Below are 57,671 nucleotides of genomic sequence, written 5' to 3' on the forward strand. Positions count from 1 at the left end.
AGCGCGCTGTCCCGATCGACACTCACGCCGCCACCTCCGACACCGCGGTGTCCGCACCGAGCAGGAATCCGGACACGTCCAGGCGCAGCGCCGTACTGCGGCGCAGCTCCCGGTCCGGCTGCGGGAAATCCGTCCTGCGGTGGCTGCCGCGCGATTCGGTGCGTTGCGCCGCTGCGGTCAGCAACGCCTGGGCGGTCAGCAGCAGCGCCGAGTCTTCGACGGCCTGCCGGGTGCTCAGCGGCCGGGCCACCGACCCGCGGTCGAGCACCCGGGCCGCCTCCGCCAATCCCGCGGCGCTGCGCCCGATCCCGGCGCGACGGCTCATGGTGCGCTGCAGCAGGTCCCGGTCGACGACCGGCTGGGCGGGCGGCGGCGCGGCCCGGTCCGGCGACTCGGCGGCCAGCACTCCGGAACGCAGGTCGGCGCCGGCGGCCTCGGCGGCCTGCTGCCCGACCACGAGCCCTTCCAACAGGCTGTTCGAGGCGAGCCGGTTGGCGCCGTGCAGGCCGGTGCGGGCGACCTCACCGGCCGCGTACAGCCCGGTGACCCCCGTCCGCCCGTGCACGGTGGACACCACGCCGCCGCACGCGTAGTGCGCGGCCGTGGTGACCGGGACCGGTTCGCGGCGCGGATCGATCCCCGCCTGCGCGCAGGCGGCCAGCACCGTGGGGAACCGATCGCTGAACTGCGCGGAGATCCCGGTGGCATCCAAGTACACGTGGTCGGTCCCGGTTTCGGCCATCCGCCGCGCGATCGCGGCGGACACGACATCCCGCGGGGCCAGATCGGCCAGCTGGTGCTCGTCGCGCATCACCCGCTGCCCGCGGGCGTCGACCAGCACCGCGCCCTCTCCCCGCACGGCCTCGGTGACCAGGGGGCGACGGCCGCGCGGAGCCCCCGGCGCGTACAGCACCGTGGGGTGGAACTGGACGAACTCCAGATCGGCCACCGCGGCACCGGCCCGCAGCGCCAGCGCGACACCGTCCGCAGTGGACACGTCGGGGTTCGTCGTCGCCTCGTAGAGCTGGCCGAGCCCGCCGGTAGCCAGGAGGACCGCGGGTGCGCGCAGCAGTCCGGTGCGCCCTTCGGCGTCGATGGCCAGCGCACCGGTCACCGCGCCGCGCGACCCGCGGACCAGCTCGGCCACGCAATGCCGCTCCAGCACCGCGATCCCGCCTTCGCGCGCCGAATCCCCGAGCGCCCGCTGCACTTCGGCGCCGGTGGCGTCCCCACCCGCGTGGATCACCCGGAACGCGCTGTGCCCGCCTTCCCGGGTGCGGTCCAGGCTCCCAGCGGCATCGGCGTCGAACCGCGCGCCGAGCTCGCACAACCGGCGTACTGCGGCGCCCCCGGCGGACAGGATGCCGGTCACCGCCGGACGCGAGCACAGCCCGGCACCGGCCAGCAGCGTGTCCTGGACGTGCGCGCCCAGGCTGTCCCCGGGGTCGCCGTCCTCATCGCGGTGCACCGCGATCCCGCCCTGCGCCCATCCGGTGTTGCCCGCCAGCGCGTCGTCCTTGCTGATGACCAGCACGCGCAACCCCAGTTCCCGAGCGCGCAGCGCCGCGGTCAGCCCGGCCACACCGGTCCCCACCACCAACAGGTCGGCGTGCGCCTCCCAGCTCATTCGCCGCCTCCCGGATTCCCGATCCGCACCATCCGCTCGACGCTGGCCCGCGCGCGCTGCGCGGTCCGCTCCGCCACCCGCACCTCGTCGGCGCCCTCGCGCAGGCAGCGCAGCAGCGCGGCGGGAGTGATCATCTTCATGTACCGGCAGGAGGCCCGGTCGTTGACCGCGCGGAAGTCGATGTCCGGCGCGGCCCGGCGCAGTTGGTGCAGCATGCCGACCTCGGTGGCCACGAGCACCGAATCGGCCCCGCTGGTCCGGGCCGCCTCCAGCATCCCGCCGGTGGACAGGATCTTGACCCGTTCGTCGTCGACCGCACCCGTTCCGGCCAGGTACAGCGCCGAGGTCGCGCAGCCGCACTCCGGGTGCACGAACAGCTCCGCATCGGGTTCGGCGGCGGCCCGCTCGGCCAGCTCCGCACCGTTGATCCCCGCGTGCACGTGGCATTCACCGGCCCACACGTGCATGTTCGACCGCCCGGTCATCCGCCGCACGTGCGCGCCGAGGAACTGGTCCGGGCAGAACAGGACCTCGCGGTCGGCGGGCACCGAGCGCACCACCTCCACCGCGTTGGACGAGGTGCAGCAGATGTCGGTTTCGGCCTTCACCTCCGCGGTGGTGTTCACGTAGGACACCACCACCGCGTCCGGATGGCGCCCGCGCCACTCGCGCAGCTGCTCGGCGGTGATGGAGTCGGCCAGCGAGCAGCCGGCGCGCTCGTCCGGGATCAGCACCGTCTTGCCGGGGCTGAGGATCTTGGCCGTCTCGGCCATGAAGTGCACCCCGCAGAACACGATGGTGCTCGCGGTGCTGTCCGCGGCGATGCGGCTCAGCGCCAGCGAGTCACCGGTGTGATCGGCGATGTCCTGGATCTCCGGCAGCTGGTAGTTGTGCGCGAGCAGGACCGCGTCGCGCTGCGCCGCCAGCTCCCGCACCTCCCGCGCCCATTCGGCGTCCGGTTGCACCCCGGTGTAGCCCGCCTCGGTCCGCTGCCACTGCGCAGTCGCGGTCACGTCGTCCTCCTCGCCGCCGGGTGGTCTCCACCGGCGCCCCCGGGACCTCCGGTTCAAGTTTTCGCCTTACAATCGAAAACATGCCGGATCCTAACACCGCGAACCGGACATCGACCCGGGACCTTGGTCACGAAGTGCTGGGCGCGGTGCTGCGCATCCGGGACGGGCGGGTCGGGGTGCTGCTGTGGCAGCGCGCCCGCCAACCGGACGTGCACCGCTGGTCACTGCCCGGTGGCAAGCTCGCCGCCGACGAGGACGTGGAGACCTCGGTGCGCCGGCAGCTCGCCGAGAAGGTCGATGTGCGCACGCTCAGCCACGTCGAGCAGCTCGCCGTGTTCAGCAGGCCCGACCGGGTGCCGGGAGCGCGCCTGGTGGCCACCGCGTTCCTGGCCCTGGTCCCCACCAGCGTCGACCCGGAGATCCCCGCCGACACCGCGTGGTGGCCCGTCGACGAACTGCCCGAGACCGCCTTCGACCACGAGCAGATCGTGCACGCGGCCCGGGACCGCCTGCGCGCCAAGCTCTCCTACACCAACATCGGATTCGCGCTGGCCCCCGCCGAGTTCACCGTCTCCGAGCTGCGGCGCATCTACTCCGCGGCACTGGGCTACGAGGTCGCGGCCACCAACCTGCAGCGCGTGCTCACCCGGCGCGGCGCCCTGGAACCGACCGGCGACACCGTGCCGGCCGGCCCCGCGGGCGGACGACCGCCCGCGCTGTTCCGGTTCGCCTCCCGAGATCTGGCGGTCACCGATCCGTTCGCCGTGTTCCGCCCGCCGGGACCGGGGAACTGAACCGGACCGAGAACACACCGGCGCCGAGCGACTGCCACACGCCCGGCCACAACGTAGGTTGGAACGGTGATGGACACGCTTGCGCTGTTCCCCTTGGGTTCCGTGTTGCTGCCCGGCGGCGACCTGCCGCTGCACATCTTCGAGCCGCGCTACCGGCGGCTGATCGACGACCTGGCCAACGAGGTGCTCCCGGACCGCACGTTCGGCGTCGTGGGCATCCGCCAGGGCTGGGAGGTCGGCGACGACAACGTGGACTCGATGTACGACGTCGGGTGCACCGCCGAGCTCGGCCAGGTCCGCCAGCTGCCCGCGGGCCGGTTCGACGTCAACGCCACCGGCGGGCAGCGCTTCCGCCTGCTGCAGATCGACAGCACGTCCGCGCCCTACCTCATGGCCCGGGTCGAACCGCTGCCGGACGACCCGCCACCGGACGACGGGCCACAGCGCCGCGCCCGGCTCGTCGACGCGGCCCGCGCGGCGCACCGGCGCTACCACGAGACCGGCCTGCGCGGCGGGGCGACCGAGTTCGCCGAGGACACCGACCCGGCGGACCTCGCCTACCGGCTGGCCGACGACAGCGTGCTCACCGTCGAGGACCGGCAGTCGCTACTGGCCGAGACCGACCCGCTGGCCCGGCTGCGCAGCGTGCGCGGGCTGCTGCTGCGCGAAGCCGAGTTCCTGCGCGAGCTACGCGCGGTTCCGGCACCGCTGACCGAGTTCGCGCACGAGACCAGCACGAACTGAGCCGGGCTAGCTGCGCCTGCCGAGGTCGTCGAACCCGTTCCAGGACGCCGCCAGCCCGTAGGTCAGCGCGCAGGTCAGCGGCTGCACCAGCACGGCCCACCCGGTGCCGATCTCCGGGGCCCGAGCGACCGGCTGCCCCACCGCCGGATCCGCCGGCGGCGGGTGCAGCGCCGCCGCGAACGAACCGCCCAGCTGCATGCCCAGCCATGCCGCCAGCAGCGAGCCGATCGCGGCACCCACCAGCAGCACCGGCCCGCGGCGACTGCGCACCAGCCACAGCACGGCACCGACCAGCACGCCGAAACCCGCGCTGAGCAGCAAGAACAGCGCCAGTGCATCGAACTCGTGGTAGGACTCGACCAGCGAGGAGGTGGTTCCGCCCGGGGCCAGCACGCCGTGCTCCGGCGGGGCCAACCGGGACCAGATCCAGCCCAGCGGCACGCCGAGCAGCGCGATCAACGACGCCGCGCTCAACGCAGGTAGCAGATCCGCCCGGACCACCGGCCGCGGGACCGGCGGGGGCGGCAGGAAGCCGTCGAGCGCCGCGTCCGACTCGGCGGCAGCCGGCTCGGACGGCGAGTCCGGAGCGCCGCCGTCGTCCGGGTCCTCCTGCCTGTCCGGCACGCCGACCTCCTCGGACACGCGATCGAGCCCCCTCGGGCACGCGGTTCCCGGGCGACCCCCGGGCGTCGGCCACCCTAGCCTGCGCCCACCGGCGATCCGCATCACCCGACACCCGGATGCAGTGGGCTCATCAACTATTCTGCGCGGCGACATCTGTCAACTGTCGCCAAAGGACTAGCTCAGTGGCGGGAATCGTCCCCACACCGGTGCTGACCGGCCCGAGTCCGATCGATGAACCACGGCGCGATTCGGCGGTGCGGCTCACGCTGCGCAGCACGCTCGGCGAGCTGGTACTCGGGTCCGCGACCGCAGCCCTGGTGAGCCTGCTGCTGCAGTTCGCGGTGTCCCGGTTCACCATCGTCGAACCGAGCTTCGCACCGGAAGCCCTGGCCGCGGCCTCGTCGGCCGTCGTGCTGCTGGTCCTGTTCGCGCTGCTGGCGTTCGGCCACCGCCGCTCGCCGCGGTGGCTGCGGCTGCTGGGCAGCTGGGTGGCGCTGAGTTCGCTGTCCACGTTGGCCTTGGCCCTTCCGCTGCAGAGCACGCGCTTCTACTACGGCGGGTCCTCGGTGGACAACGGCTTCCGCATGCAGTACATGACGCGGATGGCCAGCACGGCCGGGCTCGCCGACATGAACTACGCCGAAACGGCCCCCTACTACCCGGCGGGCTGGTTCTGGCTCGGCGGGCGGTTCGCCAACCTCATCGGCTGGGAGGGCTGGGCCGCCTACAAGCCGTACGCGCTGGCCTGGGTGGCGGTGACCACCGTGCTCGCGTTCACCGTGTGGAGCGTCGTGGTGCGGCGCAGGCTCGCGCTGCTGGCCGCGGTGGTGACCGGCCTGTCCGGGATGCTGCACGGGATCGAGGAACCCTACGCCTGGCCGTCCGCCGCCCTGCTGCCGCCGGTGGCCGTGCTGTGCTGGCACGCCCTGCGCCGCGAGCAGCGGGCCCCGCGCTGGACCCTGGCCTGCATCGGCGGGTTCGTCGGGTTCGCGGCGATCACCTACACGCTGCACTTCGCGTTCGCGGTGCTCATGGTGTTGATCATGGCCATGATCATCGGCGTGTCGAAGGTGCACCGCGGCGCACCGGCCGGCGCCACCGCGCGCGTGCTGTTCCTGCGGCTGCTGCCGATCGGCCTGGTCAGCCTGGTCATCGCGCTGATCGTGTGGCTGCCCTACCTGTGGTCGACCGGGTTCCTGCTGAACAACCCGCGCAGCGCCGCGCAGCACTACCTGCCCGAGGACAGCGCCTTCCTGCCGGTGCCGATGCTGGACAGCACCGTGTTCGGCGTGCTGTGCCTGGCCGGCTTCGCCTGGCTGCTGCTGCGCTGCACCCGCAGCGAGGTCGCCGCCGCGATGCTGTCCATCGTGGTCGCGGTGTACGGCTGGTTCCTGCTGTCCACCCTGGCGCTGCTGGCCAAGAGCACACTGCTGGCCTTCCGGCTGAACGTCATCCTCGACGTGACGCTGGCCGCCGCGGGCGTGTTCGGGCTACTGGAGCTGATCGGCTACCTGCGGCGCACGCTGGACGCGCGGCACGCCGCGCGCATCGGGCTGCTGGCCGGCTCGCTGGGCCTGCTGGGCGCGGTCGCGATCAACCAGAACGCGCTCAGCGACACGCTCAAGGATTCCACCGAGGCCGCCTACTCCGACTACTACCCCACCGGCACCAACGCGGTGGGCGGCACGGACACCGCCGAGGACGGGGCCTGGCTGGACGACGAGATGCGGGCGATCGCCGAACTCACCGGCAAGCCGCCGCAGGAGAACATCGTGCTGTCCACCGACTACACACTCATGTCGTTCGCGCCCTACTGGGGCTTCCAGCAGGAGACACCGCACTACGCCAACCCGCTGGCCGACTACGACGGCCGGGCCGAGGAGATCGCCTCCTGGACCGAGGCGACGAACCCGGAGGACCTGCTGCACCGGCTGGACAGCAGCCCCTTCCCGGCGCCGAACGTGTTCGTGCTGCGCAACAGCCCGAGCGCGCAGGACGCGGAACAGCCCGAGGTCGGCGGGGACTACGAGGAAGTGCTGGCGCTGCAGCTCAAGGAGGACGCGTTCCCGCAGCAGCCCAACGTCCGCGACTACGACGTCTACTTCGACCCGGCGGCGTTCGCATCGCCGGAGTTCGTGAAGCGGCAGATCGGCCCGTACAGCGTGATCGTGCGCCGGTGATGCCCGCGCCGGTCGCCGCCGGATCAGCGCAGCAGCACCGGTAGTTCGCGCAGGCCTCGGATCAGCGTGCTGTAGCGCCACTGCGGTTCCCGCAGCGCAGGCGCCGCGCGCAGGCCGGGGAACCGGGCGGACAGCTGTCGCAGCGCGGTCCGCCCTTCCAGCCGGGCGAGCTGGGCACCGAGGCAGAAGTGGATGCCGTGCCCGAACGCGAGATGCCCCTGCGCCTCGCGCCGCGGATCGAACCGGTCCGGTTCGCCGAACCGCTGCGGATCTCGGTTGGCCGAGGCGATCGACACCCACACGACCTCGTGCGCGGGGATCTCGACCCCGCCGATGTCCACCGGCTGCACTGTGTGCCGGAACGTGCCGTGCATGACCGGGCTGTCGAACCGCAGGGCCTCCTCCACCACCGGCTCGACCAGTCCCGGGTCCGCGTGCAGCTCCCGCCACCTGCCGGGCTCGGCCAGCAGCGCCAGCACGGCGTTGCCGATCAGGTTCACGGTCGTCTCGTGCCCGGCGATGAGCAGCAGAAACACCATGCTGATCAGCTCATCCCGGCTGAGCCGGTCGGCGTCCTCGGAGGCTTCGATCAGACCGGACACCAGATCCGCGTCCGGCTCGGCGCGCTTGCGCGCGACCAGCTCCCCCAGGTACCCGGACAGATCCGCGGCCGCGGCCGCGGCGGCACCCCGGTCGGAGGCGTCGAGCAGGGTGTTCGTCCAGGTGCGGAAGTCCTCGCGGTGCGCCTCGTCGACACCCAGCAGCTCGCAGATCACCTGGATCGGCAGCGGGAAGGCCAGCGCGTCCAGCAGATCGACCTCATCCCGATCACCGAAGGCGTCCAGCAGCCGCGCGGTCAGCCACTCCACCCGCGGGCACAGTTCGTCCACCCGGCGCGCGGTGAACGCCTTGACGACGAGCTTGCGGATCCGCGTGTGGTCCGGCGGATCGAGGTTGAGCATGTGCTTGGCGATGGCGTCGTCGGGGGTGCCGCGCACCTGGTCGTTGGGCAGCTTGTCCTGCACGATCCGGCGCGCGCCGTCCACATCCTTGGACAGCCGCGGATCGGCCAGCGCCGCCCGGACGTCGGCGTAGCGGGTCACCACCCAGACCGGCAGGCCGTCCGAGGTGCGCACCCGGTGCGCCGGGCCCGCTTCGCGCAGCGCCGCGTAGCGTTCGTGCAGGTGCTGCACGAAATCGGCGTCGATGACGGTCGGGTGCTCGGTGGCGGACATGCGGTCCCCTCCCGGTCGGCTCTGCCGACCAGTCAACCCGACCGCGACCGCCCTGTCAGACGCGCGGAGCAGGACCAGCCGCACGGAGCAGTCCGCGCCCGGCACTCGGGAGGAGCACGGGCACAACCCGAGGCATCGCACCGCGGAGCCGCCCGAACCGGTAGCGTGGCCCGACGTGGCTGGCCCGGATCCCGTTGACGTACGACTGCTCAGCGTCGTCGCCGAGATGGGCCGTGCGGCGATCCCGGACATCGCCGGTCGGCTCAACATGGACGTGCGCGACGTCGGCGCCCGGTTGGCCGCGCTGTCCACGACCGGTCTGCCGATATCGATCGGTGTGGAGTGCGACCAGCAGGGCATCCGCAACGCGCTCGCCGCCGCCCAGGCGTGGGCGGCGCAGCACGCGACACCGCCGAGCGGACCGCACTACCCCGCGCACCCGAACAGCGGCGGATACCCCGTGCCGCCGGGTTTCCCACCCGCGCACAGCGGAGGCCACCCGGTCCCGCACCCGCACTCCGGGCCGCATTCCGGCCCGCACCCGCCGCAGCACTCCGGTCCGAGCGGCCCGCAGGGCTTCGCGCCGGCGCCGCCACCGCCGCGCCCGCCCGCGCAGGACCCGGTCGCCACCTGGGGGCCACCGGGATCCGCGTCCTGGGCGCGCGGTGACCACGCCCCCGGCAGCCAGTTCGCCACCAGCCCGGCTCTGCCCCGGCCGCGCACCGGCCGGGTCGGCTCGGCGCTGGAGGTCGTGGGCGCGGAGGGCGAGCAGCTGAGCATGAAGCTGGTCGAGGTGGTGGACCCGGCCGATTTCCTGTTCACCGCAGCCGGTTACGAGCTGAAGGACGGGGAACGCGCCGTCGTGGTGCACACCGAGCTGACCAACCGCGGGCCGATCCCGTTCCAGGCGGTACCGGATGCGCACCTGGAACTGCTGGCCGCGGACGGGTCCCCGGTGGCCGGGTCGACCGTGGCGCTGTCCTCGCGGCCGCCCTACCGCAGCGGCGTCGCCGCCGGGGAGACGGCCGGCGGGCACACCGTGTACGTGCTGCCGGACGGCACCGAACTCACCGCGCTGCGCTGGCGGCCCGCCCCGGACGACGAGCGGCGCACGCTGAACTGGGACATCACCGACCTCTGACGGCCGCGGAACTCCCGCGCGGCACCGGAACCCATCACTCGGGGCGCAGCCAGCCGGACATCCCGCGGCGCTGCTGCCCGGACCGCTCGCGGCTGCGGTACTGCAGCGTCGGCCAGTCCTCGGCGGTCTCGCCCGCCGGGCTCTGCCCCGGGGAACTCTGCCCGGGGGCGCGGCCGGCGGCACCCGGATCCCCGAACACGGCGGGCGCGGCTTCGCCCACGTCCTCGGCACCGATCACGTCGGCGAGGCTGGTGAAGCCCTCCGGCGGGGTCGGCACGTCCGAACCCGGTACCTGGTCGCCGGGCGGTTCCTGGCCCGGTGGCGGCAGCGGGATGCCGCGCGGCGGCGTGGGCACGTCCGAACCCGCGAAAGTCCCCGCACCCGCGGCATCTCCCGCGCCGGATCCCGCACCCGGGCCGTTCGACTCCACCATCTCGCAACCTCCCTGGCCGGACCGCACGGCGGTGCACCAGCGCACCGCCACCACCAGGTTACCGCCGATCACCCGTCCTGATCACGAAGAACGTCCAGAGCGTGTTGCAGGTCGGCCGGATAGGGGCTGGTGTACTCGACGCGGCCGCCCGCGGGGTGCTCGAAGGCCAGGCTGCGCGCGTGCAACCACTGCCTGGTGATACCGAGCTTGCGGGCCAGCACCGGATCGGCCCCGTAGGTCAGATCGCCCGCGCACGGGTGGTTCAGCGCGGCGAAGTGCACCCGGATCTGGTGCGTGCGCCCGGTTTCCAGCTTGACGTCCAGCAGCGAGGCGGCACGGAACGCCTCCGCGGTCTCGTAGTGCGTCACGCTCGGCTTGCCGGTGGACACCACCGCGAACTTGTAGTCGTGCCGCGGATGCCGGTCGATCGGCGCGTCCACGGTGCCCGCGCTCGGATCCGGATGCCCCTGCACCAGCGCCTGGTAGCGCTTGTCCACGGTGCGTTCCTTGAACGCCCGCTTGAGCACCGTGTACGCGTGCTCGCTCTTGGCCACGACCATCACCCCGGTGGTCCCGGCGTCGAGCCGGTGCACCACGCCCTGGCGCTCGGCGGCACCGGAGGTGGCGATGCGCACGCCCGCCGCGGCCAGCCCGCCGACCACGGTCGGCCCGTCCCAACCAGGACTCGGGTGCACCGCGACGCCGATCGGCTTGTCCACCACCGCGATGTCGTCGTCCTGGTGCAGGATCTGCAGCCCGTCGACCGGGGTCGCCACCACCTCCAGCGGGGTCTCCGCCGGGGGCAGGGACACCTCCAGCCAGGATCCGGCCAATAACCGGTCGGACTTGCCGGCCGGACTGCCGTCCAGCACGACGTCGCCGTCCGCGGCCAGCGCTGCCGCCGCACTGCGGGACAGCCCGAGCAGCTTGGCCAACCCGGCGTCCACGCGCATGCCGTCCAGCCCCTCGGGGACCGGCAGGGTTCGGAGATCGCTCACGATTCGTTCTCGCTGGTCTTGTTCTTCCTGGTGTGCACCGTGCCGTCGTAGTCGCGCCCCAGCAGCGACATCAGCACCACGAGCACACCTCCGCACACGATCGCCGAGTCGGCGATGTTGAACACCGGCCAGTACTGCCCGTTGGGCCCGAAGACCGACAGGAAGTCCACCACGTGCCCCTGCAGCGGTCCGGGCGCCCGGAACAGCCGGTCGACGAGGTTGCCGCAGGCACCGCCGAGCACCAGGCCCAGCCCGATGGCCCAGCCCGTGGAGCGCAGCTTCGGCGCCAGCCAGATGATCACACCCACGACCACCAGCGCCAGCAGCGCCAGCAGCCAGGTCAGCCCGGTCGCCAGCGAGAAGGCCGCACCCGGGTTGCGCAGCACGTCCAGGTAGATGAGCCCGCCGAGCGCCCGGACCGGCGGCCCGCCCTCCAGGGTGGCCACCACGGCGACCTTGGTGACGGTGTCCAGCAGCAGCGCCACCGATGCGACACCGAACAGCAGCACGAGCAGTTTCCGGGGTCTGCGCCGCACTCCGCCACCGCCTTCGCTGCCGGTACCGGTCGGGTGCTCTGCTGGCGGCTGCTCGGTGCTCACACCGGCCATTGTCCCCGACCGGCCCCGGTGCGACCGCGTCGCCCACGCCGGGACCGGTCCGAACGGCACTCCACCGGAGGTGGTCAGGCCCGGGTGACGGTGACGCCGATCTCGGTGCCCTCGCCGACGCTGCCGGTGACACCGTCCGCCTCCCCGGCGCGCACCGACTCGGCCAGCGTCTCGCCCGCGATGAACTCGCGGTGGGCCTGCAGCGCGGCCACCACCTCGTCCGGCGCCGAGACCAGCACGTCCACCCGGTCGGAGACGTGCAGACCGGCCTCCCGGCGCGCTTGCTGCACCACGCGCACCAGGTCCCGCGCGATGCCCTCGGCGGCCAGGTCCGCGGTCACCTCGGTGTCCAGCGCGACCAGGCCGGCACCGCCGGGCAGCGCACCGGCCGCACCGGTATCGGTGGACACCAAGCGCTCGGTGAACTCGCCCTCCTGCAACTCGATGCCCGCGGCCAGCACCGCCCCGCTCGACGTCCGGGTCCATTCCCCGGACTTGACCGCCTTGATCACCTTCTGCACGTCGCCACCCAGCCGGGGACCCGCCGCGCGGGCGTTGACCGCCACCTCGAACCGGCCGTGCGCGGCGACATCGGTGCTCAGCCGCACCTGCTTGACGTTGACCTCGTCGCGGATCAGGTCGGTGAACGGCTCCAGCGACTCGGCGTGCGGGGCGGCCACCACCAGCTCGGCCAGCGGCAACCGGACGCGCAGCTTGTCCGACTTGCGCAGCGCCAGCGCCGCCGAGCACACCTGCCGGACCCGGTCCATGGTCGAGACCAGCGCCGGGTCGGCGGGCAGCTCGTCCACCGCGGGCCAGTCCTGCAGGTGCACCGAGCGGCCGCCGGTGAGCCCGCGCCACACGGCTTCCGCGGTCAGCGGCAGCAGCGGCGCCACCACGCGGCAGGTGGTCTCCAGCACGGTGTGCAGCGTGTCGATCGCCTGCTGGTCCCCGGCCCAGAACCGGTCCCTGGAACGGCGCACGTACCAGTTGGTCAGCACCTCCAGGAAGTCGCGCACCGCGGCGCAGGAACCGGCGAGGTCGAACGAGTCCATCGCCGCGCGCACATCGGTGGCGAGCTCGTCGGTCTTGGCCAGCACGTAGCGGTCCAGCACGTGCTCGCTGTCCGTGCGGTAGGTGCCGGTGGTGCCCGCGGCGTTGGCGTACAGCGCCAGGAAGTACCACGAGTTCCACAGCGGCAGCACCGCCTGGCGGACCGCGTCCCGGATGCCGCGCTCGGTCACCACGAGGTCGCCGCCGCGCAGGATCGGGCTGGCCATCAGGAACCAGCGCATCGCGTCCGAGCCGTCCCGGTCGAAGACCTCGTTGACGTCCGGGTAGTTGCGCTTGGACTTCGACATCTTCTGCCCGTCGTGGCCGAGCACGATGCCGTGCGCGGCGACGTTGGCGAACGCGGGCCGGTCGAACAGCGCGGTGGCCAGCACGTGCAACGTGTAGAACCAGCCGCGGGTCTGGCCGTTGTACTCGACGATGAAGTCGCCCGGGTAGTGGTGCTCGAACCACTCGGCGTTGGCGAACGGGTAGTGCACCTGCGCGAACGGCATCGAGCCGGACTCGAACCAGCAGTCCAGCACCTCGGGGACCCGCCGCATCGTGGAGTTCCCGGTGGGGTCGTCCGGATTCGGCCGGGTCAGCTCATCGATGTTCGGCCGGTGCAGGTCGTCGGGCCGGACTCCGAAGTCGCGCTCGATCTCGTCCAGCGACCCGTAGACGTCGGTGCGCGGGTGCTCCGGATTGTCCGAGACCCACACCGGGATCGGCGAGCCCCAGTAGCGGTTCCGCGAGATGTTCCAGTCGCGCGCGTTGGCCAGCCACTTGCCGAACTGGCCGTCCCGGATGTGCTCGGGCACCCAGTTGATCTGCTGGTTGAGCTCGACCATCCGGTCGCGGAACCGGCTGACTGCCACGAACCACGAGGACACGGCGCGCTGGATCAGCGCGTTGTCGCAGCGCCAGCAGTGCGGGTAAGGGTGCTCGTAGGTCTCGTGGCGCAGCAGGAGCCCGGCCTGCTTGAGGTCGCGGGTGATCGGCTTGTTCGCGTCGAAGACGTGCATGCCCTGGTACGGCGGGACGTCACCGGTGAACCGGCCGTGCGCGTCGACCGGGACCACCGGGTCGATCCCCGCGGCGTCGGTGACGGCCTTGTCCTCCTCACCGAATGCCGGCGCGATGTGCACGATCCCGGTGCCATCTTCGGTGGTGACGTAGTCGGCGGACAGCACGCGGTGCGCGTTCTCCCGGCCGGCGAAGAAGTCGAACGGCGGGGTGTAGGCGGTGCCGATCAGCTCGGCGCCCGGGAACCGGGCCAGCACGTGGTCGGCGACGTCCTCGCCGAATTCGCGCGCGTAGGCGGCCAGCCGCGCCTCGGCCAGCACGTAACGCTGCTGCCCGCCGCCGGGCGCCACGAGCACGTAGTCGACCTCGGGATGCACCGCGGCCGCCAGGTTGGACGGCAGCGTCCACGGCGTCGTGGTCCACACCAGCGCCAGCGCACCGTCCAATGACGTCCCGGGGGCGTTCAGCCGCAGGCCCGCGGTCACCGCCGGGTCCTGCCGCGGCCGGTAGACGTCGTCCATCCGGGTCTCGGTGTTGGACAGCGGCGTCTCGCAGCGCCAGCAGTACCAGAGCACCCGGAAGCCCTCGTAGACCAGACCCTTGTCCCACAGGGTCTTGAACGCCCACATGACGCTTTCCATGTAGTCCAGGTCGAGCGTCTTGTAGTCGTGCGCGAAGTCGACCCAGCGCGACTGCCGGGTGACGTAGTCCTGCCACTCGTCGGTGTAGCGCAGCACTGAGGTCCGGCAGACCTCGTTGAACGCGCCGACGCCCATCGCCTCGATCTCGGACTTGGAACTGATCCCGAGCTGCTTCTCCGCCTCGACCTCGGCGGGCAGGCCGTGGCAGTCCCAACCGAAGCGGCGCTCGACGCGGCGGCCGCGCATCGTCTGGTACCGCGGGACGGCGTCCTTGACGTAGCCGGTCAGCAGGTGGCCGTAGTGCGGGAGCCCGTTGGCGAACGGCGGGCCGTCGTAGAAGACGAACTCGTTCGCGCCGTTCTCGCCGGCCTCGCGGGCCTGCACGGATGCCTCGAATGTCCGGTCCTGCGCCCAGAAATCCAGCACCCGGCGCTCGATCTCCGGGAACGCGGGCTGGGCCGCGACACCCTGCTGCGCGTTTCCGGCGCCGTCGAGCTGAACTTTCGGGTAGGCCATCGCGGGCTTCGCTCCTCGCGGTCGTCGTCGTGTTCCGCCGCACAGCACCGGTTTTCCGGTGCCGAACGGGGACGACACACCGCACGCGCAGCGCACGGGTCCGCGGTACCACCCCGCTTGCCGCCCGCCGGGGACGGCCTCTCCTCCTCGGCTGTCACGGGCCGGACCCGTCCGGTTCTACTGGGACCCGCAGGTCCGTTCTTCCGGAAGCTCCCCGGTGATGGCCGGATCGTCGCCTGCTTCCACCAGCATAGCCGGTGCGCACCACCCCGCGGCCGGAGCCCCTGCGGCCAGGTCGGACGGGCGCTAGCGGCCGCCTGCCCGACCGGCCAGCGTGGCGTAGGGCGCACAGCGAGCGCAGGGCGTGAACCCCAGCTCCTGCGCCTCGCGGAACGGCAACCCGATCGTCTCCCGGTCCCGCAACCACGGGCAGTCCGGCAGGTGGTAGCGCGGGTACTCGTCCACGACCAGCACCTGGGCGTCCGGATCGGGCGCCGGGGGCTGCTCCCAGCGGGTCGTCGCCGCGGGCGTCGCGGTTCCGCCGCGATCCCGGTCGGCTACGGAATCCCGCCCCAACAGCGCAGTTCCGCCGGATGCCGCCGACTCCGCGCTCCGGCCGGTGATCGGGTTCTCGTCCGGATCCCCGGGCACAGGTTCCGGCCCCACCACGGTGGGCTGCCGGTCCGTTCCGGGTGCGGGCTCCGCCTCCGGGCCCGCGGCCGGACCGGCGCGGCGCCGACGGCGGCGCTCGGCCACCAACAGCGCCGCCCCCAGCACGCTGAGCAGCACGGAGATCCAGCCCCATGCGGGCTCACCCACCCCGACGGCACCGACCAGGACTCCGGCCGCCAGGACCACCAGCAGCAGTACGACCACCAGCACGGGCTATCACGCTCCTCGCCGGACCAGATCCGGCCTCTGCGCCGCACACCGGTTGAACCGGGCCGCGACATGCGCATCGGCGGCAACGGATCTTTCCGTCGCCGCCGACGCAGACCGGATTCGCCGGTCAGCCCGCTTCTGCCGCCCGGGCGCCGAAGCTGTAGCTGGCCTGCTGACCGGACGACCTGCTCCCGCTGGAGCTGCTGTTGCCGCTACTGCCGTTCTCCGAGGGCGCGGCGGAACCGCGGTCCTGCAGCTCGCGCAGCTGCGACTCCAGGTAGGTCTGCAGCCGCGTCCGGTACTCGCGTTCGAAGGTGCGGAGGGTTTCGATCTTCTTCTCCAGCGCGTTCTTCTCCTGGGTGATGTTGCCCATCACCTCGGCGTGCTTGCGCTGGGCGTCGCGTTCGAGCGTTGCGGCCTTCTCCCGGGCCTGGCGCTCCAGTGTCTCGGCGCGAGTGCGTGCGTCGTTGAGCATCGTCTCGGCCCGCGACCGGGCGTCGTTGACGAGGCTGTCGGACTTGGACCGGGCCTCGGACAGCAGCTGCTCGGATTTGGTGCGCGCGTCGGAGACCATGCCGTCGGCCTCCGACTTGGCCTCTCCGGTGAGCCGGTCGGCCATCTCCTGCGCGAGGCCGAGAACCTTCGCGGCCTGCACATGATGGTCGCCCCCGGGAGAAGTCTGCTCAGCAGCGGACGGCGCCGGCACCGGGGTGAGCCGACGGGGTTCCTCGGGCTGGGCCGCCGGAGCGGCGGGAGCCGACGACGCGGACGCGGAGGCGGCGGCCGCCTGGCTCCGCGCGTCGTCGAGGTCGACCTGGGCGGACTGCAGCTGGCTCTCCAGCTGCTCCACCTGGCTCCGCAGGTCGTTGTTCTCCTCAACCAGCCGGGCAAGCTCGGCTTCAACCAGGTCGAGGAATGCGTCCACCTCGTCCTCGTTGTAGCCCCGCTTGCCGATCGGAGGTTTGCTGAACGCGACGTTATGCACGTCGGCGGGGGTCAGGCCCACAAGATCACCTCACGCACTCCTCGGCTGCGGGTAGCCCGGGTTCCCCGTCACCCGGGTTGAACCAGTCGCATCAGTATGAACACGACCAGCAGCAGCACCATAATCGATAGGTCTAATCCGACGCCGCCGATCCGGACCGTCGGAATCACCCGACGCAGCAAGCGTACGGGCGGGTCGGTCACTGTGTAGATGCTCTCCAACGCGATTGCAACCCCCCCGGCCGGGCGCCAATCGCGCGCGAACACCCGAACGAGTTCGATCACGATGCGACCCACGAGGAACAACCAGAAGAAGAACAGAACGTAAAACAGGACGATCTGAACGGGATACACACCTCAACTGTGCCACCACTCACCCGTAGTTGAAAAAGGCACCCTCGGCGAGCCGCCGCTTGTCCTCCGCGGCGACGTCCACGTTGGGCGGTGAGAGCAAGAACACGCGGTTGGTGACCTTCTCGATCGAGCCGCGCAGCGCGAACGCCAGACCTGCTGCGAAGTCGACGAGGCGCTTGGCGTCGGCCTCTTCCATCTCGGTGAGGTTCATGATGACCGGCGTGCCATCGCGGTACTGCTCACCGATCGTGCGGGCTTCGCTGTAGCTGCGGGGGTGCAGGGTTGTGATCTTGCTCAAGCTGAACGTGGTGCCCGTGTCGGTGACCGCGCGCAGCCGGGACGGCTCCCGCGGGGGATCCGCCGGCGCGGCGCTGCGGACCGGCGCGTCCTGATTCCACGACCGGCGCAACCGGACAGGCTCGCGGTACTCCTCGCCGAACCCGTCCTGATCACCGTCCGCGTCCGGCTGGTAACTTGCCCGCGCACCGGCCCGGCGCCGCGGTGCGGTCCGGTCGTCGACCGGCTCGGGATCCGCATAGCGGTCGCGGTAGGCCGCGTCCCGGTACCCGGCGTCCCGGTACGCCGGGTCGTCCTCGTACTCGTCGATCTCGTCGGCCGGAACCATGCCGAAATATGCCTTCAGCTTGTGCAAAGCGCTCATCGGCATGCCCTTCCTCTGCGACTGCTCTGCGCCGGGCACGGCGTGACCGACCTCGACGCCCGTTGCGACCTCGGGCTTCGGCTACGGCGAGGTTAGCGGCCGCCCACCGAGCAGCGCTGTTCCGACACGCACCCTGGTGGAGCCGTGGGCGATCGCACTTTCCAGATCGCCGCTCATCCCCGCCGACACCTCGCCAGCCTCCGGGTGACGATCGCGCAGCTGCCGGGATATCCCCGAAAGTGTGGCAAAAGCCATATCCGGATCGCCGTGCAGCGGTGCGACCGCCATCACACCCCGCAGCCGAAGTCCACTCGTCCGCGTGATGAGCGCCGCGAGGGTAACTACTTCGGCCGGGGGACATCCACCACGTCCGTGCGCGTCGTCCAGATTGACCTGGATGAGCACGTCCAGCGGGCGGGTGCGCTCCCCCGCGTCCAGCGCCGACGCGCAAGCGCGGTCCAGCGCCCGCACCAACCGCTCGCTGTCCACCGACTCCACCACGTCCGCCCAGCGGGCCACCGCCCGCGCCTTGTTCCGCTGCAGCTGGCCGACCATGTGCCAGCGCACGTCCGCGTCCGGGCGCAGCGCGGTGAACTCGGCCACCTTGTCGCGCGCCTCCTGCTCGCGGTTCTCCGCGAAGTCGGTCATGCGCAGATCCGCCAGCAGCGCGGCGTCCGAAGCGGGGAAGGTCTTGGTCACCGCGATGAGCTCGACCTCGGCCGGCTCCCGGTCCACCGCGCGGCAGGCGGCGTCCACCCGAGCCCGGACCTCCGCCAGCGATGCGGCCAGCTCCGCCCGCCGCTGCTCGGCGCTCACCCCCGCTCCTCGGGGTCGATCCAGATGACCGCGGCGAACCGGCCGGTGCGGCCGCCGTCGCGGCGGTGGCTGAACAGCTCGGGCGTTTCCATCGTGCAGCGCGGATCCACGCCGATGCGCGCGATCCCGGCCTGGGCGAGCTGCTCCCAGAGCCCGGCGCGCAGGTCCAGCCCGGCGGTGCCGCGACGCGTCTTGCAGGCGCTGCCGGGCAGCCGCTCCTCCACGTCGGCCTGCATCTCGCGCGGAACCTCGTAGCACTCCCCGCATGCGGCCGGCCCCAGCAGTGCCTCGATCCGGCCCGGGTCGGCGCCCGCGCGCACCATGGCTTCCAGGGCCGCGACCAGCACACCCACCCGTGCCCCGACGCGGCCCGCGTGCACGGCGGACACGACACCCGCCTCCGGGTCGCCGAGCAGCACCGGCGCGCAGTCCGCGGTCAGCGCCACCAGCGCCAGGTCCGGCTGCGCGGTCACCAGCGCATCGGTGGCCTCCACCGGTTCGGCCTGCGGGCCGTCGACCGTGGCGGCGGTGCGCCCGTGGATCTGCTCCATCCACACCAGGCGGTCCGGGGACAGCCCGATCCCGTCGGCGAGCTTGCGCTCGTTGTCCGCCAGCGCGGCGGGATCGTCGCCGACCTTGCCGCCCAGGTTGAATGAGTCGAACGGCGGCCGCGAACTGCCGCCTTCCCGCGTGGTGATCACGCGTCGGATCCGCACTGCTGCTCGACCTCCAGGTGCCGTCACGAGTGGTGCCCGCACGAAAAACCGGCACCGGAACGGGTGTTCCGATGCCGATTCTCGCGCATCGTGCCGTCCTGCCGACGGCGGACGCCGGTCGTGCTCAGCGGCGCATGAACGGAGGGATGTCCACGTCGTCGTCCGAATCATCGCCGGTCGAGGAGCTTCCGCGGTTCGGCGCAGCACCGGGCCGCGAGCTCGTGCCGGTGTGCGTCGGGTAACCACCGGTGTTGCGGGTGGGCACCGACACGCTCTGCTGCCCGGCGGACGGGCCGTCCGAACCGAACAGGCTCGGCCGCTGCGGTTCCGCCCGCTGCTCGGGCTCCGGCTGCTGCCGGGGCTGCTCGGCGGGCTGGTCGACCGGTTCCTGCGGCGCCTGCTGCTGCGGAGCCGGTGCCGGCTGCTGGACCGGGGTCGGCTGCTGCGGCTGCTGGGCGGGCTGCTGCGGTGCCGCCTGCTGCTGCGGCGCCGGCTCCTGCGCCTGCTGCTGCGGCGCGGGCTGTTGCGGCATCGGCTGTGGGGCTGCGGCCGGAGGCTGCGCCGGTTGGGACGGTGCCGCCTGCGGCTGCCCGCCGGCCGAAGTCGGCGCAGCCGGCGCCTCACCGGCGGCCGCCCGGGTGTCCGGTGCGGTGCCCGGCGGAAGCCCCTGCCCCTCGGTGACCGCCTCCGAGTCGACGACCTCCGGGTCCTGGCCGTCCTCGTCGCGCGAGCCGACCTTCGTCGGGTCGAGCTTCTTGTGCGTCGGCGCCCCGGCGTCGAAGCCCGCTGCGATGACCGTCACCCGCACCTCGTCGCCGAGCGAGTCGTCGATCACCGTCCCGAAGATGATGTTGGCTTCGGGGTGCGCGGACTCCTGGACCAGCGAGGCCGATTCGTTGATCTCGAACAGGCCGAGGTCCGAACCACCCGCTATGGCGAGCAGAACGCCGTGCGCGCCCTCCATGGACGCTTCCAGCAGCGGCGAGTTGATCGCCTTCTGCGCCGCTTGCACCGCTCTGCCCTCGCCTCTGGCCGAGCCGATGCCCATCAGGGCGCTGCCCGCCCCGGACATGACGCTCTTCACGTCGGCGAAGTCCAGGTTGATCAGACCCGGCGTGGTGATCAGGTCGGTGATGCCCTGCACACCGGACAGCAGGACCTCGTCGGCGGAGCGGAACGCGTCCATGAGGCTCACGCCGATGTCGCCGAGCTGCAACAGCCGGTCGTTCGGGATCACGATCAGGGTGTCGCAGCAGTCGCGCAGCTCCTTGATCCCCTGCTCGGCCTGCGACGCGCGCCGCTTGCCCTCGAAGGAGAACGGCCGGGTGACCACCCCGATGGTCAGCGCACCGAGCTTGCGCGCGATCGAGGCGACCACGGGCGCACCGCCGGTCCCCGTGCCGCCGCCTTCACCGGCGGTCACGAACACCATGTCCGCGCCCTTGAGGACCTCCTCGATCTCCTCCTTGTGGTCCTCCGCGGCCTTGTTGCCGACATCCGGCGCGGCGCCCGCGCCGAGGCCGCGGGTGAGCTCCCGGCCGATGTCGAGCTTCACGTCCGCGTCGGACATCAGCAGGGCTTGGGCGTCGGTGTTCACCGCGATGAACTCGACGCCCTTGAGGCCGACCTCGATCATGCGGTTCACGGCATTGACGCCGCCGCCACCGATGCCGACGACTTTGATCACCGCGAGGTAGTTGTGCGGGGGCGTCATCGGGTCCGCCTTCCTGATCGTGGCTGAAGTGCTCTCTGCGTCGACCGCCGGAACGGTCGTTGTCCGGTCGTCGGGAGCTCGCGCAACCCCAGTCCTCCGGTAGCTGCAGGTGCCGGGACCACACCGATGTTGATCCCCTGCCCGGCTCGGACGGTAGGCATGCCGATACCTCCACGTCCAGCAGCCACGCCGGATTCCGGGACGGGCGCGCTGCAGTGCACCTTCGCAGCCCGCCGCCTCGACCGGCCCGTTCCCCAGCGCGTCGGCCGCCCACCGCTGTGCAGTGGTCCGAGCACGTTCTTTCCTCCCCGTCAGCATCACGCCGCAGCGTGATCATCGCGCATACCGTACCCCGAATGGAGGGCGACGATGCCAAGCAGGGACTTCCGGCGCGCCGCGTCCCGCCGGCGCCGCTCCGCCCGCGCCGGCACCGGCGACCGTCGGTGGTGACCGGGATACTCGGGGTGCACGGCGCGACCGCCGTACGGCACGCCCGATGAGAGGAGAGCAGGTGGGAGCACAGCTGCGGGGCAGGATCGCGTTGGTCGCCGGGGCCACGCGCGGTGCCGGGCGCGGGATCGCCGCCGAACTGGGCGCCGCCGGCGCCGTGGTGTACGCGACCGGGCGCAGCACGCGCGAGAACCGTTCCGACTACGACCGCCCGGAGACCATCGAGGAGACCGCCGAGCTGGTGACCGCGCGCGGCGGGACCGGCATCCCGGTTCGCACCGACCACACCGATCCGCAGCAGGTGCGCGAACTGGTCGAGCGGATCGACGCCGAGCGGGGGCGGCTCGACCTGCTGGTCAACGATCTCGGCGGGGAGCACCTGATGGTCTGGCACACCCCGCTCTGGGAGACCTCGCTGGACAAGGGCCTCGCCCGGCTGCGCACCGGGATCGAGGCGCACCTGATCACCAGCCACTTCGCGCTGCGGCTGCTGGTGCGCAACCCGGGCGGGCTGGTCGTCGAGCTCACCGACGGCACCGCCGAGGTGCACGAGCAGTACTACCGAAGCGAGGGCGGCGCGTTCTTCGACGTCACCAAGGTCGCCGCGCACCGACTGGCCCGCGCCCAGGGCGAGGAGCTCCGCCCGCACGGCGGGACCGCCGTCTCGCTCACGCCCGGATGGCTGCGCTCGGAGATGATGCTCGACGAGTTCGGCGTCGCCGAGCACAACTGGCGCGACGCGGTGGCCCGGATCCCGGGTTTCGCCATCTCGGAAAGCCCCGCCTACGTCGGCAGGGCGGTCGCGGCGCTGGCCGCCGATCCCGATGTGGCCCGGTGGAACACCGCATCGCTGTCCGCCGGATACCTGGCGCGGGTGTACGGGTTCACCGACGCGGACGGCTCGCGACCCGACGCCTGGCGCTACATCCGGGAGGTCGCGTGGGCGGGCGGCAGCGGCGACGTCGCGGACTACCGCTGATCGCGGTCAGCGCAGCAGGCCGCCGAAGTGCGCCGGCCCGCCGGCTGCGGCCCGGTCGGCGGCGTGCTCGTCGACGTGGAACTCGGGCCGCTGCGGTTCGGTGTCGTAGTAGCGGTGGAACACCGGGGTCAGCGCACCGGACATCGGCGGCACGATCCAGCTCCAGTCCACCGGGCAGCTGCGCCCGGCCTTCTCCTCCTTGGCCAGGTGCGTCATGAACCGCTGCGCTTCGGTGTGGTGGTCGGTGATCGTCACGCCCGCTTCGCGGAACGAGTGCAGCACCGCGCGGTTGAGCTCGACCAGTGCGGCGTCCCGCCAGAGCGTGTCCTCCCGCGAGGTGTCCAGCCCCAACCGCTCGGCGAGCGGCCCGATCAAGTCGTAGCGGTCGCCGTCGGCGAGGTTGCGGGCGCCGATCTCGGTGCCCATGTACCAGCCGTTGAACGGCGCGGCCGGATAGGACACCCCGCCGATGCGCAACCGCATGTGGCTGATCACCGGGACCGCGTGCCAGCGCAGCCCCAGCTCGGCGAACCAGTCGTGCTCCGGGTGGGTCAGCTCGACCTCGTGCACCACCCGCTCGGGGAGGCTGAACATGCGTGGACCCTCGGCACGGCTCTCCACGACCAGCGGGAGCACGTCGAACCGGCCCGGTCCGGCGGGCGGCCGCCACCCCGCCGCGCGCACGGCGGAGGTGAACCCGCGGTAGCGCGGATCGCCCAGCACCGAGCCGTCCCGCTGCTCGTACCCGGCGTAGCGGACCAGCTGCTCGTTCCAGATGCGCGGTGCGGGACTGCCCGGGACTTCCGGCGGGAAGATGCTGATCACCGGGCGGATCCGGCCACCGTTGGTCGCGATGCGCAGGTGCTGGACGCAGTGCGCGGCCACGTCCGCCGGGCGGTGCACCGCGCGCAGATCGCGCACCAGCAGGCTGCGCCAGTACAGCCTGCCGATGCAGCGCGCGCTGTTGCGCCAGGCGACGCGCGCGCCGAACTGCAGCTCGTCCGGGGTGTGCCGGTAGGTGCCGGTGAGTTCGACCTCGGTGCGCACCGCCGCCAGCCGCTCAGCGGCCGAGCCCGCGTCCGGATTCTCCGCGTGGAACAGCTCCAGGAACTCCGCTGCCTCGTCGAGGTCCGCCACCGCCCCGCGGCTCACCGCGGATTCCGGCGCCGGGGGATCCGTCCGATCGCTGACCTGGGACACACCGCACACCGTAGCCGTGCGCAGATGATCTTGAACGGGTGTTCCCCTCAGGCCACCGTCGGCAGCGCGGGCGTGGTGACGTCGTAGACGTCTCCGGAGCGACTCAGCAGCGTGGGCAGGATCGCGGCCTTGCGCTGCATCTCGGCCGCATCGCCCCAGTGGATCCGCCGACCGTCCTGCAGCACCAGGTGGATGTCGGACGGCTTCTCCGCGTGCACGGCGCGGAGCTGCGCGTGCACGTCCCGCGGCAGCGCCGCCAGCACCGCAGCGCCGGTGCGCACCCCCTCCGCGCGCTGCGGGCCTCCGGCCGCGTGCAACTGCGGGAGACCGTCCGGTGGCTGCTGCGCGCGGCCGAAGAGGACACCGGAGGCATCCACCAGCCGGACACCGCCCGGTTCGGCCAGGAATCCCTGCGGAGCGCGTTCCACCACGCGCAGCAGGACCTCGCTCGGCCAGGACAGCTCCACCGCGACATCGGCGACCGCGGGCACGCGGGCCAGCCGCTCACGCACCGCGGACTCGTCGACGCGCAGCATCGGGGTGCCCGGTTCGACACCGGCCGCATCGAGCACGTCCCGCTCGGGGATCGAACCGCCCGTCACGCGCACCTCGCGCACGCCGAGCAGCGGGCTGAAGTACAGCACCAGCACGAGCACCGTCACCACCGCCAGCGCACCGGGCAGCAGCCACCGGCGCCAGACGGGACCTCGCGGGGCGCCGCCGCGCACCGGACGGCCGCCGGTGCTGCGCACCCCCGGCCTGGCCTTCGCGCGGCGTCCCGAGGTGCTCACACCTGATCTCCTCCGAGGCCGCGGTCGGGCCCGTCCAATTCGGACAGGATCTCCGGCCCGAGCATGGTCACATCACCGGCGCCCATCGTCAGCACCAGATCGCGCGGCCGGGCCAGCCCGGCGACCAGCGCGGCGGCCTCGGTGAGCGACGGTTCGTAGTGCACCCGTTCCGCGGGCAGCGGCACCCCGCCGGCGATCAGCTCCCCGGTCACCCCCGGCTGCGGGTCCTCCCGCGCGCCGTACACGTCGAGGAGCACGACCTCGTCGGCCAACCCCAGCGCGGTGGCGAACTCCGCGTGGAACGCCGCGGTGCGCGAGTACAGGTGCGGCTGGAACACGACCACCAGGCGGCCGTCCTCGCCGAGCACCGGCCGGGCCGCGCGCAGCTGCGCCTCCACCTCGGTCGGGTGGTGCGCGTAGTCGTCGTAGACCTGCACGCCCGCGGCCCGCCCCTTGAACTCGAAACGGCGCCGCACACCGCCGAACGCGGCCAGACCGTCCAGCAGCCCGGGCAATTCCGCACCGAGCTCCAGCCCGGCCAGCACCGCGGCCACCGCGTTGCCCGCCATGTGCTCACCCGGCACCGCGACCTGCACGTCGACCCGGTCGGCCGGCGCGGGTTCGCCGACGAGTTCCACCGTGGCCACCCCGGCGCCGTGCTCCGGGCGGTAGCCGACCAGCCGGGCATCACCGGACTCGGTCACCGACTTCCCGTAGCGGCGCACCCGCACCCCGGCGGCCTGGGCGGCATCGGCCAACCGCGCGGCGCCCGGATCATCGGCGCAGGCGATCAGCACCCCGCCGGGCACGATCCGCTGCACGAACTCGTCGAACGCGCGGGTGTAGGCACCGGCGCTGCCGTGGTGGTCCAGGTGGTCCGGTTCGACGTTGGTCACCACCGCGACCGACGGGGAGAACACCAGGAAGGAGCCGTCGCTCTCATCGGCCTCGGCCACGAAGATCGTGCCGTCGCCGTGGTGCGCGTTGGCCCCCGAGTCGTTGAGGTCCCCGCCGATGGCGAACGAGGGGTCGAACCGGCAGTGCTGCAGCGCCACGGTGAGCATCGACGTGGTGGACGTCTTGCCGTGCGTCCCGGCCACGCACGCCACCCGATGCCCGGCCATCAGCGCGGCCAGCGCCTCGGCGCGGCGCAGCACCGGAACCCCGCGCCGGTTCGCCTCCACCAGTTCCGGGTTGTCCTCGCGGATCGCGGTGGAGACCACGATCGCGCTGGGACCGCTGTCGAACTGGTCGAGGTTCTCCGCGCGGTGGCCCACGAGCACCTGCGCACCCTGCGCCCGCAGGGCCAACACGGTGCGCGAATCCCGTGCGTCCGATCCGGACACCTCGTTGCCGCGCGCCAGCAGGATGCGGGCGATACCGCTCATTCCGGCGCCGCCGATGCCGACCAGGTGCACCCGGGCCAGCAGCTCGGCGGTGTCCTGCGCGCCTGCCTCGGTCACTGTCCGGCCACCTCCAGCACGATCTTGGCCAGCACCTGGTCCGCTTCCCGGTGCCCGGCCCCGATGGTCGCCGCGCTCATCTCGCGCAGCCGCTGCGGGTCGCGCACCAGCGGCAGCACCTGGTCGATGACCCGCTGCGGGGTGAACTCGGCGTCCGCGATGAGTTCCCCGCCGCCGCCGGAGACGACCGGCTGCGCGTTGAGCGCCTGTTCGCCGTTGCCGTGCGGGAGCGGGACGAACACCGCGGGCAGCCCGATGGCCGAGACCTCGGCGACGGTCATCGCGCCGGACCGGCACACCACCAGGTCCGCCGCGGCATAGGCGAGGTCCATCCGCTCCAGGTAGGGCACGGTGCAGTACGGGGGCGCACCGCGGACCTGCTGCACCGCAACGGTGTTCTTCGGCCCGTGCGCGTGCAGCACGCCGACCCCGGCGCGGCCCAGCGCCTCGGCGGCCCCGGAGAACGCGGTGTTGAGCGTGCGCGCGCCCTGCGAACCGCCGAAGACCAGGATCGTCGGGGCGTGCGGGTGCAGTCCGAAGTGGGCGCGCGCCGGTGCGCGCAGCGCCCAGCGGTCCACCCCGGTGATCGACTCGCGCAGCGGGATCCCGATGGTCTGCGCTCCGCTGAGCCCGCTGTCCGGCGTCGCCGACAGCACCCGCTCGGCGTAGCGCGCGCCGATCTTGTTGGCCAATCCGGCCCGCGCGTTGGCCTCGTGCACCACGATCGGCGTGCGGCCGCGGGCGGCGAGGTAGGCGGGAAGCGAGACGTAGCCGCCGAACCCGACGACCACGTCGGCCTGCACCCGGTCCAGGACCTCCCGGGTCCGCTTGACCGAATCGCGGACCTTCATCGGCAGCCGCAGCAACTGCGGGCTGGGCTTGCGCGGCATCGGCACCGGCGGGATCAGCTCCAGCGGGTATCCGCGCGCCGGGACCAGCCGGTTCTCCAGCCCCCGCTCGGTGCCCAGCGCAGTCACCCGCGCATCGGGCCGGGCGCGGCGCACCGCGTCGGCGAGCGCCAGGGCCGGTTCGATGTGCCCCGCGGTACCACCGCCTGCCACCACGACCGACAGCGGGCGCTGCGCCTGCCCCCCGCCTGCCGGAAAGCCCTGCGGGACACCCGTGCCCGGCGCGGGCACGTTTCCCGGGCCTGCGCCGCGGTCGATGCGGACCGTGCGATCCCCGCTCAACGGTGTCCTCCTCGTGTCTGCGCCCGGGATCCGGGACCGCTGCGCGCACCCTGCGCGCGTGCTTTCCCGGTCCCCCGGCGGGTTGCCTTCGCCCCGGAAGCCTTCGTCGCGGGGCGGCTGGGTGGGGTGCTGGGCCGCGCCGGACGTCGCTTGGCCGGCGGGCGGTACGGGTCCGGGGTCGGCAAGCGGAGCAATCGGCCGACCCGTCCCGGTCCCAGAGACCGTAGCGCGGCGATCGCCTCCGGCTCGTGCCGGGCGAAGTTGGCCAGCAGCCCGAACACCAGCATGCTGCTGACGACCGAGGACCCGCCGGAGGAGATCAGCGGCAGCGGCAGCCCGGTGATCGGCAGCATGCCGACCACGTAGCCCATGTTGATCACCGCCTGGGACACCGTCCACAACGTCAGGGTGGCAGCCACGATCCGGATCCACGGGTCGGTGTTGCGCCGCGCGATGCGCATCCCGACGTAGGCGGTCAGCGCGAACAGGCCGAGCACCACGGCGCAGCCCAGGAAGCCCAGTTCCTCGCCGATGACGGCGAAGATGAAGTCGTTGTGCGCGTAGGGCAGGTACTGCCACTTGGACCAGCCCTGGCCGAGTCCCTGGCCGAACAGCCCGCCGTCGGCCAGCGCGTACAGCGCCTGCATCGACTGGTAGCCGTTGCCGGTCGGGTCCGCCGAGGGGTCGAGGAACACGGTCAGCCGCGCCATCCGGTAGTCCTCGATCACCGCCAGGGCCAAGGTTCCGGTGACCCCGCCCAGCGCCAGCACCGCGAACAGCCGCATGGGCGCACCGACGAACCACAGCAGCCCGAGCAGCACGATGAACAGGGTGATCGTCGAACCCAGGTCGGGTTGCAGCATCACCAGCGCGAACATGAGCAGCGCCGCGGGCACCACGGGAACCAGCAGGTGCCGGTACTGGCCGAGCAGCCCGCGCTTGGTGACCAGCACGTGCGCGCCCCACAGCGCGAAGGCGATCTTGGCGAATTCGACCGGCTGCACCGAGATGCCCCCGAGGCTGAACCAGCTGCGCGCCCCGTTGATCTCCTCGCCCAGCGGGGTCAGCACCAGCGCCAGCATCGCCAGGCACACGCCGAGCAGCGCCATGCTGTAGCGGCGGATCAACCGGACCGGGATGCACAGCGCCAGGTAGAACAGCACCAGTCCGACCAGGCAGTACAGCACCTGCCTGCCGAAGACGCTGTAGGACGTCCCGGCCTGGCTGTACGAGTCGACGCTGGACGCCGACAGCACCATGACCAGCCCGAACACCGTCAGCAGCCCGAACACGGCCAGCAGCAGGTGGAACGAGGCGAGCGGGCGGGTCAGCCAGGCGGTGACCGGTGCGAACAGGCCGCGGCCCGGTCCGCGTCCCGGCGCCCGCTTCGGGGGCGCGGCAGTGGTCTTGCTCGCGGTCGGCATCGGCGGTTCACCCGTCGTGCGCGGTCGCCGTCGAGGACTCGGCCAGCACGCCGCCCGCGGCTTCGGCGAAGCACCTGCCGCGTTCGGCGTAGTCGGTGAACATGTCCATCGAGGCCGCAGCGGGGGCGAGCAGCACCACCGATCCGGGGCGGGCGAACCCGCCGGCCAGGCGGACGGCTTCCTGCATGCCGGTATGGTCCCGCGCCGCCACCTCGCGCACCGGCACATCCGGGGCGTGTCGGGCCAACGCGGCGGCGAACCGCTCGCGGTCCTGCCCGATCAGCACCGCCGCGTCCAACCGATCGGCGTTGTCGGCCACCAGCTGCTCCACGTCGGCGCCCTTGAGCAACCCACCGGCGATCCAGACCACCCGCGGGTGCGCGCGCAGCGCCGCGTCGGCCGCGTGCGGGTTCGTCGCCTTGGAATCGTCCACGTAGGACACCCCGGCCGCTTCGCCGACCACCACCGAGCGGTGCGCGCCCGGCTGGAACGAGCGCAGCCCCGCGGCCACGTCCGCGGGCTCCACGCCGAAGGCCAGCGCCAACGCGGCCGCGGCCAGCGCATTGGCCTGGTTGTGCGGGCCGGACGGGTGCACCTCGCCCAGCGCGGCCAGATCCCGCCGGTCACCGAAGGCGCGGTCCACCAGCCTGCCGCCGGAGACGCCGAGCTGGCCCGGTTCCGGCTCGCCCAGCGTGATCCACACCCGGCGGCGACCGTGCCCGTCCACGAGGCGCGTGGACCACGCGTCGTCCGCATTGCCCACCGCGACCTCGTTGCCGAAGTAGATCCGCTCCTTCGCCCGGCCGTAGGACTCCAGAGATCCGTGCCAGTCGAGGTGGTCCTCGGCGAGGTTGAGCACCGCACCGGCCAGCGGGCGCACGGACTCCGACCAGTGCAGCTGGAAGCTGGACAGCTCCACCGCCAGCACCCGGTGCCCGGCGCGGACCGCGTCCACCACCGGCAGCCCGACGTTGCCGCAGGCCACCACGTCGGTTCCCGCCGCGCGCAGCACCGCTTCCAGCATGCTCACCGTGGTGGTCTTGCCGTTGGTTCCGGTCACCGCCAGCCAGGTGGCGGGCTCCGGTTTGTCGGCGTCCAGGCGCCAGGCCAGTTCGACCTCGCCGATGACCTCCACGCCGGCGGCCGCGGACGCGCTCAGCAGCGGCGACTCCGGGCGCCAGCCCGGGCTGGTCACGACGAGGTCCGTCCCGGCAGGGGGTTCGGTCAACCCGGCGACCAGTTCGGCACCCGCTGCGCGCAGCGAGGCCAGGGCGGCCAGCCGCTCGTCCGAGGCGTCGGTGACGGTCACCGACGCACCGGCGTCCAGCAGCGCCCCAGCCGCCGACCGGCCGGACACACCCGCCCCGGCCACCAGCACTTCCCGACCGTGGAACCGGCCCGCAGCCACCGAACTGCCTCCTCACCTGGTCCGACCGCGCTGCTCGCGCGACCCGAGCGCTTACTGGAACTGGTCGGACAGCGCCAACCAGTCGGCGTAGAACAGGCCCACGCCGAACATGCAGGTTATCGCTGCCAGCACCCAGAACCGGATGATCACCGTGGTTTCCGCCCAGCCCGCCAGTTCGAAGTGGTGGTGGAACGGGGCCATGCGGAACAGCCTCCGCCGGGTGGTGCGGAACACGGCGATCTGCATGACCACCGACAGCGCCTCGACCACGAACAGCCCGCCGATCACGATCGCCAGCAGCTCGGTGCGGGTGACCATGGACAGCCCGGCGATGAGCCCGCCGAGCGCCAGCGAACCGGTGTCGCCCATGAAGATCTTCGCGGGTGCCGCGTTCCACCACAGGAAGCCGACGCACGCGGCCATCGCCGCGGCCGCCACCACCGCGATGTCCTCCGGGTCGCGCACCGTGTAGCAGCCGGGCGTGGGCACCACGGTGCAGTCGTTGCGGAACTGCCAGAACGAGATCAGCACGTAGGTGGCCAGCACCATCGACGCGGTGCCCGCGGCCAGGCCGTCCATGCCGTCCGTGAAGTTCACCGCGTTCGACCAGCCGCTGATCGCGACGTAGGCGAAGATCACGAACCCGATCGCGCCGAACGAGATCAGCGAGATGTCCCGGATGAACGACAGGTGCACCGAGGCCGGCGTCACCTGGTTCACGTCCGGGAAGCGCAGCACCAGGATCGCGAACACCACCGCCGCGGCCAGTTGGCCGACCAGCTTGGCGGTCTTGTTCAGCCCCAGGTTGCGCTGCTTGCGGATCTTGATGAAGTCGTCGAAGAAGCCGACGAAGCCCAGCGCGGTGGTCAGGAACAGCACCAGCAGTCCGGATGCGCTCGGTCCGGTCTCGGTGACCGTCAGGTGGGTCACCAAGTACCCGACCCACATCGCCACCAGGATCGCGACACCGCCCATGGTCGGCGTCCCGCGCTTGGCCGAGTGCGACTTCTGCACCTCCTCGCGGATCTCCTGGCCGAAGCCCTGCTTGGAGAAGATCCGGATGAGGTACGGGGTGAACAGGATGGAGACCACCAGCGCGACGGCGGCGGCGACCAGGATCGGCCTCACGCGCGACCAGCCTCCTCGTCCAGCAGGGCCTCGGCGACCCGCCACAAACCGGCGGAGTTCGACGCCTTGGTCAGCACGACATCACCGGGACGCAGCTCGTCACGCAGCAGCGCGACGGCCGCATCGACGTCCGGCACGAGAACCGACTCCTCTCCCCAAGACCCTTCCAGCGAGGCGGCCTGGTGCATCACCCGAGCCCCGTCACCGACCACGACCAGGCGGTCGATGTTCAGCCGCACCGCCAGCCGCCCGATGTCGTCGTGCGCCTGCACGCCGGACTCGCCGAGCTCGGCCATCTCGCCGAGCACCGCCCACGCCCTGCTCGGCCGGCCCCTGGTCATCGAGGCCAGGGTCTTCAGCGCCGCACGCACCGACTCCGGGTTCGCGTTGTACGCGTCGTTGATCACCGTCACCCCGGCGTCGGTCTCCGCGACCTCCATGCGGCGCGCCGACACCCGGCGCACCCCGCTGAGCCGCTCGGCGACCTCATCCACCCCGGCGCCCAGCTCCAGCGCCACGGCGGCGGCGGCCAGCGCGTTGGACACCTGGTGCTCGCCGACCAGCGGCAGGTGCACCGGGGCAGCGCCGCTCGCGGTGGTCAGCGTGAAGGTCGGCCGCGCCTGCTCGTCGACCTGCACCTGCACCGCGCGCACGTCGGCGACCGGGCTCTCACCGACCTGCACCACGCGCGCCGCGGTGCGCTCGGCCATCGGCGCCACCAGCGGGTCGTCGGCGTTGAGCACCGCGAGCCCGTCCGCGGGCAGCGCTTCGACGAGCTCGCCCTTGGCCACGGCCACCGCTTCCTGCGAACCGAACTCACCGACGTGCGCGTGCCCGACGTTGAGCACCACGCCGATCCGCGGCGGCGCGACCCGGCACAGGGCCGCGATGTGCCCCGTCCCGCGGGCGGAGAGCTCCAGCACCAGGTGCCGAGTGCTCTCGTCGGCGCGCAGCACGGTCCACGGGTGGCCGAGCTCGTTGTTGAACGAGCCGGGCGGGGCCACGGTGGGGCCCATCGGTTCCAGCAGCTGGGCGATCAGGTCTTTGGTCGAGGTCTTGCCGGACGAACCGGTCACCCCCACCACGGCCAGGTCGGGCAGCCGGTCCACGACGTGCCGGGCCAGCGCGCCGAGCGCGGTCAGCACCGCGGCGCCCGAACCGTCCGCGTCCCCGGCCAGCGCCATCACGCCGGACCGGTCCGCTGCCGAGACCGGCGGCACGACGACCGCCGGAGCATCCACCTCCCGGGCGGCGAGCACACCCGCCGCACCGTCCGCCGCGGCGCGCGCGGCGAAGTCGTGACCGTCGACCCGTTCGCCCGGCACGGCCACGAACAGCCCACCGGTCTCGATCCGCCGCGAGTCGAATTCGACTCCCGCGCTGACGATCTCCGAGCCTTCCGCACGATGGAGCCTGCCGTGCACCGCTTCCGCGATGTCAGCGAGGCTGAGCCGGATCAACTTGCCTCCTCGTCGCCCTGCCCCCGACGAACACCGGTTTGCCGCGGCTCGCCGAGCCGCCTGCGGAGCGCGGCCGCGAGCTCCTCCCGGTCCGAGAACGGATGCACCACGCCCGCCACCTCCTGTCCTGTTTCATGGCCCTTGCCCGCAACGACGACGATGTCGCCCGGACCGGCCCGACCGACCGCCTCGGCGATCGCCGAGCGCCGGTCGCCGACCTCGACCACGTCCCCGCGCTCGTCGGCGGGCACGTCCCGGGCACCGGCCAGCACGGCCTCGCGGATCCCCGCGGGATCCTCGCTGCGCGGATTGTCGTCGGTGACGATCAGCAGCTGCGCTCGGCGGATGGCCGCCTCGCCCATCAGCGGGCGCTTGGCGACATCCCGGTCACCGCCGCTGCCGAGGACGACGATCACATCGCCGTCCACCTGCGCCCGGGCCGCGTCCAGCACCGCTGCCACCGCCCCGGGTTTGTGCGAATAGTCCACCACAGCGGTGAAATCCTGCCCCAGCGCGACACGCTCCATGCGACCCGGCACGTCGACCTCCGCGAGACCCCGTGCGATCGCGTCCTCGTCGATGCCGGCCGCGTCGAGCATCCCGGCCGCCAGCAGCGCGTTGGCGATGTTGAACGGGCCGGGCAGCCGTAGCCGCAGCTCCAGTTCGCGCCCGCCCGGACCGCCGGCGGTGAACGTCTGCTCCCCGGTCGGGAAGGCGCGCACCTCGGTGGCGGTCCAGTCCGCGGCGCCGGTCGTGGACGCGGTGGTCGCACCACCCGCGGCCAGCCGCTGCCCCCACTCGGTGTCGGTGCACACGACCTCGCGCGCGGCGCGCCCGTCGAACAGCAGCGCCTTGGCCTGGAAGTAGTCCTCCAGGTCGCGGTGGAAGTCCAGGTGGTCCTGGGAGAGGTTGGTGAACCCGCCGACCGCGTAGCGGGTCCCGGAGACGCGGCCCATGGCCAGCGCGTGGCTGGAGACCTCCATCGGCACGTGCGTCACGCCCTGCTCGACCATCACCGCCAGCAGGGCCTGCAGATCCGGCGCCTCGGGCGTGGTGAACGCGCTGTCCAGCCGCTCGCCGGCGACCCGGGTCTCCACCGTGCCGACCAGCCCGGTCGTGCACCCGGCGGCGCGCAGCGCGGACTCCAGCAGGTAGGTGGTGGTCGTCTTGCCGGACGTACCGGTCACGCCGAGCACGGACAGCTGCTGCGAGGGGTCGCCGTAGACGATCGCGGCGGCGCGGCCCAGCACGCCGCGCGGATCGGGGTGCAGCAGGACCGAGACCTTCCCGGACCGCACGGCCGGGTGGTCGGTCAGCCCGGTGCGGTCGATCCCGGCCTGGTCGGTGAGCACCGCGACCGCACCGGCGTCGAGCGCTCGGCCGATGAAGTCCGCGCCGTGCACCCGGGTTCCGGGCAGAGCGGCGAACAGATCACCGGGCAGCACGTGCTGCGCGCGCAGCGTCACCCCGGTCACCGGAGCAAAACCAGCGCTCTGACCAGCAGAAACGACCGGCCGGGCGTCGATGGCACCGGCCAGTTCCTCGATGTCCACCGGCTCGACGCGCTGGGGGCGAGGCGGGGCTGTGGCGACCGCGGAAGGCACGTTGCGACAGGCTACCGGGTGCACCGGGGGCAGCATCTCCATGGTCGGCACTGCGGACGGACCGGCACCGGCTACGTCGTGCGGAGCAGCGCGCGGACCGCCACGCGGAGCCGTGCGCCCTCGCCCACACGCAGCCGCGCGGTGCGGGCCGGCCGCCGCGGGCGATGGCGAGAACTCGCCGGATTCCGGTCGACCGGTCCGCAGGCGTGGATTTCGGACACGGCCCGCTCTAACCTCGCCGATCGGCACCGCAGGCCGCGCACCGGCCGGCTCCCCCCGTTCCACAGCGCCCGGGTCCGCAGCCGCACCCGGGGCCGCACACCCCAGCGCGGCAGACCGCGCGCTCACCCTCGGAGGAACACGTGCGCACTTCGACGACGGCCCGCCTGCTCGGCGGGCTCGTGACCGCCCTCGCCCTCCTGCTGCTACCGCTGGTCGGCCCCGCCTCGGCCGCTCCCTCCGCGGCGGCCCCGGCCGACGGGACGCCGAGCGGTGCGATCGAGTGGTTCCAGCAGCAGTCCGGCGACACCTCTTACGAAGGGCTCTGCGAGATGGCCGTGGAGAACGCCTACGGCACGACCGGCGTCTGGCCCTCGGCGCGGGCGCACTGGGAAGGCGCCCGCAGCGCGGGCAAGGCGCACGAGGGCGACACCGATCCACCGGAAGGCGCCTTCGTCTACTGGGACACCAGCGAGAACGGGCATGTCGGGATCGCCGACGGCTCGGGCGGCTTCTACTCCAGCTCGGTCGGCGGAGCCATCGGGCACGCGGAGAGCCTGTCCTACTTCGGCGGCTACCTGGGGTGGAGCGAACCGCAGGTCCCGGCCTGACCGCAGCCGTTCCCGCGGATACCGCGCCGATATCCGCGGGAACGGGGATTCGCGGCGCATGTCACCGCGCTCACCATTCCCGCGGCGCCACGAGAATTGTTCGTCGAGTTCCCGTCCGCTCCCGCGCACGCGCGGCGAACCGGCCCGCAGCAGTGGGAACCCGCGCATTCCCCGAACAACCGCGCGTTCGGCGGGATTTCCGCGAATGCGGGCAGAACCCGGTGGATTCAGTGCCCGTCGCGGGGGACGTAACTGCCGGAACCGCCCACCAGGAAATCCAGATCCGCTCCCTGATCGGCCTGCAGCACGTGCTCATGATAAAGCCGCGGATATCCGCGCGGATGCGGGTTCGGCGGCGGCTGCCACTCCGCCCGCCGCCGCTGCAGTTCGTCCTCCGGCACGTCCAGGTCGAGCCGGCGCGCCGGAACGTCCAGCCGGATCGGGTCACCGGTGCGCACCAGGGCCAGCGGTCCGCCCGCCGCGGCTTCCGGGCACACGTGCAGCACCACGGTCCCGTAGGCGGTGCCGCTCATCCGGCCGTCCGAGATCCGCACGACATCGTCGATCCCCTGCTCCTGCAGCTTTTTCGGCACCGGAACGTTGGCGACCTCCGGCATGCCGGGATACCCGCGCGGACCGGCGTTGCGCACGACCAGCACCGTGTCCGCGTCCACATCCAGATCGTCGTCCCGGCACACCGCGTAGTACTCGTCCACGTCCTCGAAGACCAGCGCGCGCCCGGTGTGCTGCAGCAGGCGCGGGGACGCGGCGGACTGCTTGACGACCGCACCGTCCGGCGCGAGACTGCCGCGCAGCACGGCGGTTCCGGTTCCCACGGCCTGGAACGGCTCGGCCGCCGAGGTGATGACCGCGCGGTCGTGCACCTCGGCACCCGCGATGTTCTCGGCCATCGACCGCCCGGTGACGGTGACCGTCGAACCGTCGATCAGCTCGCCGAGCTCGGTGAGCACCGCGGGAAGCCCGCCCGCGTAGCAGAAGTCCTCCATCAGGTGCTCACCGCTGGGCATGAGGTTGACCAGCGTCGGGACGTCCCGCGTGTAGCGGTCGAAATCGTCCACGTCCAGCTCGACGCCCAGCCGCTTCGCGATGGCGATGAGGTGCACGACGGCGTTGGTGGACCCGCCGATCGCGGCGTTGGCCCGGATCGCGTTCCGGAAGGCCGCCGGGGTGAGCAGGTCGGAGGGTTTGAGGTCCTCGTCGACCATCTGCACGATCCGCCGCCCGGTGCGCTGCGCGGCGACGGAGCGGCGCGCGTCGACCGCGGGCCAGGACGCCGCGTACGGCAGCTGCATGCCGAGCGCCTCCACGATGCAGGCCATGGTCGACGCGGTGCCCATCGTCATGCAGTGCCCGGCGGACCGGGACATGCACCCCTCGATGACGTGGCACTCCTGCTCGGTGATCCGCCCGGCGACGAGATCGGCTTCGGCCTGCCACACCGCGGTTCCCGAGCCGATGTCCCGCCCGCGGTGCTTGCCGTTGAGCATGGGTCCGCCGGTGAGCATGATCGCGGGGAGGTCCACACTGGACGCTGCCATCAGCAGCCCGGGTGTGGTCTTGTCGCAGCCGGACAGCAGCACGACCGCGTCCAGCGGGTTGGCCCGGATCGTCTCCTCGGCCTGCATGGCCAGCAGATTGCGGTAGAGCATGGCGGTGGGGCGCACCAGCGTCTCACCCAGCGCCATGTTCGGGAATTCCAGCGGGAATCCGCCCGCCTGCCACACCCCGCGCTTGACCGACTCGGCGATCCGCTGCTGATGGGCGTTGCACGGCGCGAGCTCGGACCAGGTGGTCGCGATGCCGATGACCGGGCGCCCGTCGAAGACCTCGTCGTCGTGCCCCTGGTTGCGCAGCCAGGAGCGGGCGGTCATCCCCGCTCGACCACGTGCCCCGAACCAGTTCGCGCTGCGTCGCGTCACCCTCGGTCCCCCTCGTCGTCGAGCCGGTGGCCGCCGACGTAACCAGCACCTTTCGGCCAGGCGCAATAGGCCGGCCGGGGGGCGGGCCAGGCGGGGCGCACCGTTGACGGCCGATCACCGCGGTCCTACAGTCGTGCCGCTCGACGAACACTGTCCGGAATACCGAACACCACCTCATCGGGGAGGCACGGTGCACGCGGACGAGCAGACGTCGCACGACCCGGCCCTGACCGGCGCCATCCGCAAGGTGATGACCCGGTTGATCCCGTTCCTGCTGCTGATGTACGTGATCGCGTTCCTGGATCGGGTCAACATCGGCTTCGCCAAGGACGAGTTCCAGCTGCACACCGGCATTTCGGAAGCCGCGTACGCGCTCGGCGCCGGGATGTTCTTCATCGGCTACGCGCTGTTCGAGGTACCCAGCAACCTGGTCCTGCAGCGGGTCGGCGCCCGCTGGTGGATGTGCCGGATCATGGTGACCTGGGGGCTGATCTCGGCGGCCATGGCGCTGGTGAACTCGGAAGGCGTGTTCTACCTGCTGCGGTTCCTGCTCGGCGCCGCCGAAGCCGGGTTCTTCCCGGGCGTCATCCTCTACATCACCTACTGGGTCCCGCACGCCTACCGGGCCCGGTGCAACGCGCTGTTCTACCTCGGCATCCCGCTCGCCTCCGTGCTCGGCGGTCCGCTGTCCGGCCTGCTGCTGGAACTGGACGGGGTGGCCGGGATCCTCGGCTGGCAGTGGATGTTCGCGGTCGAGGGCCTGATCGCCTGCGTCGTCGGCGTGTGGGCGCTGTTCCACCTGGACGACCGGCCCGCCGACGCCACCTGGCTGACCGCAGCCCAACGCACCGCGCTGCAGTCCGCTGTGGACAGTGAAGCGGCGGTGACCGCCCGGCACAGCCCGCGCGGTCTACTGACCTCGCTGCTGGATGGCAAAGTGCTGTACTTCAGCCTGGTGTACTTCCTGATCCAGTGCGCGGTGTACGGGATGACCTTCTACCTGCCGACGCAGGTCGCGGCCGCGGTCGGCCGGGATGTCGGGGTGCTGGTCGGACTGGTGACCGCGGTGCCGTGGGCGATCGCGCTGCTGGCCAACATCGCGGTGTCCGTCGGCGCGGACCGGGTGAACCAGGCGCGGCGCAGCTTCGTCGCCGCGGGCAGCGTGGTGGTCGGCTCCGCGGGTATCGCCGCGTCCGCGGTGTTCGCGAACCCGGTGCTGGCCATCGGCGGGCTCTCAGTGGCGGCGGCGGGCTACATCTCCGTCCAGCCGGTGTTCTGGACCTTCCCCGCCGCCTACCTGACCGGCACGGCGGCCGCGGTCGGCATCGGCCTGATCAACTCGCTGGGCAACCTCGGCGGTTTCGTCGCCCCGATCGCCAAGAACTGGGTGGAGGAAACCACCGGCTCCCCGGCCGCAGGCTTGTTCCTCCTCGCGGCCTGCGGCCTCGGCGCCGGACTCCTGCTGCTGGTCGTGGCCCGCTTCCGAGCCCCGGCGGAAACCCCGGAAGCGGCAGCCCGGACCCGGACGCCCGAAGCCGGATAGGACCCGTCCCCGGGCCGCACCCCGATCGACCCGTACCGCCGCACGCCTCGGGAGGCATCGACAACCCCCTACTCGGGCTGGAGCACCTGGACCGGGGCCGGCTCGTGGGACAACGGGATCTGGAAGCGCTGGGTCAGGAACGACGCGATGTCGTGGAACAACGGCGCGGCCGAGGACGCCTCGGGCGTCCCGGCGGTGGGCGCGTCGAGCATGAGACCGACCACGAACCGCGGATCCTCGGCCGGCACCATCCCGGCGAAAGTGATCCAGTAGTCCGAGTTGCTGTAGCAGCCGCAGGACGGGTCGATCTGCTGCGCCGTCCCGGTCTTGCCGGAGACCTGGTACCCCTCCAGAGCCGCGTCCGAGCCGGTGCCCTCCTGGTCGGGCGCGTCCTGCACGACGCCGCGCAGCATGTCCCGCACCGTGCGGGCGGACTCCGGACTCACCACGCGGACGCCCTCCGGTTCCGGGCGCTCGGTCCGCTGCCCGTCCGGCCCCACCTCGGCGGAGACCACCCGGGGCGGGACGCGCACGCCGTCGTTGGCGATCGCCTGGTACATCCCGGCCATCTGCAGCACGGTCATCGACAGCCCCTGCCCGATCGGCAGGTTCGCGAACGTCGATCCGGACCACTCGGCGCGCGGTGGGAACGAGCCGGGGCTCTCCCCGCCGAGCTCGATACCGGTGCGCTGGCCGAGGCCGAATTTGCGCGCCGTATCGGCGAACCGCTGCTCACCGAGCTGCTGCGCGACCATCAGCGTGCCGACGTTGGAGGATTTGCCGAGCACACCGGTGAACGTCAGCGGGATCGTGCCGTGCTGCCAGGCATCGCCGACGGTCCGGTCGGCGACTTCGATGTTGCCCGGGACCTGCAGCACCTGCTCCGGTTGCACCACGTTGTGCTCGATCGCCGCGGCCGCCGTGACCAGCTTGTTCACCGATCCCGGCTCGAACGGCGTGGTCACCGCGGCGTTGCCGAGGTTGCTGCTCCACTCGGCGCGCGGATCGAAGCTCTTATCGTTGGCCAGCGCGTAGGTCTCCCCGGTCTTGGCGTCCAGCACCACGGCGCTGGCGCTGGTGGCACCCGCCCGCTGCGCGTAGTCGGCGAGCTTGCGCTGCACCATGTACTGCAGGTCGGAATCGATGGTCAGCTCCACGTCCGACCCGGGCACCGCGGGTTCGAGTTCCCGTTCGCTGCCCGGGATGACCAGGCTGGGACTGCCCATGGCGGTGTCGGACACCTTGACCCCGTGCTTGCCGCTGAGCGCCTCGTCCATCGAGCTCTCCAGGCCCATGACGCCCTGGATCTCCTGCTCGTCCATCCGCCAGTTCGCCGCACCGACGATGTTCGAGGCGACGTCGCCCGCCGGGTACTCCCGGGTGGCCCGGTACTCCGAACCGATCTGCGGGTACTTCTCGCTGATCACCCGCGCCTGACTCGGGTCGATCTCCGGCCCGAAGTAGGTGAACGACTGGTCGGAGAACAGCGCGTCGAGCGCTTCCCGCTCGCTGATGGCATTCCCGACGGTCTGGTGCACGAACCGGGCCATCTCCCGCTTGTACCGGTCCGGTTCCGGCTTGCTCGGGTCCTCGGCGCGCGCTTCGGCCAGTTCCTCGGTCAGCATCCGCGGGTTGGCGTAGAGCTGGCGCGCCTCGGTGCTGAACGCGAGCGCGTTGCCCGCCCGGTCCACCACGGACCCCCGCTCGGCGGGCACGGTGTCCCGGCTGACGCGCTGCTTCTCGGACTGCCCGGACAGGGCGCTGGCCTCGAATCCCTGCACGTGCACCAGCTTCGCGCCGGCCACGATCAGGCACATCACGAGCACCACCCGGCCGACGAGCAGCCTGCGGTTGCTGCCCGCCGCGTCCGTGCGTGCGCCGCGCCGCCGAGAGTTGACCAGCCGCTTCGACGTGCGGGGCATCAGCGTGCTGCCTGCCCGCGGTCCGCGCTGGCCTGCCGGGCCGGGTCATCGGAGCTGCCGGCGTGTTCCGGAGAACCCGCGTCGTCCCCGGGAGTTCCCGGGCGGTCCGCGGTTCCGGGGGCGTTGCCGGCCTGCGGGTGCTGCCCGCCCGGCTCCGCCGGGTTCTCCGCGGGCGGCGCGGGCGGCGGCGCCGGAGCCTGAGCCTCCTCGGGCTCGCCGACGACCTCCACCTCGCCGCCGGGCTGCACCACGAGGTGCGCCGGGGCGGGGCCGGGCACCATGCCGAGCTCCTGGGTCACCCGGCGTTCCAGCGCAGGAGTGGAGTTCATGGTGCTCACGTCCCGCATGAGCTCCTCGCGGCGTTCGTTGAGGGTGTTGATGGTCTGCTCACCCTGCTGCAGCTGGTAGCTGTTGCTGACCGCGGCGATCGCCAGCCACAGGGTCGCGGCCAGGCCGATGGCCAGCACTGCCATCACGACCACGACCTGCGGCAACCGGGCCGAGGAGACCCGCTCCTGCAGCTTGGTCTTCTGCTTGGCACCGCTGGGTCGCTTGGCCGGGGCAGCGGTGCGCCGGGCCGGCGGCTCGCGCAGCGAACGGTCCCGGCGGTCGTCGCGCCGCGCGTAGGCGCGGTCGGCGGCCGCCGACCGGCCGCGCGGGGTGGTCGCGCGCTTGTCCGCGCCCTTGCGCTCCGGAGCCGCCTTCTTCTGCTGCGTGCCGGTCGCGTTCTTGGCCCGGTCGGTGCTGCCCGCGCGCGAGCCCGACTTGGTCCGTGCCGGTGCTGTCATCTCGCCTCCAGTGCCTCGCAGGTCGGCCCGTCCGGGCAGGGCGATCGGTTCGGTCGGGTGGTCACGGGTCCTCCGCCGCGATGCGTTCTGCGGCCCGCAGCCGCACCGAAGCGGCTCGCGGATTGGCCGCCTTCTCCTGCTCCTCGGCCGGTTCGGCCCCTCGGGTCAGCAGTCGGAACCGCGGCCCGTGGCCGGGCAGTTCCACCGGGAGGTCCACGGGGGTCCGGGATTTCGCGCGCTCGGCGAGCTCCCGCTTGACCAGCCGGTCCTCCAGCGAGTGGTAGGACAGCACCGCGATCCGCCCGCCGACCGCGAGCGCGTCCAGCGCGGCGGGGACTGCGCGGGCCAGCACGTCCAGCTCGGCATTCACCTCGATGCGCAGCGCCTGGAAGGTGCGCTTGGCCGGATGCCCGCCAGTGCGCCTGCTCGCCGCGGGCACCGCGTCGTAGAGCAGCTGCACCAGGCGCGCGCTGCCGGTGAACGGTTCGCGCTCGCGTTCCCGGACGATCGCCGCGGCGATCTTGGCCGCGAACTTCTCCTCGCCGTAGGTCTTGAGTACCCGGGTGAGCTCCCCGGCCGAGTAGGTATTGAGCACCTCGGCCGCCGTGCGCCGCGCTCCCGGATCCATCCGCATGTCCAGCGGAGCGTCGTGGGCGTAGGAGAAACCGCGCTCCACCTCGTCCAGCTGCAGCGAGGAGACGCCCAGATCGAACAGGAAACCGTCCACTGCGGACGCTCCCACCGCCGCCAGCGCCGCATCGACGTCGTCGTAGACGGCGTGCACCAACCGCACCCGGTCGCCGAACGGCTCCAGGCGCCGCCCGGCCAACCGCAGCGCTTCCGGATCGCGGTCCAGCCCGACCAGGGTCAGCTGCGGGTGCGCGGTCAGCAGCGCCTCCGCGTGCCCGCCCATGCCCAGGGTCGCGTCCACGACCACCGCAGGACCGCCGGACAACGCGGGCGCCAGCAGTTCCAGCGTGCGCTCGCGCAGCACCGGCACGTGCCGGTCGGCGGCCGACCGCGCGCCGGCTTCGGCGCCGCGGTCGTGGCTGGCTCCGGTCACGGCGCCCCTCCTCCCACATGTGCGGCGGTTCCCGGAGACCGAGCCGCCGATGCGACCCACGCCGTCCCGGAGCCCGCTGCTCCCTGCACGGTTGTTGCGATTCCGGTACTGCGGATCGTCCGGAACCGGCGCTGTCGGCCGGATACCGTCAGGTCCCCGCCCGCCCGTCGCTTCCTGGCGCCGGGGAAGGTGCACCAGGCGTGCGATAGCCGAGCGGACCGAGGGCCTCACGGAACCCGATCGCCGCGGTGGTCGCGGTTGCGGACCGGGAAGACCCGCGTGCGGCGCGTGCGCGCCGGTGGGGTGTCAGAACACCCCGGGCAACACCTCCTCCCGGGCCTGCGCGTACGACTCCTCGTGCTCGTCGAGGTAGCGCTGCCAGCGCTCGGCGTTCCAGACTTCGAGCCGGTTGATCGCGCCGATCACCACGCACTCCTTGTCCAACCCGGCGTACTTGCGCAGTTCGGCCGCGATGGAGATGCGGCCCTGCCCGTCCGGCTGCTGCTCATCGGTACCGGCGAACAGGTAGCGCTGGTAGGCGCGGACCGATTCGTTGGTGAACGGGGCTTCGGCGACCTTGCGGGCCATCTGCTCGAACTCGTCCCGCGGGAACACGTACAGGCAGTGGTCCTGCCCCTTGGTGACCATCAACCCCCCTGCGAGTGCTTCCCGGAACTTCGCCGGCAGCGCCAACCGCCCCTTGTCGTCCAGCTTGGGGTGATGGGTACCGAGGAACATCGGTCCACCTCCCCCTCAGCCGCCGCACCCCGCGGACCACCCGGTGGCACGGCGCGCACGCCGATTCCCCTGCCACCAGCGGCGAACCGCCCGCACTCCACCGGACGCCCGCCCGAAACCGCGTCACCGGGGCAGTGCCTCCCCGGGATGGGCTGTCCGGCGGATCCGACCGCTTCGAAGGGCCTGCCAGAGCTGCTTCCGAATGAGCTGCCTTCAAACAAGCTGCGGGACCCCCGTTTGCCCCACAGTTCCCCACAGTACCCCACCTGCCACCACCGTCAACACGGATCACACCCGTACCCCCCGCACGACTGACGCCGTTTACGCTGGTGAGCACGTTGCACACGGGGTGGGGGACGTGGTGCCCGCCGAGCCCGGCGGAGCGCGCCGATCTCGCCGTTATGCTCGGGCCCCGGCCCCGGACCCCGCACGGCAGGCGACGCGTGGGGGGAAGTGGGGGACGTCGGACTCGGACGCGCGCAGCACGCCGTGTCGCGCCGCGGTGTCGGCCAGCAGTCCGGTGCGGGTACGCAGCAACATGCAGGAGGTCGCGTGACGCCCGAAGTCCAGCTGTCCGACGCGTCGTCGGCGGGTGGCGACGACACCCGGCCGCCCGGGGTCGACGCGTTGCACAGCACGATCCAGCGCATCACCGCCAACATCGAGCAGGTGCTCGTCGGCAAACCGGAGGTCGTGCGCGTCGCCCTGATCACACTGCTGTCCGAAGGGCACCTGCTGCTGGAGGACGTACCGGGTGTCGGCAAGACCTCGCTGGCCAAGGCGCTGGCCCGGTCGATCGACTGCAGCGTGAGCCGCATCCAGTTCACCCCGGACCTGCTGCCCAGCGACATCACCGGCGTCTCGGTCTACAACCGGCGCGCGGAGAACTTCGAGTTCCGCTCCGGACCGGTCTTCGCCAACATCGTGGTGGGCGACGAGATCAACCGCGCGTCCCCGAAGACCCAGTCGGCACTGCTGGAGTGCATGGAAGAGCACCAGGTCACAGTGGACGGCGAGACCTACCGGCTGCGCGAGCCCTTCATGGTGATCGCCACGCAGAACCCGGTCGAGATGGAAGGCACCTACGCGCTGCCCGAGGCCCAGCGCGACCGGTTCAGCGCGCGGGTGTCCATCGGCTACCCCGACGCGGCCGCCGAGCTGGAGATGGTCGCCGAACACGCGGTGCAGACCCCACTGCAGGAGTTGCAGCCGGTCACCGACGCCACCGAGGTCGCCGCGCTGCAGCGGGCGGTGCAGCAGGTGCACCTGTCCCGCGATCTGCGCCGCTACGCCGTGGACCTGGTCACCGCCACCCGCCAGCTGCCCGAACTGCGCCTCGGCGCCTCCCCGCGCTCCACGCTGCAGCTGGTGCGGGCCGGGCGCGCGCAGGCGGCCATCGCCGGGCGGAACTTCGTGGTGCCCGACGACGTGCGCAGCGTCGCCGTCCCGGTCCTGGCGCACCGGCTCGTGCTCACCAGCGAGGCGCGTGCCGCGCGCCGGTCCACGGCGGACCTGGTCAAGCAACTGCTGACCCGCGTCCCGGTACCGCGCGGCGAGGACGAACGGGACTGACGATGCTCGGCGGCCTGACCATCCGCGGACGCTGCCTGCTGGCCGCCGGCGCCGCGGCGGCGATCTGCGCGCTCGTCCTCGACGAGCGGGACCTGTTGCGCGTGGCGGCGTTCGCCACCGCTCTCCCGCTGCTGGCACTGGGGATGTCCGCACGCGCCCGACTCGGCGTCGACGCGCGTCGCGAGGTCTCCCCGCCGCGCCTTCCCGCCGGGGAGCGCACGACGGTCCGGCTGCACCTGTCCGCCCGCGGCAGGCTGCCTGCGGGCGGTCTCGCGCTGGAGGACGGCCTGCCGCATTCGTTGGGCAGGCGCCCGAAGTTCCGCCTCGAAACGGTCAACCGGACCGCACCCCCGGTGCTGGAATACCCGGTCGTCGCGCGGATGCGCGGCATCCACCGCATCGGCCCGCTGCGCACCCGGGTCGACGATCCGCTCGGGCTGTCCGAGTTCGATCGGGAACTCGCCGGGACCAGCAGGCTCGTCGTCGTCCCGCGCGTGGTCGAACTGTCCGGTCTGCCGGTCGGTTCCGGGCTCGGCACCGGGGAGGACGGCAGCGCGCGGCTGCGCTCCGGGCACGGCGAAGACGACACCATGGTCCGGCAGTACCGGCACGGGGACGACATCCGGCGCGTGCACTGGAAGACCACGGCGCGCCGGGACGAGCTGATGGTGCGCGCCGAGGAACGCCCCTGGCACGGCGGGGTCACCGTGCTGCTGGACCGCCGCTCGGCCGCGCACCGCGGAACCGGGCCGCACGCCAGCCTGGAATGGGCGGTGTCGGCCGCGGCCAGCATCTACCTGCACGTGCGCCGGCAGGGCCGTCCCGCGCACCTGGTCACCGAGGACGGCGCGCGGTTGGCCTCGCCCGCCGCCGAACCGGACACCGTGCTGGACTCGCTGGCGGCGCTGCGCAGCAGCACCCACCGCGATCTGGTCTGCCACAGCGATCCGGGCGACGGGCAGGAACTGGTCGCGGTCCTCGGGGAGATCACCACCGCAGCCGTGCGCGAACTGACCGCGCTGCGCCCGGAGGGGAGCACGAGCCTGGCGCTGCTGCTGGACACCCGCGCATGGGCGGGCCTGCCGGTCGGCGGCCCCGGGCCGGACACCGCAGCACAGCGGTTGCGCGCCGCCGGCTGGTCCGTGGTGGTGGTCCCCGGTGAACAGGCCTCGGTCGCCGCGATGTGGCAGCAGCTGTGCGACGAACCCGCCGTCCCCGCGGCCCGCGTACCGGAGAACGAACTGTGAGCACTTCGCCCTCGATGCCCGTCGACGTCCCGGTGCTGCGCGCCGCGGCAGCAGCGGTGGCCGTGCTGGGCGCGGGCACCGCGTTCGCGGGGGTGCTCGCCGACGGGCGCTGGTTCCCGCCCGCGCTGCTGACCGTGCTGGTGATCGCCGCCACCGGTGCGGCGGGCCGGTCGATCGGCCGCGGCCGGACGACCGGTCGGCGCGGGATCGCCCTGCAGCGCGCGGCGGTGGTACTCGCCCAGCTCGCCGCGCTGGCCGCGGTGCTCACCGCGCTGTTCGCCGGTTCCGGCGTGCTCGGCTTCCTGCCCGGACCCGCGGCGCTGGCCGAACTCGGCAGGCTGCTGGCCGGGGCGGTGGATCTCGTCCGCACCGGAACTCCCCCGGTGGCCGCCGAACCCGCGCTGCAGTGCCTGGTGTGCGTGGGCCTGGGCGTGGTGGCCGTGATCGTGGACCTGGTGGCCGCCGCGCTGGCGAGCCCGGCCGCGACCGGCCTGGTGCTGCTGTGCGTGTTCGCGATCCCGGCGTCGCTGGCCCGCGAGATGCTGCCGTGGTGGAGCTTCCTGGCCGGAGCGGCGGGTTTCGCGCTGCTGCTGAGCACCGGCGGCCCGCACCGCCGATGGCAGCGCAGGGAGCCCGGAGGCCGGGTGCTGCGCGGGCTGTTCAGCGGAGCCGGTGCCGCACTGGCCGCCACCGCGGGGGTTCTCGCACTGCTCAGCGGGGTGGTGTTCACCGGGGTCGGGACCGAAGGGCGGCTGCCCGGTTCGGCCGGAGAACGGCTCGCCGGCGGCACCGAGGGGATCGGCCTGCAGCCGTTCACTTCGCTGCGCGGGCAGCTCAACCGCGATCGGGTCGTGGACCTGTTCCGGGTGCGCGGGCTGGAGCAGGAGACCTACCTGCGGGCGATGACGCTGCGCAAGTTCGACCCGGAGAAGGGCTGGGCGCTGGACGGGCTCACCCAGGGCGTGCAGGCCGACGACGAACTGCCGCTGCCGGAGGGGACGACCGTCGCCGGGGGCCCGTCCACGGACGTGGAGATCGAACCGCTCGGCTACCGCGATCCGTGGCTGCCGGTGTTCGGCACCCCGACCGCGGTCGGCGGGATCGGCCCGGCGTGGCGCTACGACCCGGCGGCGGGCATCGTGTTTACCCAGTCCGATCAGGACAGCGCGAAGTACACCCAGCGGTTCTTCCTCGCCCAGCCCAGCCCGCAGGACCTGCGGGAAGCGGGCGGTCCGGCGGCGATCGCGCCCGAGTACTTCGAAACCCGCGGTATCCCACCCCAGGTGGCCGACCTCGCCAAGCGGGTCACCGCCGACGCCCCCACCGACTTCGACAAGGCCGCCGCGCTGAACCGGTTCTTCACCGACCCGGCGAACGGATTCCGCTACGACCTGAGCACCGCACCGGCCACCGATCAGGACGCGCTGACCGACTTCCTGTTCCACGGCAAGCGCGGGTTCTGCGAGCAGTACGCCTCGTCGATGGCGATCATGCTGCGTTCGGTCGGGGTTCCGGCGCGCGTGTCGGTCGGCTTCACCCCGGGCTACCGGGACGGCGCGGACCGGGTGATCACCACGGAGGACGCGCACGCCTGGGTGGAGGCGTACTTCCCGGGCTGGGGCTGGCAGACGTTCGATCCGACCCCGCTGGACGACGGGCGCGCGGCGCTGCCGGAGTTCCTGGAGGACGGGCAGCCCGCCCCGGATCCGCAGCCCGGCGAGCCGCTGCCGCCGGAACCCTCCGGGCAGGCCCCGCCGCCGGACCCGCAGGAACCGGCTCCGGAACCCGTCGAGCAGGAACCGCCGCGGGACGACCGCGAACAGGAATCCGCGGTGTGGCCGGGAGTTGTGGCCGGCTCGGTGCTCCTGCTGGCGGTGCTGGCCACCCCGGCGACGGCCCGCGAACTGCGCCGCAGACAGCTGCTGCGCGCGGTGGCGGCCGGCGGGCGCGGGTCGGCGAGCACGGCCTGGCGGCTGTTGCTGGACGAGTACCGGGACCGCGGCTGGGACCCTGCTCCGTCGGAGACGGCCCGGATGATCAGCGACTCCGCGGTGGAACGCTTCGGCTTGGACGACGCGGGCGCCGAAGCGGTGGCCGCGGTGCGCACCGCGGCGGAACGCGAGTGGTACGGGGCTCCGGAGGACGGGGATCCGCAGGAGCTCGCGGCGACGGTGCGCCGGGCGCTGGAGGGCCTGGACCGGACCGCTCCCCGCGATCTGCGGGCGCGGGTGCTGCCCCGCTCGCTGCGCCACCTCGATTCCTGACCGCAGCGGCCGCCGCGCCCGTGCGGGGGCGGAGGTCGCTGCACGGATCCGCTGCGGCCGCGGGGCCAGAGCGCATGCCGACGCCCCGGCCGTCCGTGGACGACCGGGGCGTCGAGGGCCTTCGAACCGCGCGGGCGCGGTCCCGGCTCACTGGTCGAAGCGCTTGCGGAACCGCTCTTCCATGCGCTGGGACAGCGAGCCCTTCGGGCGGTTCTGCGGTGGGCTCTTCTTCCTGCGGGGTTCGGCTCGCCCGGATTCGCCCTCCGGTTGCTCCTGACCGTCCTCCGCGCCACCGCCGCGCAGCGCGGACAGACCGATCACTGCTCCGCCGAACATCACGAGGAAGCCGACTACGCTCACCACCGGGATCTCGGCCACGCTGACCGGAATCACCGACACACCGAGAACCAGCAGCGCCAATCCGAGCACGAACACGGCGACGCCCTGCAGGCCGCGCCGCCGGGACGGGCGCTGGAAGCGCCCCCCGCGCACTGTGGAAGCGAACTTGGGGTCTTCGGCATAGAGCGCGCGCTCGATCTGCTCGAGCTGTCGCTGCTCGTGCTCGGAGAGTGGCATGACTCCTCCTCCGGCACAGGTCTCAGTGGCGCCGGAGCCCCCGGATCTCGCACGTCTCCAGGGTCGAACCGGCGAACGCTTGTGGGCGTCACCATCAGGATACGGTTCCGGCGGGCGGACGACTACCCGGTCCCGGCACGAGAACGTGCGGTGTTGACGACATCATCCCGTCGGGGCAACACCCAGGTGAATTCAACACCAGCGGTCATCACGTTCCCCGTTCCGGACGACGCAGCGTCGATCAGGCCACTCGGCCGAGTGCGTGGAGACGCGTAGCGATGTCACGCATCGGTGCCTGCTGCGAAGCCAGCCGCTCCAGCTCGTCCAGCGCCGCGGCCGCTCCGGGATCGTTGTCCAGCACCGGCCCCGGAACCAACTCGGTGAGCACGTCGTGCCCCTGCACCAGCTCGACGGACACGCCCGCCCCGACCAGCAGCTCGCGCAGCGACCCGGTGTCGAACCGCCGCCGCAGCGGGTCGGCCTGCTCGGCCAGCCTGCCGTCCGGCGCGCGGAACAGCTCCAGCGACTCACCCACCCGGCCGGCCAGCGCCCGGGCCAGCACCGCGGCGAAGCGGTTGGTGACCAACAGCGACACCGCCCCACCCGGCGCGGCCGCGGACACCATTCCGGCCAGCGAGCCCGCCGCGTCGTCCACGACCTCCAGCAGGCCGTGCGCGAGCACGAGGTCCGCGCCCCCGTCCGGGGCGTGCTCGGCCAGCGCATCGGTGTCGGCCTGGCGCGCGTGCACCCGCTCGGCGACGCCGGCCTCGTCCGCGCGGCGCTGCAGGATCGCCAGCGCGTCCGCACTCGGGTCGACGACGGTCACCTCGCAGCCCGCGGCCGCCAGCGGGACCGCCCAGACCCCGCTGCCACCGCCCACGTCGAGCGCCTGCGGCCATCGGCCGCCGCGGCGCTGCTGCGCGGCGGCGAGTTCGGCTTCCAGCACCTCTCGGACGGCCTCGGATCTCATGGTGAGCAGCGTAAGGGGTGGGCAGCACCGGCGCGGCGATCGGGAGGGCGCCGGTTCGCAGATCGGCACTCCTGCCCGCGCGATCGATTCCGTAAGCTGCAGGCGTGCAGACCGTGGCAGTGCTGAGTCTCAAAGGTGGCGTGGGCAAGACGACCGTCGTGCTCGGTCTCGCATCGGCGGCGATGCGCCGCGGGGTCCGGACGCTGGTGGTCGACCTCGATCCGCAGTGCAACGCGACCGCGTGCCTGGAACCGGGCGACACCGACAAGGGCCTGAGCGATGTGCTGGCCAATCCCCGGGCGTCCGTGCTCCGCCAAGCCGTCTCCCCCAGCTCGTGGGGGGAGGACGTGGACGTGCTGGTCGGCTCCGAGGACGCCGAGGTGCACAACGGGGGCCGCGCCGACGAGCGGCACCTGGCCAAGCTGGACCGGGCACTCGCCGAGATCGACGCGCTGGTCGCCGAGGGCGAGCTGCCCTACCGGCTGGTGCTGCTGGACTGCCCGCCGTCGCTGGGCAAGCTGACCCGTTCGGCGCTGGTGGCCGCCGACCGCGCGCTGCTGGTGACCGAGCCGACGATCTTCGCGGTCTCCGGGGTGCAACGCGCGTTCGAAGCCGTGCAGGCCGAACGGGAGGAGCACAACCCGGACCTGCAGCCGCTGGGCGTGATCGTGAACCGGATGCGCCCCCGCTCGCACGAGCACCAGTTCCGCATCGAGGAGCTGCGCGAGATCTTCGGCCCGCTGGTGATGCCGGTCGCGCTGCCGGACCGCCTCGCGGTGCAGCAGGCCCAGGGCGCGTGCCTGCCGATCCACCAGTGGGGGACGCCGGGAGCGCGCGAAGTCGCCCTCGCCTTCAACCTGCTGCTCGCCCGGGCGTTGCGCGCGGGGCGCGCCCAGCGCCCGGAGGACGCCGACGAGGACGAGCTCGACGACCTCGACGACGAGGAGTGAGCCCGGCGAGGTGGTGAGCCCGACTGCCCGAGGGAGACACCGTGTTCCGGGTCGCGGCCCGGCTGCACGAGGCGCTGGCCGGTGAGCGGATCACCCGTGGCGAGGTCCGCCACCCGCGGCTGGCCGAGCTGGAGCTCACCGGCAGGCGGGTGCGCGAGGTCCGCCCGGTGGGCAAGCACCTGCTGATCCGGTTCGAGGACGGCGGCACGCTGCACGCGCACCTGCGCATGGACGGCACCTGGCAGACCGGCCCGCCGGGTGCGCGGTGGCGCCGCCCCGCGCACCGCGCCCGGGTCGTGCTGACCACCGAGCGCAGCCAGGCGGTGGGTTTCGACCTGCACGACCTGCGCTGGCTGCCGACCAGTGCCGAGCACCGGGTGCTCGGGCACCTGGGACCCGACCTGCTGGATCCTGGGTGGGACGCGGACAGCGCGGCGGAAGCGGCGCGCCGGCTCACCGTCGATCCGCAGCGCGAACTGGGCACGGCGCTGGTGGACCAGCGGGTCCTGGCCGGGATCGGCAACGTGCACAAGAGTGAGATCTGCTTCCTGCTCGGTCGGCTGCCCGGCACCCCGGTCGGTGAGCTGGACGCGCAGCAGGTGGTGCGGGTGGCGCGCGACCAACTGCGACGCAGCGCGGAGCGCGGCTCACGCTCCGGGAACCCCGGCGAACGCACCCGGATCTACGGCAAGCGGGTGTGCCCGCGGTGCGGGACCGCTGTCCGGCGCACGCGGCAGGGCGCGGATGCGGACTCGCGCATCACGTTCCACTGCCCGCGCTGCCAGGTGTGACCCCGGTGCGCGCCCGCGCGTCGGCCAGGGCGCGCAGCAGCGGGTAGCCGAACACGATGCCGACCGAGCCCCACACGATCCCGGTGATGCGCAGTTCGCCCAGGGACAGCGTCAGGTCCCCCACGCCCGCGATGACCGAGGTCCCCAGCACCACGAGGTTGACCGGGTCGGTGAAGTCGACCCCGGCCCCGGCCCAGATCCGCACGCCGACCATGGCAAGCAGACCGAACAGCACGAGCGTGGCCCCGCCGAGCACGCTCATCGGGATCGTGGCGATCAGCGCGGCCAGCTTCGGCGAGAACGACAGCAGCACCGCCGCACCGGCGGCCACCGCGCACGCGGCCGTGGAGTAGACCCGGGTCGCCGCCAGCACCCCGACGTTCGGCGCGTGGTTGCCCAGCGCGGAACCGCCGGACGCCCCGGACAGCGCGGTAGCCAGTCCGCCCCCGATCAGCGCGTCGCCCACGTGCGGATCCAGGTTGCGACCGCTGACCGCGGCCACAGCTTTGAGGTGCCCGACGTGCTCGGCGACCAGCACGATCACCAGCGGCAACACGAACGGCATCACCGCGATGTGCACCTGCGGCGCGATCAGCTGCGGCAGCCCGACCCAGGACGCCTCGACCAGCGCGGTCACTCGCGCGTCGTCCAGCTGGCCCGCCACCGCCGCGTACGCCCAGCCGGCCAGGACGCCCACCAGCACCGCGGTCCGCCCGGCCATCCCGCGGCCGAGCACGAGCAGCAGCACCACCACGCCCAGCGTCAGCGCAGCAGGCACCGGTTGGTTGTCGAACGAGGACACCGACTGCGGGGCGAGGCTCAGCCCGATCATGAGCACCACGGCTCCGGTCACCACCGGCGGCATGGCCGACTCCAGCAGGCGCACCCCGAGGGCCTTCACCGCCACACCGACCGCGACCAGCAGCAGGCCGACGACCATGATCCCGCCGAGCAGGGCCGCGGGAGTAGCCCCGCCCTGTCCGGCCGCGGTGCTGAGCGGCACCACGAACGCGGTCGATGCGCCCAGGTACCCGGGGACGCGGTTGCGGGTGAGCACGAGGAACAGCAGCGTGCCCACTCCGGACAGCAGCAGCGTGGTGGTCACCGGGAAACCGGTCAGCAGCGGGACGAGGGTCGTCGTGCCGAACATCGCCAGCAGGTGCTGCACGCCGAACCCGACGGTCAACGGCCAGCTCACGCGTTCATCGGCGGCGACCATCGCTCCGCTCAACGGGCGTCGACCGCTGCCGTGCACGGTCCACACCGCCACATCGTCCTCCCACGACCAGCCGGATACGGCCCAATCTCGTCACGGCACGTAGTGATGGGAGCAAAGATTACTATTTCGCATCACACGATCAAGCCATCGTGAGCAAACGATTGAAAAAAGATCGGCCACCAGCAGTAACGCCAGCTCGGCGGGCGGCGATTAACGCCCTTCACCGCGGGATGGACCGGATCCGTCCTCCGGGGCACCGAAGACTTCGCGCAGCCCGGAGGCCAGTCCCGCCAGCCGGTCCGCGGCGTCCTGCAGCGCGTCGCGCTGCTCGGGGGCACCGCTGGCCGCCACCGCACGTCCCGCAGCGGCGACGAGCGTGCCGTACTCGGCAACACCGTCGTCCAGTTCGGACCGCAGCCGCCGGACGTCCTCGCGCAGCCCGGCCCGATCGGCGGGCGGCGAGTGCTCGATCGCGGCCTCCACGGACTGCAGCCGCTGCGCGCCGGTGCGCAGCTCGGCGGCGGTGGCATCGGCCGTGCCACGCGCATCGCCGGGTGCGCTGCCCGCTGCGGTCCCGCTGAGCTGGGACAGCGCCTTGTGCAGCGTCTGCTCGGCCTCCTGAAGCCGCTGCATGGGTTCCCGCGCCTCCGAGTCGCGCGGCGGCAGGGACACCGACACCGGCGGTGGATCCGGCAGCGGCTGCCGGTTGAGCCTGCGGTAGCGCAGGCCGGCGCCGACCGCACCGACACCGCTGGCCACGGCCAGACCGCCCAGGCCGAACGCACTGGTCATCTGGGCGATGTCACTGAGCGGACCTAGTCCGCTCCACACCGGGTCGGCGGCCATCGAAGCGTAGGAACCCACGCCGAACACGCCCGCCCCGGCGGCACCGGCACCGGCGGCCCGCTTGGACCTCCTGCGCCGGCGCAGCAGCCGCGCCCGCGGATCGCGCCACCCGGCGAACCGGCGACGCAGGTCGTCCAGGACGGGGCCGCGCAGCTGCTGCACGGCCGCTTCGCCCCACCGCACGAGCTCATCCCGGCGCGGCTGCACCTCGACCTCGCTCAGGCTTGACCGGTCTGCGGGTTCTGCTGCTGGGGGTCGGCCGCGGGCTGCGCCGCGTCCTGCCCACCCGTCACCTGCTGCTGACCGCCACCGGTGACCTCCTGCTGGTCGGGCCCCATGCTGGCGCGCAACTGGGCCAGCCGGCTGGCCCCCGCGGCGTCCGCGGAAGCCTGCTCGACCTCCATCATCCGGCCCTGCACGCTGTTCTGCGCCAGTTCGGCCTCACCGAGGGCGGTGGTGTAGCGGCTCTCGATCTTGTCCCGGACCTCGTCCAGCGACGGCGTGTTGTCCGGCGCCGAGACCTCGCTCATCTGCTTCATCGAGGACGAGACCTGCTCCTGCATCTTGGCCTGCTCCAGCTGGCTGAGCAGCTTCGTGCGCTCGGCGATCTTCTGCTGCAGCCGCTTGGAGTTCTGGTCGACGGCCTCCTTGGCCTGCGCCGCCGCCTGCAGGGACTGGTCGTGCAGGGTCTTGAGGTCCTCGACGCCCTGCTCGGCGCTCACCAGCTGGTTGGCCAGCTGCGAGGCGGTCTCCTCGTACTTCTGCGCCTTGGTCTCATCGCCCTCGGAACGGGCCTGGTCGGCCATGACCAGCGACTGCTTGGCCGAGGCCTGCAGCTTCTCCACCTCGCCGAGCTGGCGGTTGAGCTTCATCTCCAGCTGCCGCTGGTTGCCGATCACCGAGGCGGCCTGCTGGGACAGGGTCTGGTGCTGCCGCTGCGCTTCCTCGATGGCCTGCTGGATCTGCACCTTCGGGTCGGCGTGCTCGTCGACCTTCGACGAGAACGACGCCATCAGGTACTTCCAGAACTTCACGAACGGATTGGCCATCTCCTCCGCCTGCCTTCTCTAGCTGCTCGGCTGCCCCAAGCCGCCCCGCATCGGGCGTGCCCGCTGATTACATCGTGTCAGGTCGCCGTTGCGGCTTCCACCGAACACGGTAGATCCACCGGGAGTCACCCCGGGCTCACGGCCCATGATCGAACCAGCAACCGGCAGCCACGCACGCACCGGGGTGGCGCGTTGCAGAACCCGACACAGCACCAAAATACCCAGGATCACCGCGGGCTCCGAGCGGCGGCCACCGGCACGGGTACGACCGGGCACGGCAAGACCGCGATCCTGCCGTGCCCGGTCACCGAACTCGCCGAAACCTCAGGCGGCCACCACGACACCGCCCGACTTGCGCACCGGTGCGCTGATCCGCTGGCTGAGCACCGGCTGCAGCCGCAGGTCGCCGTCGGCCGCGGCCTCCGCACCGGCGAACTGCTGCTCGGACAGCTCCGACTCGGCCAACTGCGCACCGAGCAGGCTGGGCACCAGGGCGTCGCCGTCGACGTCCTCGCCGACCGGGCGATCCACCCCGTCCGGGGCGACCATCGTGTCGTCCAGATCACCGGCCACCGTCACCAGCAGATCCGGCAGCGGTAGCTCCAAAGCGCCGCAGATGGACGCGAGCAGTTCGCTGGAGGCCTCCTTGCGGCCCCGCTCGACCTCGGAGAGGTATCCGAGACTCACCCGGGCAGCGCGCGAAACGTCCCGCAGAGTACGAGACTGAGCGGTCCGGGCGCGGCGCAGTCGCTCACCGACCGCTTCCCGCAACAACACGGTCATCGCGCGCCTCCCTTCCTTGTACGCCTAGCGCGTGCACGACGCGTGAACGCCCCCCACGTTACTCACCACCGGCCCCTGACGAGAACGATCAGGCCGAAGTCCGCCGACGGCGAACGGCGGGTGTTCCGCGGGTGACGACCTGATCGACCCCGGTTTGCGGAGCGCAGCACTCCCGCGAACCCACTGCGGGGTCAACGCAGCAACTCCTCGAAGTGTTCCAGCGCCACCCGAACGGCGGCAGCCCGCACCGCGTGCCGATCGCCGTCCAGCTGCGCGGTCCACACCCGGGCGGTGTCCGGCCCGGCGAACCCGACGTGGACCGTGCCCGGCGCGACCCCGTCCTGCGGATCCGGTCCGGCGACTCCGGTGAGCCCGATCCCCCAGTCCGCGCCGCAGGCCGCGCGGGCGCCCGCGGCCAGCTGCGCGGCCACCTGCGGATGCACGGCGCCCCGCTCGGCCAACAGCTCGCTGTCCACCCCGGCGAGCAGCTCCTTGAGGTCGGTGGCGTACACCACCAGCCCGCCGCGCACCACGTCGCTGGCACCGGCGACGTCGGTCAGCACCGCCGACACCAGGCCCGCGGTCAGCGACTCGGCGGTGGCGACCGTCCGGGCGGTTCCGCGCAGCCGGTCCACCACCCGCTCGACCCGCGCGGGGTCGGCACCCAGCGCCTCGGCGATCATGCGGCACCCGCCCCGGACCGCGCCACCGCCCGCATCCGCAGCGCACGCGCCACGTAGTCGGCCCCGGTATAGACGGTGGCCAGCACCGCGGCCAGCAGCACCGCGAACCGGACCAGATCCAGCCAACCGCCGACCGGGATCAGGTACAGCCCGATGGCCACCGCCTGCAGCAGCGTCTTGACCTTGCCACCGCGGCTGGCCGGGATCACACCGTGCCGGATCACCCAGAACCGCAGCGCGGTGATACCCAGCTCGCGGCCCAGGATGATCCCGGTGGCCCACCAGCCCAGGTCACCGAGCAGGCTCAGCGAGATCAGCGCGGCGCCGGTCAGCGCCTTGTCCGCGATGGGATCGGCGAGCTTGCCGAAGTCGGTCACCAGCCCGCGCTTGCGCGCGAGGTCGCCGTCCACCCGGTCGGTGACCGAGGCGAGCACGAACACCGCGGTCGCCAGCCAGCGCCACAGCGGATCGTGCCCGCCCTCCCAGAACAGGGCGATGACGAACACCGGGACCAGCGCCAACCGGGACACGGTCAGCACGTTGGCGATGTTGAGCACCGGCGCCGGGACCGCCTCCGGCCGCGGCCCCGCCGGGTTCGTCGCGCCCCCGTCGGCCGCCATTCACACAACCCCCGCCCGGTCTCGTCCCTGCGTCTCGGGCCGGACCACCAGATCCACGCCCTCGGTGCCCACCACCCGGCAGCTGAGCACATCGCCCACCGCCACCGCACCAGGATCGAGGACCAGGCACTCGCCGTCCACCTCCGGTCCCTGGTGCTCGGCCCGGCCTGCGCATTCCGACTCGCCGGTGCGCTCCAGCAGCACCCGCACCGCGGCGCCGATGCGGTCCTCGGCGCGCTGCTCGGTCAGCTCGGCGACCAGCGAGGTGACCTGCTCGACGCGCGACGCCACCAGCTCCGGGTCCAGCTTGCCGTCCAGCCCGGCCGCCTCGGTGCCGTCCTCGTCGGAGTAGCCGAACACGCCCACGGCGTCCAACCGCGCCGCGGTGAGGAAGTCGCACAGCTCGGCCACGTCGTCCTCGGACTCGCCGGGGAAGCCCACGATCACGTTGCTGCGGATGCCCGCCTCGGGCGCGTGTTCCCGGATCTGCTCGATCAGCGCCAGGAACGACTCGGTGGATCCGAACCGGCGCATCCGGCGCAGCACCCCGGCGCTGGCGTGCTGGAACGACAGGTCGTAGTAGTCGGCCACGCCCGCAGTGCCCGCGATGGCCGCGATCAGCCCGGGCCGGGTCTCGGCGGGCTGCAGGTAGGACACGCGCACGCGGTCGACGCCCTCGACGGCCGCCAGCTGCGGCAGCAGGTGTTCGAGCGCGTCCGGATCGGACAGGTCCTTGCCGTAGGACGTCGAGTTCTCGCTGACCAGGAACAGTTCCCGCGCGCCGTGCCGGGCCAGCCACTGCGCTTCGCCGAGCACCTCCGCAGGCGGGCGGGACAGGAACGATCCGCGGAATGAGGGGATCGCGCAGAACGAGCAGCGGCGGTCGCAGCCGGACGCCAGCTTGAGTGCGGCCACCGGGGAGTCGTCCAGCCTGCGCCGGGACACCTCGCGCGCGGCCGGGACCCAGCCGTGCCCGGGGACGGCGACCTCGGCGGCTGCCGCGGGCCGCTCGGCGGGGCTGATCGGCAGCATCGTGCGCCGGTCCCGCGGCCGGTGCGCGGCCACCGGGCGTCCGGCGAGCACGTCGTCGAGCCGTTCGGCCAGCGCGGAGTAGTGGTCGAAGCCCAGCACGGCATCGGCTTCGGGCAGCTGTTCGGCGAGTTCGGCGCCGTAGCGCTCGGCCATGCACCCGACGGCGACGACCTTGGCCCCGGTGTCCCCGGCGGCCAGCAGGGTGTCCACCGAGTCCTTCTTGGCCGATTCCACGAAACCGCAGGTGTTCACCAGGACCACGTCGGCCTCGTCGGGTTCGGTCATCCGCCACCCCTGGCGGTCCAGGCCGCCGGCGAGCTCCTCGGAATCGACCTCGTTGCGCGCGCAACCGAGCGTCACCACGGCGACTCGGCGCTGATCGTGCTCGGTT

At 72.5% G+C, this 57,671-nt stretch carries 51 protein-coding genes (2 of these 51 running past the window's edge); 12 read left to right on the forward strand and 39 right to left on the reverse strand.

Translation table 11 applies throughout. The annotated features are described in order from the left end of the window. The 3 genes in view from nadC to nadA are tightly spaced (each overlapping or abutting the next) and all read right to left on the reverse strand, a layout consistent with a single transcriptional unit that may run on beyond the window. A protein-coding gene (nadC, locus tag IQ251_RS07210) for a carboxylating nicotinate-nucleotide diphosphorylase (RefSeq protein ID WP_193927687.1) crosses the window boundary here: on the reverse strand, window positions 1-26 show its 5' portion. 823 nt of this gene lie to the left of the window's left edge; only the first 26 of its 849 coding nucleotides appear in the window; its start codon is at window positions 24-26; its stop codon lies off the left edge, out of view. Beyond that, window positions 23-1,627 carry an L-aspartate oxidase gene (locus tag IQ251_RS07215; RefSeq protein ID WP_193927688.1) on the reverse strand — a complete coding sequence of 535 codons (1,605 nt, stop codon included), beginning with the start codon at window positions 1,625-1,627 and terminating at the stop codon, window positions 23-25. Before IQ251_RS07215 ends, nadC begins: the two co-directional genes overlap by 4 nt. Beyond that, on the reverse strand, window positions 1,624-2,640 hold the full coding sequence (gene nadA, locus IQ251_RS07220) for a quinolinate synthase NadA (RefSeq protein WP_193927689.1): 1,017 nt from the start codon (window positions 2,638-2,640) through the stop codon (window positions 1,624-1,626). The genes IQ251_RS07215 and nadA overlap by 4 nt, the downstream gene beginning before the upstream one ends. 80 nt (window positions 2,641-2,720) lie before the next feature. Between nadA and IQ251_RS07225 the strand changes: the two genes are divergently transcribed. Continuing rightward, window positions 2,721-3,434 carry an NUDIX hydrolase gene (locus tag IQ251_RS07225; protein WP_193927690.1) on the forward strand — a complete coding sequence of 238 codons (714 nt, stop codon included), beginning with the start codon at window positions 2,721-2,723 and terminating at the stop codon, window positions 3,432-3,434. 69 nt (window positions 3,435-3,503) lie between these two features. Next, window positions 3,504-4,178 carry an LON peptidase substrate-binding domain-containing protein gene (locus IQ251_RS07230; protein ID WP_193927732.1) on the forward strand — a complete coding sequence of 225 codons (675 nt, stop codon included), beginning with the start codon at window positions 3,504-3,506 and terminating at the stop codon, window positions 4,176-4,178. A 6-nt stretch (window positions 4,179-4,184) separates the two neighbouring features. Here IQ251_RS07230 and IQ251_RS07235 read toward each other — a convergent pair whose 3' ends face one another. Continuing rightward, the gene (locus IQ251_RS07235) at window positions 4,185-4,802 is read right to left on the reverse strand and encodes a DUF2567 domain-containing protein (protein WP_370591245.1); all 618 of its coding nucleotides are present in this window, start codon (window positions 4,800-4,802) and stop codon (window positions 4,185-4,187) included. A 182-nt stretch (window positions 4,803-4,984) separates the two neighbouring features. Between IQ251_RS07235 and IQ251_RS07240 the strand changes: the two genes are divergently transcribed. After that, window positions 4,985-6,982: an arabinofuranosyltransferase gene (locus IQ251_RS07240; protein WP_370591246.1), complete on the forward strand. Its 1,998-nt coding sequence runs from the start codon at window positions 4,985-4,987 to the stop codon at window positions 6,980-6,982. A gap of 23 nt (window positions 6,983-7,005) precedes the next feature. On the opposite strand, the gene IQ251_RS07245 is transcribed toward IQ251_RS07240, so the two are convergent. Beyond that, window positions 7,006-8,217, reverse strand: a complete 1,212-nt coding sequence (locus tag IQ251_RS07245; RefSeq protein ID WP_193927691.1) for a cytochrome P450 family protein — start codon at window positions 8,215-8,217, stop codon at window positions 7,006-7,008. A 175-nt stretch (window positions 8,218-8,392) separates the two neighbouring features. Here IQ251_RS07245 and IQ251_RS07250 point away from each other — a divergent pair, with 175 nt between their 5' ends. Next, a complete protein-coding gene (locus IQ251_RS07250; RefSeq protein ID WP_193927692.1) occupies window positions 8,393-9,358 on the forward strand; it encodes an AsnC family protein in 966 nt (321 codons plus the stop codon). 34 nt (window positions 9,359-9,392) lie between these two features. On the opposite strand, the gene IQ251_RS07255 is transcribed toward IQ251_RS07250, so the two are convergent. The 11 genes from IQ251_RS07255 to ftsZ form a co-directional block, all read right to left on the reverse strand. Then, window positions 9,393-9,791 carry a hypothetical protein gene (locus IQ251_RS07255; RefSeq protein WP_228046305.1) on the reverse strand — a complete coding sequence of 133 codons (399 nt, stop codon included), beginning with the start codon at window positions 9,789-9,791 and terminating at the stop codon, window positions 9,393-9,395. A 68-nt stretch (window positions 9,792-9,859) separates the two neighbouring features. After that, a complete protein-coding gene (locus IQ251_RS07260) occupies window positions 9,860-10,744 on the reverse strand; it encodes an RluA family pseudouridine synthase (protein WP_193927736.1) in 885 nt (294 codons plus the stop codon). A gap of 41 nt (window positions 10,745-10,785) precedes the next feature. Further along, complete coding sequence (lspA, locus tag IQ251_RS07265) at window positions 10,786-11,397, reverse strand: signal peptidase II (RefSeq protein WP_193927693.1); 612 nt, start codon at window positions 11,395-11,397, stop codon at window positions 10,786-10,788. 74 nt (window positions 11,398-11,471) lie between these two features. Next, window positions 11,472-14,630, reverse strand: a complete 3,159-nt coding sequence (ileS, locus tag IQ251_RS07270) for an isoleucine--tRNA ligase (protein ID WP_193927694.1) — start codon at window positions 14,628-14,630, stop codon at window positions 11,472-11,474. 306 nt (window positions 14,631-14,936) lie between these two features. Then, a complete protein-coding gene (locus tag IQ251_RS07275; protein WP_193927695.1) occupies window positions 14,937-15,512 on the reverse strand; it encodes a hypothetical protein in 576 nt (191 codons plus the stop codon). A gap of 127 nt (window positions 15,513-15,639) precedes the next feature. Continuing rightward, a complete protein-coding gene (wag31, locus tag IQ251_RS07280; RefSeq protein ID WP_193927696.1) occupies window positions 15,640-16,518 on the reverse strand; it encodes a DivIVA-like cell division protein Wag31 in 879 nt (292 codons plus the stop codon). A gap of 47 nt (window positions 16,519-16,565) precedes the next feature. After that, window positions 16,566-16,850 (reverse strand): YggT family protein, encoded by a 285-nt coding sequence (locus tag IQ251_RS07285; RefSeq protein ID WP_193927697.1) that lies wholly within the window; start codon window positions 16,848-16,850, stop codon window positions 16,566-16,568. A gap of 19 nt (window positions 16,851-16,869) precedes the next feature. Further along, window positions 16,870-17,511 (reverse strand): cell division protein SepF, encoded by a 642-nt coding sequence (locus tag IQ251_RS07290; protein ID WP_193927698.1) that lies wholly within the window; start codon window positions 17,509-17,511, stop codon window positions 16,870-16,872. Between the two features lie 81 nt (window positions 17,512-17,592). Further along, window positions 17,593-18,327, reverse strand: a complete 735-nt coding sequence (locus tag IQ251_RS07295) for a YggS family pyridoxal phosphate-dependent enzyme (RefSeq protein WP_193927699.1) — start codon at window positions 18,325-18,327, stop codon at window positions 17,593-17,595. Beyond that, the gene (gene pgeF / locus IQ251_RS07300) at window positions 18,324-19,043 is read right to left on the reverse strand and encodes a peptidoglycan editing factor PgeF (protein WP_193927700.1); all 720 of its coding nucleotides are present in this window, start codon (window positions 19,041-19,043) and stop codon (window positions 18,324-18,326) included. The genes IQ251_RS07295 and pgeF overlap by 4 nt, the downstream gene beginning before the upstream one ends. A gap of 124 nt (window positions 19,044-19,167) precedes the next feature. Then, the gene (ftsZ, locus tag IQ251_RS07305; protein WP_193927701.1) at window positions 19,168-20,757 is read right to left on the reverse strand and encodes a cell division protein FtsZ; all 1,590 of its coding nucleotides are present in this window, start codon (window positions 20,755-20,757) and stop codon (window positions 19,168-19,170) included. 511 nt (window positions 20,758-21,268) lie between these two features. Here ftsZ and IQ251_RS07310 point away from each other — a divergent pair. Continuing rightward, window positions 21,269-22,186, forward strand: coding sequence for an SDR family oxidoreductase (locus IQ251_RS07310; protein WP_370591247.1), 918 nt, complete (start codon window positions 21,269-21,271; stop codon window positions 22,184-22,186). Window positions 22,187-22,192: 6 nt separating this feature from the next. Here IQ251_RS07310 and IQ251_RS07315 read toward each other — a convergent pair whose 3' ends face one another. From IQ251_RS07315 to IQ251_RS07355, 9 genes are all read right to left on the reverse strand, one after another. Continuing rightward, the gene (locus tag IQ251_RS07315; protein ID WP_193927703.1) at window positions 22,193-23,386 is read right to left on the reverse strand and encodes a nitric oxide synthase oxygenase; all 1,194 of its coding nucleotides are present in this window, start codon (window positions 23,384-23,386) and stop codon (window positions 22,193-22,195) included. A gap of 47 nt (window positions 23,387-23,433) precedes the next feature. Further along, complete coding sequence (locus IQ251_RS07320; protein ID WP_370591248.1) at window positions 23,434-24,177, reverse strand: cell division protein FtsQ/DivIB; 744 nt, start codon at window positions 24,175-24,177, stop codon at window positions 23,434-23,436. Continuing rightward, on the reverse strand, window positions 24,174-25,640 hold the full coding sequence (gene murC / locus IQ251_RS07325; protein ID WP_193927704.1) for a UDP-N-acetylmuramate--L-alanine ligase: 1,467 nt from the start codon (window positions 25,638-25,640) through the stop codon (window positions 24,174-24,176). Before murC ends, IQ251_RS07320 begins: the two co-directional genes overlap by 4 nt. Then, window positions 25,637-26,713: an undecaprenyldiphospho-muramoylpentapeptide beta-N-acetylglucosaminyltransferase gene (gene murG, locus IQ251_RS07330; protein ID WP_228046333.1), complete on the reverse strand. Its 1,077-nt coding sequence runs from the start codon at window positions 26,711-26,713 to the stop codon at window positions 25,637-25,639. The genes murC and murG overlap by 4 nt, the downstream gene beginning before the upstream one ends. 113 nt (window positions 26,714-26,826) lie before the next feature. Next, a complete protein-coding gene (ftsW, locus tag IQ251_RS07335) occupies window positions 26,827-28,254 on the reverse strand; it encodes a putative lipid II flippase FtsW (RefSeq protein WP_193927705.1) in 1,428 nt (475 codons plus the stop codon). A gap of 7 nt (window positions 28,255-28,261) precedes the next feature. Further along, the gene (gene murD, locus IQ251_RS07340) at window positions 28,262-29,662 is read right to left on the reverse strand and encodes a UDP-N-acetylmuramoyl-L-alanine--D-glutamate ligase (protein ID WP_193927706.1); all 1,401 of its coding nucleotides are present in this window, start codon (window positions 29,660-29,662) and stop codon (window positions 28,262-28,264) included. A gap of 51 nt (window positions 29,663-29,713) precedes the next feature. Further along, entirely contained in the window at window positions 29,714-30,790 is a 1,077-nt protein-coding gene (gene mraY, locus IQ251_RS07345; protein WP_193927707.1) for a phospho-N-acetylmuramoyl-pentapeptide-transferase, read from the reverse strand. Beyond that, a complete protein-coding gene (locus IQ251_RS07350; RefSeq protein ID WP_193927708.1) occupies window positions 30,787-32,250 on the reverse strand; it encodes a UDP-N-acetylmuramoyl-tripeptide--D-alanyl-D-alanine ligase in 1,464 nt (487 codons plus the stop codon). The genes mraY and IQ251_RS07350 overlap by 4 nt, the downstream gene beginning before the upstream one ends. Continuing rightward, window positions 32,247-33,890: a UDP-N-acetylmuramoyl-L-alanyl-D-glutamate--2,6-diaminopimelate ligase gene (locus tag IQ251_RS07355; protein WP_193927739.1), complete on the reverse strand. Its 1,644-nt coding sequence runs from the start codon at window positions 33,888-33,890 to the stop codon at window positions 32,247-32,249. Before IQ251_RS07355 ends, IQ251_RS07350 begins: the two co-directional genes overlap by 4 nt. Before the next feature lie 326 nt (window positions 33,891-34,216). Between IQ251_RS07355 and IQ251_RS07360 the strand changes: the two genes are divergently transcribed. Beyond that, complete coding sequence (locus tag IQ251_RS07360) at window positions 34,217-34,684, forward strand: CHAP domain-containing protein (protein WP_193927709.1); 468 nt, start codon at window positions 34,217-34,219, stop codon at window positions 34,682-34,684. Between the two features lie 227 nt (window positions 34,685-34,911). Here IQ251_RS07360 and IQ251_RS07365 read toward each other — a convergent pair whose 3' ends face one another. Beyond that, window positions 34,912-36,624: an IlvD/Edd family dehydratase gene (locus IQ251_RS07365; RefSeq protein ID WP_193927710.1), complete on the reverse strand. Its 1,713-nt coding sequence runs from the start codon at window positions 36,622-36,624 to the stop codon at window positions 34,912-34,914. A 190-nt stretch (window positions 36,625-36,814) separates the two neighbouring features. On the opposite strand from IQ251_RS07365, the gene IQ251_RS07370 reads away from it, so the two are divergent. Then, the gene (locus IQ251_RS07370; RefSeq protein ID WP_370591249.1) at window positions 36,815-38,167 is read left to right on the forward strand and encodes an MFS transporter; all 1,353 of its coding nucleotides are present in this window, start codon (window positions 36,815-36,817) and stop codon (window positions 38,165-38,167) included. Window positions 38,168-38,235: 68 nt separating this feature from the next. Here IQ251_RS07370 and IQ251_RS07375 read toward each other — a convergent pair whose 3' ends face one another. The 4 genes from IQ251_RS07375 to mraZ form a co-directional block, all read right to left on the reverse strand. After that, on the reverse strand, window positions 38,236-40,089 hold the full coding sequence (locus tag IQ251_RS07375; RefSeq protein ID WP_193927711.1) for a peptidoglycan D,D-transpeptidase FtsI family protein: 1,854 nt from the start codon (window positions 40,087-40,089) through the stop codon (window positions 38,236-38,238). Continuing rightward, complete coding sequence (ftsL, locus tag IQ251_RS07380; RefSeq protein ID WP_193927712.1) at window positions 40,089-40,877, reverse strand: cell division protein FtsL; 789 nt, start codon at window positions 40,875-40,877, stop codon at window positions 40,089-40,091. The genes IQ251_RS07375 and ftsL overlap by 1 nt, the downstream gene beginning before the upstream one ends. Window positions 40,878-40,938: 61 nt before the next feature. Next, a complete protein-coding gene (gene rsmH / locus IQ251_RS07385) occupies window positions 40,939-41,940 on the reverse strand; it encodes a 16S rRNA (cytosine(1402)-N(4))-methyltransferase RsmH (protein WP_193927713.1) in 1,002 nt (333 codons plus the stop codon). A gap of 306 nt (window positions 41,941-42,246) precedes the next feature. Beyond that, complete coding sequence (mraZ, locus tag IQ251_RS07390; protein WP_193927714.1) at window positions 42,247-42,678, reverse strand: division/cell wall cluster transcriptional repressor MraZ; 432 nt, start codon at window positions 42,676-42,678, stop codon at window positions 42,247-42,249. A gap of 570 nt (window positions 42,679-43,248) precedes the next feature. On the opposite strand from mraZ, the gene IQ251_RS07395 reads away from it, so the two are divergent. Genes IQ251_RS07395 through IQ251_RS07405 form a run of 3 tightly spaced genes read left to right on the forward strand, consistent with a single transcriptional unit; the run spans window position 43,249 to window position 47,761 of the window. Then, a complete protein-coding gene (locus IQ251_RS07395; protein ID WP_228046339.1) occupies window positions 43,249-44,250 on the forward strand; it encodes an AAA family ATPase in 1,002 nt (333 codons plus the stop codon). 2 nt (window positions 44,251-44,252) lie between these two features. Then, complete coding sequence (locus IQ251_RS07400; RefSeq protein WP_193927716.1) at window positions 44,253-45,497, forward strand: DUF58 domain-containing protein; 1,245 nt, start codon at window positions 44,253-44,255, stop codon at window positions 45,495-45,497. Then, complete coding sequence (locus IQ251_RS07405) at window positions 45,494-47,761, forward strand: transglutaminase TgpA family protein (RefSeq protein ID WP_370591250.1); 2,268 nt, start codon at window positions 45,494-45,496, stop codon at window positions 47,759-47,761. The genes IQ251_RS07400 and IQ251_RS07405 overlap by 4 nt, the downstream gene beginning before the upstream one ends. A gap of 147 nt (window positions 47,762-47,908) precedes the next feature. Here the strand turns inward: IQ251_RS07405 and IQ251_RS07410 are convergent, their stop codons facing one another. Together IQ251_RS07410 and IQ251_RS07415 are read right to left on the reverse strand one after the other, a co-directional pair. Next, on the reverse strand, window positions 47,909-48,337 hold the full coding sequence (locus IQ251_RS07410; RefSeq protein ID WP_193927717.1) for an SCO2097 family morphological protein: 429 nt from the start codon (window positions 48,335-48,337) through the stop codon (window positions 47,909-47,911). A gap of 241 nt (window positions 48,338-48,578) precedes the next feature. Next, window positions 48,579-49,307, reverse strand: a complete 729-nt coding sequence (locus IQ251_RS07415; RefSeq protein WP_193927718.1) for a class I SAM-dependent methyltransferase — start codon at window positions 49,305-49,307, stop codon at window positions 48,579-48,581. Between the two features lie 104 nt (window positions 49,308-49,411). Between IQ251_RS07415 and IQ251_RS07420 the strand changes: the two genes are divergently transcribed. Together IQ251_RS07420 and IQ251_RS07425 are read left to right on the forward strand one after the other, a co-directional pair. Then, window positions 49,412-50,257 carry a ParA family protein gene (locus IQ251_RS07420; RefSeq protein WP_193927719.1) on the forward strand — a complete coding sequence of 282 codons (846 nt, stop codon included), beginning with the start codon at window positions 49,412-49,414 and terminating at the stop codon, window positions 50,255-50,257. A gap of 41 nt (window positions 50,258-50,298) precedes the next feature. Then, complete coding sequence (locus IQ251_RS07425) at window positions 50,299-51,048, forward strand: DNA-formamidopyrimidine glycosylase family protein (RefSeq protein WP_370591251.1); 750 nt, start codon at window positions 50,299-50,301, stop codon at window positions 51,046-51,048. Here the strand turns inward: IQ251_RS07425 and IQ251_RS07430 are convergent. From IQ251_RS07430 to rimO, 7 genes are all read right to left on the reverse strand, one after another. After that, window positions 51,017-52,318: a uracil-xanthine permease family protein gene (locus IQ251_RS07430; RefSeq protein WP_193927720.1), complete on the reverse strand. Its 1,302-nt coding sequence runs from the start codon at window positions 52,316-52,318 to the stop codon at window positions 51,017-51,019. The two genes, IQ251_RS07425 and IQ251_RS07430, sit on opposite strands and share 32 nt — an antisense overlap. Before the next feature lie 159 nt (window positions 52,319-52,477). Beyond that, window positions 52,478-53,320, reverse strand: a complete 843-nt coding sequence (gene pspM / locus IQ251_RS07435) for a phage shock envelope stress response protein PspM (RefSeq protein ID WP_193927721.1) — start codon at window positions 53,318-53,320, stop codon at window positions 52,478-52,480. A gap of 11 nt (window positions 53,321-53,331) precedes the next feature. Next, a complete protein-coding gene (locus IQ251_RS07440; RefSeq protein WP_193927722.1) occupies window positions 53,332-54,162 on the reverse strand; it encodes a PspA/IM30 family protein in 831 nt (276 codons plus the stop codon). Between the two features lie 324 nt (window positions 54,163-54,486). Further along, a complete protein-coding gene (locus IQ251_RS07445) occupies window positions 54,487-54,945 on the reverse strand; it encodes a helix-turn-helix domain-containing protein (RefSeq protein WP_193927723.1) in 459 nt (152 codons plus the stop codon). Window positions 54,946-55,136: 191 nt separating this feature from the next. Further along, window positions 55,137-55,628: a CinA family protein gene (locus tag IQ251_RS07450; RefSeq protein WP_193927724.1), complete on the reverse strand. Its 492-nt coding sequence runs from the start codon at window positions 55,626-55,628 to the stop codon at window positions 55,137-55,139. Next, window positions 55,625-56,248 (reverse strand): CDP-diacylglycerol--glycerol-3-phosphate 3-phosphatidyltransferase, encoded by a 624-nt coding sequence (gene pgsA, locus IQ251_RS07455; protein ID WP_193927725.1) that lies wholly within the window; start codon window positions 56,246-56,248, stop codon window positions 55,625-55,627. Before pgsA ends, IQ251_RS07450 begins: the two co-directional genes overlap by 4 nt. Continuing rightward, window positions 56,249-57,671, reverse strand: the 3' portion of a protein-coding gene (gene rimO / locus IQ251_RS07460; RefSeq protein ID WP_193927726.1) for a 30S ribosomal protein S12 methylthiotransferase RimO. Its footprint extends 5 nt past the window's final position; only the last 1,423 of its 1,428 coding nucleotides appear in the window; the start codon falls outside the window, past its right edge; it ends in the stop codon at window positions 56,249-56,251.

Origin of the sequence: Saccharopolyspora montiporae (assembly GCF_015209505.1) — a bacterium.
GTDB lineage: Bacteria > Actinomycetota > Actinomycetes > Mycobacteriales > Pseudonocardiaceae > Saccharopolyspora > Saccharopolyspora montiporae.

Coding starts and splice junctions, on each gene's coding strand:
- IQ251_RS07215 (WP_193927688.1), bottom strand. CDS start 1,627: ATGAGCTGGGAGGCGCACGCCGACCTGTTGGTGGTGGGGACCGGTGTG.
- IQ251_RS07225 (WP_193927690.1), top strand. CDS start 2,721: ATGCCGGATCCTAACACCGCGAACCGGACATCGACCCGGGACCTTGGT.
- IQ251_RS07230 (WP_193927732.1), top strand. CDS start 3,504: ATGGACACGCTTGCGCTGTTCCCCTTGGGTTCCGTGTTGCTGCCCGGC.
- IQ251_RS07245 (WP_193927691.1), bottom strand. CDS start 8,217: ATGTCCGCCACCGAGCACCCGACCGTCATCGACGCCGATTTCGTGCAG.
- IQ251_RS07255 (WP_228046305.1), bottom strand. CDS start 9,791: ATGGTGGAGTCGAACGGCCCGGGTGCGGGATCCGGCGCGGGAGATGCC.
- IQ251_RS07260 (WP_193927736.1), bottom strand. CDS start 10,744: ATGCGCGTGGACGCCGGGTTGGCCAAGCTGCTCGGGCTGTCCCGCAGT.
- lspA (WP_193927693.1), bottom strand. CDS start 11,397: ATGGCCGGTGTGAGCACCGAGCAGCCGCCAGCAGAGCACCCGACCGGT.
- ileS (WP_193927694.1), bottom strand. CDS start 14,630: ATGGCCTACCCGAAAGTTCAGCTCGACGGCGCCGGAAACGCGCAGCAG.
- IQ251_RS07290 (WP_193927698.1), bottom strand. CDS start 17,511: ATGAGCGCTTTGCACAAGCTGAAGGCATATTTCGGCATGGTTCCGGCC.
- ftsZ (WP_193927701.1), bottom strand. CDS start 20,757: ATGACGCCCCCGCACAACTACCTCGCGGTGATCAAAGTCGTCGGCATC.
- ftsW (WP_193927705.1), bottom strand. CDS start 28,254: ATGCCGACCGCGAGCAAGACCACTGCCGCGCCCCCGAAGCGGGCGCCG.
- IQ251_RS07355 (WP_193927739.1), bottom strand. CDS start 33,890: ATGCTGCCCCCGGTGCACCCGGTAGCCTGTCGCAACGTGCCTTCCGCG.
- IQ251_RS07375 (WP_193927711.1), bottom strand. CDS start 40,089: ATGCCCCGCACGTCGAAGCGGCTGGTCAACTCTCGGCGGCGCGGCGCA.
- ftsL (WP_193927712.1), bottom strand. CDS start 40,877: ATGACAGCACCGGCACGGACCAAGTCGGGCTCGCGCGCGGGCAGCACC.
- mraZ (WP_193927714.1), bottom strand. CDS start 42,678: ATGTTCCTCGGTACCCATCACCCCAAGCTGGACGACAAGGGGCGGTTG.
- IQ251_RS07400 (WP_193927716.1), top strand. CDS start 44,253: ATGCTCGGCGGCCTGACCATCCGCGGACGCTGCCTGCTGGCCGCCGGC.
- IQ251_RS07410 (WP_193927717.1), bottom strand. CDS start 48,337: ATGCCACTCTCCGAGCACGAGCAGCGACAGCTCGAGCAGATCGAGCGC.
- IQ251_RS07415 (WP_193927718.1), bottom strand. CDS start 49,307: ATGAGATCCGAGGCCGTCCGAGAGGTGCTGGAAGCCGAACTCGCCGCC.
- IQ251_RS07440 (WP_193927722.1), bottom strand. CDS start 54,162: ATGGCCAATCCGTTCGTGAAGTTCTGGAAGTACCTGATGGCGTCGTTC.
- IQ251_RS07445 (WP_193927723.1), bottom strand. CDS start 54,945: ATGACCGTGTTGTTGCGGGAAGCGGTCGGTGAGCGACTGCGCCGCGCC.
- IQ251_RS07450 (WP_193927724.1), bottom strand. CDS start 55,628: ATGATCGCCGAGGCGCTGGGTGCCGACCCCGCGCGGGTCGAGCGGGTG.
- pgsA (WP_193927725.1), bottom strand. CDS start 56,248: ATGGCGGCCGACGGGGGCGCGACGAACCCGGCGGGGCCGCGGCCGGAG.